We start from the raw sequence: 57,671 nt of genomic DNA, 5'->3' as shown, positions 1-57,671 counted from the left end.
CAATGCCAGCCGTATTCGCGAGTTGATCCAGTCGATCTGCAAGACCAGAAAGACGATAGCCGACAGATCCGAAACACTTGGTACTCTCGAACAGAAACTAGCCGACGCGGTAGCACAGCTCGCGCACCTGGATGCAAAGGAAAGTCGCCCCGCCAACTTGGCGCTCAAGCAGTGCCTGGACGCACTTAAGCAGCACCAAGCCCGCAAGCCGGGTTTCTGGGTGAAGTTGTTCAGTCTGTGGAGGGCTCAACGCGATTGGCGCGCAACACTGGAACTGCTGGAATGCGAACGTGATCTGGCCTCTGCCGAGTTCGCTCGAATAACACGCCTAACCAAGCAACTCGACATATCAAGGGAGAGCTTGGAAAAACAAACCGCCGAGGCGCGCCGCGCATTGCTGCAATTGCAGAATCAAGACAAAGTTCTGACGCGAGACGCTACCGGCCTGGCTATCGCCTGCCAAGCCGATCACCTGATCGCTTGGCTGCAAGGCGACGCCATCGGTCGCGGCGATGCCATTGAACTGGCCGAGCCTTGGCGTATTGAAGGCTGGAGACAAGCACGCGCGCGCGTCTTCATCCAAGCGCTCAAGCTCCATCGGACGTTCTTCGAGTTGGAGGCGTCCCGGATACGCTCCAACCTTTTCCTTATCAACGGTTTATTGACTGGCTCACGCTTCCAAGGTCTTTCGCGCGACGCCATCCGTTCCGCCTGGGCTTCGCTGTTCATGGTCGTTCCGGTATTGAGCAGTACCTTCGCGTCGTTTGCCCGTTCGTTCGGCTCTTTGGGTACCAGTGAGATCGGCTGGCTGCTGGTGGACGAGGCCGGCCAGGCTACCCCGCAAGCTGCGGTGGGAGCGCTGTGGCGATCCCGGCGTGCGTTGCTGGTGGGCGATCCTCTTCAACTCAAGCCCATCGTTACTGTGTCCGATGCGGTGTTGGAACACATGCGCACGCGCTACCGTGTCGATGCGCATTGGCTTCCCAACCGACAATCAGCGCAGACGCTGGCTGACGAGGCCACCTCGTGGGGACGCATGGCGGGGCCGGCCGGTAGCAAAACTTGGGTTGGACTGCCGCTGGCTGTACATCGCCGCTGCGACAGGCCGATGCACGGGCTCGCCAATCGTATTGCCTATGACGGCAGCATGGTGTACGGAACGCTTGCACCAAGCCCCGAGAAAGAGACGCGCGCCAGTTTATCGACGGGCTGGATTCATGCCAGTGGCGCGTCGCAAGGAAATTGGGTACCTGCTGAAGGCAAGGCCTTGCAGGAATTGCTTGTGCTATTGCGTGAGGATGGCGTGGAGGCCAAAGACATCTCAGTCATCACACCCTTCACAGACGTTCGGAACAATCTCAAACGAATAGTGGGCAACAAAATAGTGTTCGGCACGATCCACACCATGCAGGGCAAGGAAGCGCCAGTTGTCATCATGGTACTGGGTGGCAACACGGCAGGTGCAGGAGCCCGCAATTGGGCTGTTTCGGAACCCAATCTGCTGAACGTTGCCGCGACGCGGGCCAAGCGACGTTTCTATGTGATCGGCGACAGAAGCGACTGGAAGAATCGGTCGCTGTTCTGTGACGTCATGGATCTACTGCCACTCCAGAAAATCCCGACACGCGAACAGGAACAGATGCCAATCCCTCAATAGCCGCATATTTGCTGCTATTGAGCTGTTCTGCGTTTAAGCAGGTGCCCGTGGAACACTGGCAGCGGCGCGGAGCTTTTGCATTGGATGTTGAAACTGGGCGCGGCCTGATGGACGCGCCCAGTCTTATTTGATCTACCCGGTGCGGGGCAATGCCGGGGGTGCAATGAGCAAGTGCATCGCACGCGCAGGCCCAGCGTGGGCCGGAGTGCCTGCCGATTCGACGCCCAGCCACGAAGGCGGGGCGCATTTTTTGTTCTTGAGGTGGCTTGTTGGCGGTCAGACCGGGCGCGGCAAACTTGCCGCGCCCGATTTTTCAAAAAAGAGACCCCGGCGCATTTCTGCGCCGGGGCTATTTGTCGTTGCTACCTCACGCGGCCAGCGCTTCGGCCACTTCCCCCACCTCGGCGGCGGCATCCTGCGGGGCTTCCTCTAACGTGTCGCCCGTCGCGTCCTGCGTCGCGCTAGTGCTGCCCTCGCTCTTGAACATTGCAGGCATCCAGCCCGTTCCCTCTGCCAGCCGTTCGGCCTCGCTGGCAATGTCGGCCTTCTTGAGCTTCGCCAATCGGGTGACATGTTGCGGCGCGAACTGCTGCACCGCTTCCAGAATCACCGCATTGGACACGTGGGAAAAATACCCCTCGGCAGTCGGCTTCCACCATGCCGCCATGTCCAGTCCGACAGCCTGTGCCAGCACTTCGCCCGGCGCATCGTGTTCTCTCGAAGAAACCACATCCACGGTCGAGGCCACGCACACCGCCAGCAACCGCACCAGTTCATCCTGCGGCATTGCCAGCAGCACGGCGAACAGTTCTGCATCGTCCTCCGGCAGTTGCTCGCCCCATGCCTGCTGTAGTTCCCGCAAGGCGACAGCGGCAGGCGATTGCGGCCAGTCCGTGGCGTAGCCTTCCAGCCTGTCCTGCGGGCGCACGCTGATCCCGATAGGCAATTCCGCCGCATAGCCATCCTGCAAGACTCGCTGCACCATGCCATGCACCAGCGCGGCCAGCGATGCCTGCGGATTGCGCGCCAGTTCGATTTGTAGTGCCGCCGTGCGGTGGGCGCTCATACGGCGCGCCAGTTTCTCGGAGATTCCGGCCTTCTTCGGCTCTGGGCTGTCCTCGTCCTCGGCGTCTTCCGGGGCGATACCGCTTTGCACCCTCGCCAGTGTCCGCAATGCCTTCGCCTCGGCGTCACGCAGCAGACCGCGATGAATGACAGGTTCGCCTTGGCGGTCGAGCGTGACGACAACACCGGCAGCAGCGCGGACAGTCGGGCCATAGGCCAGCAATTCGGCTTCCAGCGCCTCCAGTTGCTCTCCCACGCGGCGGCCTTCGTCGTCGAGCGCTTCGGCTTTTTCTTCCTCCTCGGCATCAAGGGCGACTTCCAAGGCATCCCCGACTTCCTGTATCTTGGCTTGCAGCTTGGCGATGCGCTTGGCTTCGCGGGCGTTAGGCTTGCGCCGTTCCTTCGGGGCGCGCTGGAAAGTTTGCAGGTCGGCATAGGTAGCGGCTGGCACGGTCTCCACCCACGCCCAACCTTCGCGGCGTACCTCGTCGGCAATGCCTGCCAGCTTGTCTTGTGCCAGTTGGTCAATCAACGCCGCATCGGTCAGATACACGCCGTTGTCCCCCTCGGCGAACAGGTCGCGCCGGATGCCGCCGCCTGCGGCCTCGTAGGCTTCCAGCCCGACAAAGCGCACCAGCGGATGACGATGAGCATCGATTTCCCGCTCGGTCAGCCGTTCGCGCAATGCACTCGGGGTGCGCTGCCAGTTGGGCGCATCGTAGAACGCAGCTTCCTGTGCGGCGTGGTCGTCGGTGATTGCAAGCGCCATCAACTGGTCAAGGTTCACGGTATCGGCGCGGTAGTCGGCCAGCAAACGCGGCGAGATATTCGCCAGCTTTAAGCGGCGCTGCACCACCAGCGGGGTCACGCCAAAATCGGCGGCAATGTCCTCAATGGGGCGGCCTTCCGCGATCAGGGCGGCGAACGCCTCGAACTGGTCGGCGGGGTGCATGGCTTCGCGTTGCACGTTCTCGGTCAGGCTGGCGGTACGCGCCGACGCATCGGCCACCAGCAGGCAAGGCACCGCGTAGTCTTTGGCAATACGCCGCTTCTTCGCCAGCAGCTTCAAGGCCGCGAGGCGACGGCCACCAGCCACCACTTCGTAATGCTCGCCATCGCTGGCAAGAATCACTGTCAGGTTTTGCAGCAGACCGACACGCAGGATGCTTGCGGCCAGTTCGGTGATGGAAGCGCCCAAGGTCTTGCGCACATTGCGCTTGGACGGACGAAGCTGGGACAGCGGCACCAACAGCATGTTTTGCGAGGGTGCAGCGGTTTCAAGGGCTTGGACTTCTTGAGTGGTAACGGTATTCATGGTGATAGCTCCTGTCCCCTACGGGACGTTCAAAATTTGAAAAAATGGACGGGTAATCGAGGGGGGCTAGCCCCTCGGGTGGGTTCGTTCAAGCCTTGAGCTGCTTCATGCCTTCGGCCAGTAGCCACAGGGCACGATTGACCTTGACGTTCTGATCGATGCCCTGAATGGGCCGGGTGCGTTGGCGCTGTCCGTTGGCGTTGCGCCCCGCCAGTCCTCCTTGCGTCAGGTTCTCCTGAACGCGGTTGAAGGCACTCCACAGGTCGGGCCGGTCGTCGTCGCGGCGGCGCGGCATCAGCAATTGCGCTTCAGTGATCGGCGCAGGTGTTGCCGGGTCGTCGTACTTAAGGGACAGCGCAGCATGGGCGAACACTTCGGCTTCGCTTCGGTCCAGCGTGATGGCGCGCATCTCGTCGCGCCGTTCGCGCACAAGGTCGAAACTGTCCAGCACGTCATACGCGCCTTCGATCACTTGGCCGACCACATCGCCTTTGTGCGGGATGCGCAGATCGGCAACGGTATCGCCGCACACCAAGCCGTTTTTGCAGACAAAGCGGAACATGCCCGCCAGCATTTGGTAGCTGCTGGTGCCATCGTGCGAGTTCAGCAAAATGATTTCGTTGGCTTCCGCGCCGTTGATCTGGTCGGCATGGCGCAGCCGCACCATGTGCTTGGTGTGTTCGCGCTTGCCTTCGTCGCGCACACGGGTCTGGCACACCATGAAGGGCTGGAATCCTTCCTTGCGTAGTTCGGACAGCACTGCGCCGGTCGGGATGTAGGCGTAGCGGTCGGAACGGCTGGCGTGCTTGTCCTCGGCAAAGATGGACGGAGCTACGGTGCGAATCTGGTCATCCGATAAGGGGTAATCGGCGCGCAGTAAGGGGGAGCGGGATGCGAAGCGGGTTGCTAGTTGCATGATCTTTCTCCAAAAAATGCTGCTGTGGTTTCAAAGCTGACCGGATTCCAAGATTCGGAGCCCGTTGTGGCTTTGGTTGGTTCGGCGCAGAGACCTGGGCCGGTCCCTGTTTGCCGCCGTATTTCCTGAGTTCATCGCCCGCGAAAAACCGGGCCAGCGAGGGACTGGCTGTCAAGGAGGCAAGCGCAGGGTTGGTGCGGCCCGCAGCGCAGCGAGGACTCGGCCCTGCGCGCCTTGACTGCCAGGCACCGCGGGCTACGGTCGCGGGAAAAAGCGATGAACTTGGGGAAAGACGAACAGCGGCCGATGGGCCAGGGGATGCGTTGAAACCAACGCCGCGCGGCGAGCGCCTCTGCGTGCCGCAGACACGCCTAGATAGATAGTTGTTGGCCGATCAGGTGCAACCTGTTCGGCTGCATTCGAGGGGCGCCAAGCAAGGCGCGGCGGGGATGGGCTGACCAGCCGATCCCCTGGAGGGCAAGCGTAGCGCGCAGCGGTATTACGGACGAAGCAAAAAAGGGGGGGGCGACGCCCCCTCGGGCTACAACAACCCGCGTTCGGCAAAACTCATGACGTCGTTGCCTGCGACTATCAGGTGATCCAACACCCGCACGTCCACCAGCGACAGCGCAGTTTTTAGCGTCTGGGTCAACACCTCGTCCGCCCGCGACGGCTCGGCGACACCGGACGGGTGGTTATGGCAAAAAATCGCCGCTGCCGCGTTGAACGCCAGTGATTCCTTGACCACCTCGCGCGGATATACCGATGCCTGACTCACCGTACCCCGGAACAGCTCAACGTATTCGATCAGGCGGTTCTGCGCATCAAGCATCAGCACTGCGAACACCTCGTGCTCCAAACCACCCAGTTTCACGCGCAGGAAGTCGCGCACCGCCTGCGGCGAAGTCAGCACCTCACGCCCGCGCAGTTGCCCAGCCAGTAACCGCTGTGCGGCTTGCAACACCTCGTTGGCATTGGCCGGACGGTAGTCGCCCGTGATATCGCGAACGAGAAGAGAAGAATCGAGGGAAAGAGAAAGTTGCGACATGGTCTGCTCCGGTCTGTAGCGGGCGGAATTGCCCGAGACCGGCCCCAGCACGCTGCAGCGCAGGTGTCAGGGTTCGCAGACGACCGTCAGGACGCAAGCGCACATCGTGCGCGCAGACCTTGACAGCGAGAACAGCGTGGTACGTTGAAGGGAACAGCAAGCCCCCACCACCACACTCCATTGCCTTTGGGCAAGCGTAGCGCGCAGGCCGGGAACGCAGTGACGGCCGGAGGCATCAGGGATCAAAGCCGCATGGCCGCGACTCGGCACGAGGCGCGGGGCAACGCCCGCGAGCCCGACGGCGGCACGCCGGGATGTACGCTATTTGAGTTGCTAAACAGACGGTTGAAGCGATAGCGCTGTGTGAGCCGGCACAAAAATGGAATCAGTGTCCAAAACGTCCGAAATAAAACTACATTTTTCGGACAAATACTTGCTCAATGTCCGAAAAAGATATATAAATATCGGACAGGAGAAATGATGTCCGAACTCAAATTCCACATCTCTGCCCTGATTGAAGCGGCTGAACCCGGACAAGTTTGGGTACCAACCGACTTTGCACATTTGGGCAGCCGTGATGCCATTGACAAGACCCTGCAGCGCATGGTGCTGGCGGGCGAATTGCGTCGCATCGACAGAGGCCTATATGACAGGCCCAAACTCAACAGCCTGACCAAGCGTCCCACAACCCCGGACTACCGCGCGGTGGCGGAAGCTATTGCACGCCGGGATCAACTGCGCCTGCTGGTAGACGGCATGACCGCAGCCAATGACCTCGGCCTGACTGACGCAGTACCGGCTCGCGTCACCATCCATACCGACACTCGCCGCCGCGCAATTCAACTGGACAAACTCACCATCGAGTTCAAGCAGACAGCACCCAGCCGCCTCTACTGGGCGGGGCGTCCAGCCATGCGCATCGTGCAAGCGCTGCACTGGCTGAAAGACACATTGACTTCGGAACGTTCTCCTATCCTAAGCAAGCTGACCAAGGTACTGGCCGACCCTGTACATGGCGCCGCGATACGCCAGGATTTGCTCGATGGTTTCAACGTGCTGCCGGCGTGGATGCAAAGCTTGGTCCGTGAACTCCCCGGATGTGACCCACAGGCTATATCGATCGCGACACGTCAATCACCGGGTGCCGAAGTGCGCCGCCGCTCGGCCAAACACGTGGAGGTCCGTTGAATTCAGCATTTGATACTGTTATCTCCGCCAGCGATGCCGAACGGCGAGACTTATTTCTCGGTGCTGCGGCCCGGCTCGGTACAGCGGTCCAGAACGTCGAAAAGGATTTCTGGGTTTGCTGGACACTGGATGCACTGTTCAACGGTCTGGAGGTTGGTGGGCCCCGCCTGTTGTTCAAAGGCGGCACCTCGCTCTCCAAGGCCTTCGGCCTGATCTCCCGCTTTTCCGAAGACATTGACATCACGGTGTTCCGTGATGATTTGGGACAGGGAGCCGAGGTTGCCGACCTAGATGCGCTGAGCGGGAAGAAGCGCCGTGCACGTCTCGAAGCCATCCGAGATGCATGTCAGACCTATATCGCAGGACCGTTGGCAGCGCAGTTCACCCACCTCGCGGCATCTGTCATTCCCGAGGACCGCTTTCGACTCGAGTCCGACCCCGACGATAAGGATGGTCAGAGCCTGTTGTTCTGGTACCCCGCAGTAACGGCCACCACCGGCGACTACATCCGCTCAGCCGTCAAGATTGAGGCCGGTGCCAAATCGGCACTCGATCCGCATGTTGCTGCCTCCATCACGCCGTATGTCACACAGGATCTGCCCGACCTGGACTTGACCGTGACGAACGTGATCACTGTGAAGCCTGAACGCACCTTCTGGGACAAAGTCATGATCTTGCACGGTCTACGCCAGTGGCATGACCGTCGCGGCGAGCTACGGCACGGCGGCCAACGCGTCTCGCGTCACTACTACGACGTGCATCAACTGATGCTGGCTCCATTGGCGGCCGTATGGCAAAACGATCACGTGCTGGCGATCGACTGCGCCCGCCATGCGAGGCTGTTCTTCGGTAGCGCCGATTTGGGGCTCGATATTGCAGCACCCGGTACGTTCACGCTGACACCGAGCACTGCGATGCGAGATGCCCTCGAAAGAGACTATGACGCGATGGCTGGCATGGTCTTCGGCGACGTCCCGCCACTCGATGCGGTACTGGATAGTGCGGAACGCTTCGAGCAGATCGTCAATGGTGCTGGAATGGCCGCACTTACCACAAAAGGGGCGCAGCATCTATGAGCGACTACTTCAGTGACCGAGAGAACGGCCCTCGCGCCCGTACCGATCAGGTGATCTCACCTGTCGTGTGGGCGGGGCTGGTGGGGACGGTGCAGGCGCTGATCAATAGCGGGGCTTTTGGCCTGCGCTTTCCCGAGCAATGCCCGGACGGGCACGCAGTCTGTGGCAGCGATTCGGAGGCGCTTGCAGCGTCCGTGGTTGCGGAGATGCCTGGCTTGACTTGGCCGTTGGAAACATCTCGCATGGAAGGTGAAGAATTTTTCTCGCAGCGCCAGCCGTTTGCGCCCGACACCGTGCTGGTGCTGGACTTTGTGGAATTCGTTTATGCCACCGTGGCACAACCGATCCTTGGCAAGCATCACGACTATTTCAACCACCATCATTTGACGTTTGACCAAGCGACCGGCCAAGAAGAATTCCGCAAGACCGTCAACCGCATTTTTGCGCGCAACGGTGTGGCGATCGAGATGCTGTCGGCCGGCCGCATCGTGCGTGTTCTTCCTCCAGTGCTTGGCGACGATCTCAAGCGAATAACGTTTCGTAGCGGGGATCGCACGCTGGACAACATGCTGGAGGAATGCCGGACCAAATTTTCCGATCGCAATCCACTTGTGCGCCGCGAAGCGCTGGAACGCTTGTGGGATGCGTGGGAACGGCTCAAGTCACTGGCGGACCCTGGCGATAAGAAGCGGTCGATCAAGATCATCCTTGATGCCGTGGTAGCAGAACCATCTTTGCGGTCACGGCTGGAAGCGGAAGCGATCGAACTGACAGCAATTGGCAATAGCCATCTCATCCGGCACTCAGAAATCAACCAAGTCGCCGTCATTGATGTGGATCATGTCGATTATCTGTTCCATCGCCTGTTCGCGATGATTCAACTGATGTTGAGAAAAAAGGGGAACGTGTGAATGCTCGAACGCCGCACCGGGACGCAATCCGGATACTTTTCATTCTGAACGCCGGCGGTATGCCATGGACAGATCCGAACGGCCCGGCAGTCGCCAAGATTTTCAAAGGCGAGGCACGATTGCATGCCTTCGATTTTTGGATGCGTAACCCGGATTATCTGGCCAGCGAATTGTTGGACGGGTACGAAGCAACAGGCAATGCGACCTACCGTCAAGCTGCGGAAGCGATCTTCGAAAGCGATGAGCCTGACTTGCGGCGCATTCCAATGATTCGCTATCTTTTTGGTGCCTACGAGCGCCTCGACGATGCACTTTCCTTGCTTCGATCACGCGACCTGGTTCGCATCACCGGCATCAAAGGGAAGGTGAAGGTCCACGAAACCAATTTCATCCTGACAGTTCGCGGGGTAGATGTCTGTTCGAATGCTGTTGTGCAGGAACCAATTCTTGAATGGTATGCACACCGCGCAGCATTAGTCGCGGACATTGCCGGTACACGCGGCGGTGGCGCTCTGAAGGAGAAACAGTACGAGCAGGCAACGTACGCTCAAACTCAGCTAGGAGGGATCATTCCTCCTATTGGCACGGATGTGCAACGAAGACTGAATCAACTCAAACAAACCGCTTGAAGGGGGAGACATGGCAAAAGAAAGCATGGAATGGCTGGACGCCATCGCAAGCCGAGCGAAGGTCGATACGAATCGCGTGGAATCAGTGTTGACCGCGCGTCATATCGTGCCAACCCCGGTGCTACCCGCTCCGCGCAGGATGAAGCTTTTGAGTATTGCTTTCGGGGGGACGAAGCAAGGTGTTGAGGACGATGGACTCTATACCTTCGAATGGCCAGACCTCAATGAAGGGCTTTGGGGAATGATGACGGACCGAAACCTGCGCGGGAAGTCATCGATCATCGAAGTAGTACGCTGGCTGATGCGCGGCAGGCCGTCTCCAAATCTTCAGGATGACGTCCGAACCTGGATACACAACGCCTGCTTGCGATTCGATCTCGACGGGCTCGAACATGAAGTGCGGCTCGATTGTCAGAATAGCGCCTCTGGCACGCTGAGCCGGCGCTCATCGGCAACAGCGAACCCTACGGTGCTAGCGTCCTTCAATAGCGACAAGCAGTTCGAGATGGTTATGTCGGACTTCTTTCTGCGTGCGTTCTCGATGGAGGGGCTTGCAACATGGCGCGAAAGCGACTCAGAAGAAAAGACCGGCCATGCCGTCGTTCATGGTTGGCCGGCGTTATCGGGGGCGATGTTCATCGGCACCAACTATGACGTAGTGCTCGGTGATCTGCCCGCTACGACAGGAACTCAGGCGCGTTTGATGCAGATGTACTTGGGAGTTCCATGGGTCTCGACACTGGCCACGGCAGCGGCGGCACTGAAACTCGTCGAGTCCGGAAATGAGCTGGAAGTCCGCCGTCGCAATCAAGGTGCGCGTGCCAAGCAAACCCGCGTCAAGGAGATCGAAGCGACGCTTGCAGAGAAGCGGGAAGCATTGAGTGCACAACCCTCAGATGAGGCGATCCAGGCTGAGCTCTCGGTACTTAGCGGTAGGTACTCGGAAACCAAGCGTCGGGAGAAAGCGATGCAAGAGCGGTTTGATCGAGAGATGCTCGCAGAACAGCAGGCAAACGCTGCCTACCTGCAAGATCGCCGGGAGCTACAGGCCCACCTAGATTCGACGGCGGCAGGTTCGGTCTTCCGTTTGCTCGACCCGAGCTGCTGCCCGCGTTGTGATCACGAGATCGATCAGGCACGGAAGAAAAAGGAGGCTGAGAGCCATTCATGCTCGGTATGCGGAGAGAGCATTTCAAGCAGCGAGGATGCGGATATTCTGAGGAGAGAGCTTGAGGCGAGCGTCAAAGCGTCAAAAGCGGCGTTCGACAAAGCCCAGAAGAACCGTGGTCTGGCCGATGAGAGTCTCCAGGCCTTGCAAGCAGATCTGGAGAGCATTCAAACCAAGAACGAAGCGTTGACGCTGCAGCTTGGGTCATTCGATGCTCGAAAGCTTCTTGCCAACGAGATCGCAGTACTTGAAGGTCGCCTCGAAGAAGCTGGCTTTGAAACTGGTAGCGATGTTGTCACGGATGACGAAGCTGTTGTACTCAAAGCCATTGTCAGCGAGACGGAGACACGATCAAAAACTGTTCGCGACGAGTTTCTGGCAGAGGTCTCCATCAGCCTTCTTCACTTCGCCCAACGCTTTGGCATGCACAGCCTGTCGAAGGCTCAACTGCGCGGGAATGCGAGCCTGATCCTGACGAAGGGTGGCGCCGAGACATCGTTCAGCAAAGTGACGAAAGGCGAACGCCTGCGACTGAAGGTCGCCACAGTTCTCGCCATGATTCAGGTCGGTGAACGAAGAGGTGTCGGAAGACACCCCGGTCTGATCATGATCGACTCGCCAGCTGCCCAGGAAATCGCACCAGAGGATCTTCGTGAACTGCTCTCGGGATTGAAGGATATTCGTGATGAACTTCCCCATCTGCAGATTTTCGTTGCAGGCGTAACCTCGAAAGCGATGATTGATCACATCCCTGAAAGCCATCGCAGAGAAGCTACCAATGGAGGCTACCTGTGGTAACGACCGCTCTGGGGATTCAACTGCATCCGGTGGAAGTCACGCTGCATGCGTTGTTGAGCCGAGGAAAAGTACCGAGCGTCGATGACCTCGGCGGATTCGAGGTAATTGCTCAGGCTGCGCCATTGCTAGGAGCATCACCCTTGGCCGGTGAGATTTTGTTGGCAGTTCTTCGAGACGCGAATGACGCATCGGTCAAGGATGTGCATCCATGGAAAGATCTGATTGATCTCTTGGTACGGGACGCCACGAACGATGTTGTATTGATCGAGATGGTCGACGCGCTGGATGCATATCAATTACCGGGTGGTACCGCCAACAACGTGTTCGCGGCTTTCTTGCAGAAGGCAGTGGATGTTTCCGGTGCTCTCACGGGCTATGCGCGAGCCGTAGCGCTTGAAGGCGCTTTCCGCTTGGCTGCATTTGATCGCAGAATGCAGCTGCGCCTACTGGATGCCTTGTTGGGCATTCAGGTCTCCGATGAATCCCATTTCCTTCGCCATGCTGCGAAGATCATGGGAATCGCCCATTCTCATTGGCGCGAAGCGGAACTCGTAGATAGGCTGCGCCTCTTCTCCGAATGTGAAGACGCGGCATATGAAGCATGCTTTGAGTTGGGGATGGCAGGTCTGGCTTCTGCACTCGATGAACCGAAGAGAGCGGTGGCGAACACCATCTTTCTGGATTCGCTACATTGGTTCAAGAAGGCTGAGTCATTAAAAGAAGCCGCGCCGGAGGCAGCGCTGTATGGGGAATGTCTCACATTGTTAACCGACTTCGACGCGCACAAGACAGACGTTGAGTTGAGAGCGCGCAGCGTGGCGATTCAGAAATCTGCCTTCGAGCTACTTGCATGGCATGCCGATATAAATTCGCCTGCATGGTTGGGCGCACGGCATGTACAAGCTGCATGCTGGAACGATCTTGCGGGAACACTCGCATCTCTTGCTGACAGTCTGCAACAGATTAGCTGGTGGGAGCCCAGGGTTGTGATCGAATGTCAAGTTCTGGCTGCTTACAGCGCGGGACGAACGATCCTGAAACGCAGCCGAGATGGATATTTGGAGACTTTGCTGCGTCCCAGGATCGAGTCTTCGATCGCGCAGCGGGAGGGGCAAGCGTATCTTTTGAAATGCTGGCTGAAACAAAACCGCGAGCACGAGCAAGTTCCCGAGGCTGATGCGATCCTAAGCGGAATTGACCGTTTGATGACTGCTGATGCAGAGGCCCTGCGCAACCCCACTGAGGCAGCCACCGTTTGGGCACCGGTCGCTGCCTTACTGTCGCAAGCCCGCTGTAGCAAAGAAACCCAACGGCGCGCCATCGAAGTTGTCTCGAACGCATACGCATTCAGTCTCGAAGGACTGAGCACGGCAGAGATCGACATCTTTGACCATTGCTTGGCCGCGGTGGAGCACCACCCAGACTACAGAGACAGTGTTCGAGGTGCCAAATTGTTCGGTACAGTTTTACTGTGGACGACCAGATTTCTCAAGAATCGCCTGGAAATCACGAAGAAGGATGATCCATCGGTCACGTATCTGTTCGAGACATCTGACGGCACCTTGCCACCGGAGAGCGCACTTCAAGACGATTATTTTCGTTGGATAAGCACTCAATCCGCATCAGGTGAAATGGAGCCCACGAACCTTGGCGGGGGCCGCGCCGACGTGGCGCTGAAGGCCACGGGAGAGCGCATGGTGATCGAAATCAAGCGTGAAATGGATGATGCATCGTTTGATTCACTGGCAAGTCATTACGCGGGACAAACTACCGACTACCAGAACGTCAGTATTCGATTGGGGTTCCTGCTTGTCCTTGATCTAACCGCTCCGAAGCTCGAAGGCACGCCGCACATCCGATCCTTAATGCAATGTCGCTCCATACAGCGAATAGGTGAAACCGAGCCGAGACACGTCGTTATCGTCAAAGTGCCGGGCCGACGATACTTGCCAAGCGGTATCAGTAAAAATGCGAAGCTTTCAGGTACTACTGAGAAAGCAACTAAGAGGCAGCCGAAGCGAAAGAAGGTGTCCGACTTGGCAATAAAGAAGGCATCTGTGGCCAGCGACCTTTCGGGCATCGGAGATTCTTCTGCGGACCTGGATAAAAATTGAATATGGAGACTCAATGCTTGAATGGTATTTGAAAGTAAATGCTGTGTTTCGGGCGATACGCCAGAAAGTAATCGACGCACAGGGCTTGCTCGCAGATGACGACAAGGCTGGTGCGAAATTAGTTAATGGTTATTTGAAAACAGACTACCAATCGCTTCGCAAGCTTTGGACGGATGCAGGTTTCCCGGAGCAAGACATGGGAAACCTCGGAAGGCATATTGGATTTGGAGATGCCAATGACTATGACGACATCCTTGCGCGTGATCTACCGCAGGTGGAGGCCAGGGCGGAAGCGCATGTGCGCAGCGGAGCGGGCACGCAACCAAGCATTGGTTTCAAAGAACTGTTACATCCGGTCATCTTCGCGCACGCCTTCCAGCATTATGTGAACGGACATTATCGAGATGCAGTTCTGAACTCGGTCGTTGCAATCTTTGATCTGATGCGAGAGCGCACCGGCCTGGATCTCGACGGCGCGGGTCTGGCGACACAAGTGTTGAGCTTGGAAAAGCCACACCTGATCCTCAGCGAACTCGACACGGAGTCGGGCAGAAATGACCAGAAGGGGTTCATGCAAATATTGGTCGGTGCTTACCTTGGCATTCGCAATCCCAAGGCTCATTCGCTGAATCACGATCTCGACCCGGAGAAGGCCGCGCAGTATCTGATCTTCGCCAGCCTTCTAGCCCGACGGATCTATGAAGCGAAAGACGCTCCGAAGACCTGAGTCGCGTTAGTTGCATCGGTGGTTCTCGATACGACCTTGGGCCATTGGAACTCAGGCGATGTCCTGCGAAAGAATGCAGGCAGCGCAAAGAATCGAACACTTCACAATGTGCTTCTGTACCAGGGCTTTCTAAAGCGGAACAGACCGCACACCATCAAAGGGGCACCCAATGGCAAGAATAAGAAAGATCGAGATCGCCAACTTCCGTAGCATCAAGCAACTTGTGTGGTGTCCATCGCCTGGTATCAATTGTTTGATCGGCACAGGCGACAGCGGAAAATCCACGGTGCTGGATGCGATCGACCTGTGCTTGGGCGCTAGGCGCAATATCCAGATTTCCGATGCAGACTTTTTCGGCCTGGACGTCACCACTCCGATCAGCATCACGCTGACGCTGGGCGCGCTGGATGACAGCATGAGTGCGCTGGAGGGCTTCGGTGCATTTCTACGCGGCTATCACGCCCCCACGGGCGTCGTCGATGACGAGCCGTCCGCCGGTTCGGAGGTGGTTCTCTGCCTGAATCTGACAGTCGCCAGTGATCTGGAACCATCCTGGACTCTCATCTCCGACCGGGCCTCCCAGCAAGGCCTGGTGAAGTCACTCGCGTGGAAGGACCGTCTGGCCCTAGCGCCGACGCGGATCGGTGCGCTCGCTGACTACAACCTGGGCTGGCAGCGGGGCTCGGTCCTGAACCGCATCTCGGAGGAACGAGCTGATGCCTCGGCTGCACTCGTGAAGGCTGCGCGGGATGCCCGCGGCACCTTTGGCGACCAAGCCGAGCAGCAATTGGGGGAAGCGCTGGGAATCGTCGCCGCGACCGCTCAGGAACTCGGCGTCTACATCGGCGCGAAGGCCAGAGCATTGCTCGATTCACATTCCGTGTCGTTCGGAGGTGGGACCATCTCCCTGCACAACGAGGGTGGCATCCCGCTTCGCAGTCTCGGCGTCGGGTCCACGCGCCTGCTGGTCGCTGGTCTGCAACGCAAGGCGGCCAGCCAAGCGTCGATCGTCCTTTCGGACGAACTGGAGTACGGCCTTGAGCCCCATCGCATTGCTCGGTTTCTCGGCTCTCTCGGAGCGAAAGAAGCGGCCCCGTTGCAGGCGTTTCTCACCACGCATTCGCCAGTGGCGCTTAGGGAACTGTCGGGCGGCCAGCTCTTCGTGCTGCGCCGCAGCCTCCACGGCCACGAGGCCCGGATGGTGGGCACCGATAACGACACCCAGAGCACCATTCGCCTCTATCCCGAGGCCTTTCTGGCTGGCTCCGTGATCGTGTGCGAAGGGGCCAGCGAGATCGGACTCCTGCGGGGCCTGGATTTGCACCGGATCGAACATGGCGGCGTGTCTCTGGCAGCACAGGGCATTGCCATGGTCGACTGCGGCGGTGGTGAGCCCGACCGGCCCTATGCCCGCGCGGCCGCCTTCCAGTCGTTAGGCTACAGGGTGATGGTGGTGCGGGATGACGACAAGAAGCCCACGCCCGCCATCGAGCAGGCATTCCTGCAGGCCGGCGGTGCGGTCGTCGCCTATCGCGCAGGCCGCGCATTGGAGGACGAACTGTTTGGCAGCCTTACGCCGGCGGCTTGTCAAAAGCTAGTCAACTACGCATACGAACTGCATGGCGACCTGATCCACGAACACCTGCGCACGGTCTCGAACAACACGCTGACCGTTCAGGCCGTCTGGGACGAAATCCAGAACACGCTGGCGCTGTCAGTGCCAAGCCGAGCCATGCTCGGGCAGGCGGCGCGCATCCGCAAGGCCGGTTGGTTCAAGTCCATCTCTTGGATGGAGGACGTAGCAAGGACCATCGTGGCGCCGGACTTGCCGCTATGCGATCCAGGCTTCAAGGCACTGGTGGACCAGGTATCTGCGTGGGCTGCCCATGGGCCCCGCTGAAATCGACCTGCGCGCGATTGCCCGCGGCACGGTTACGGCACCGGCCGGGTGCGGCAAGACGCAGTTGATTGCTCACGCCCTGGCCGCGCACGGAGGTCGTAAACCCATTCTAGTGCTCACGCACACGAACGCTGGCGTGGCGGCGCTTCGTGGCCGGCTGGACCGTGCCGGTGTGCCACACAGTGCTTATCGATTGAGCACCATCGACGGCTGGGCCATTCGGTTGATTGCGAGCTTTCCGGGTCGCAGCGGTCATGACCCGGACATCCTGCGGCTCGCCACGCCGGCGCGGGACTACCCGGCGATCCGCGAATTCGCCTGGAAGTTGTTGCAGGCCGGGCACGTCAGCGAGGTACTGAAAGCGTCCTATGCGCACCTCATTGTTGACGAGTACCAGGACTGTTCGGTGCCTCAGCACTATCTCGTCTACTTTCTCTCGCTGATCCTGCCAACCTGCGTGCTTGGCGATCCGATGCAGGGCATCTTCGGGTTCGGTGGCAACGCCTTGGCCAACTGGGAGCAGCAAGTATGCGCGCATTTCCCGGTCGTGGCGGAACTGGCCACGCCGTGGCGGTGGCGCAATGCCGGTGCGGAAGCACTCGGGCAATGGCTGCTAGAGGCTCGCCGCCTGCTGGTAGCCGGTCAGTCGGTGGATCTGCGCACTGGACCACCAGCACATGTGACGTGGGTTCAGACCGTCCCGCCCAACGACCACCCGCAGCGACTGGCTGCCGCGCGGACGCTGCCGCCCACCGCGGACGGGCGTGTGCTGATCATTGCCGACAGCCGTAACCGTTCGAGCCAGCAGAACTTTGCAAGCCAGACGCCAGGGGCCTCGACCGTTGAGGCAGTCGATTTGCATGACCTCATCGCCTTCGGCAACAGTTTCGATGTTGCGTCTGCGGGGGCCATGGGGCAGTTGCTGGCGCTGGCGCAAAGCGTCATGACCAACGTGGGTGTCGCAGAGCTGACACGGCGTCTGGAGTCGTTGGCCCGAGGAACCGCGAGGAATTCGCCCTCCACAGCGGAGAGCAGTGCCTTGGCGTTCAAGCGCGGCCCGTCCATCGCCGCAGCCGCAACACTGTTGTCGGAGTTGCGCGAAATGCCGAACGTGCGCGTGCATCGGCCCGCCATTCTTTACGGCGTGCTCAAGGCGCTGCGTGGGACTTCGGCAGGAAACGTCCCGCTTGCGGAGGCTGCCAGGCGCGTGCGCGAAGAGAACCGATTGTTGGGCCGCCCGTTGCCCAAGCGCGCAGTCGGCAGCACGCTGCTGCTCAAAGGGCTGGAGGCGGAAGTGGCGGTGGTGCTGAATACGGAGGGCATGAGTGCACCGCACCTATATGTGGCCATGACCCGCGGATCAATGAAGCTGGTTGTGTGTAGCGCCAGCCCTATATTGGGCTAGTAGGAGGGGAAAATGGCAAGAGAGAAAAAATTCGCAAGCTCGGGTGGTGCAAAAGAGACACCCGCTGGAAAGCTCATGGAGACGATCGTCGAGGACGTGATCACGGCGAAGGCGATGACCTTTGCACAGTGGCATGCCCTTAGCGCGAACCCCTTGGTTCCGCTTGCCATTCCGGTGTCGCAAGGCGGGCAGTATCGGGTCACGCAAGCTGGCGTGAACGCAGCTCACTTGCTGTCACAGCAAAGCTGGAAATCACGCGAAGCGCTGCGCCAGACAATTGACCGGGAGGCCTTCATGAAGCTTTCGTTCCAGGCCATTGGGGACACGCTTCGCGACTGCCAATCGCGCCTTCCAGAAGTACCGGACGGCAAGAATGAGCGGGACGTGCTGCTCGGTGACGATTTTTACGCCGTGCTCGCCGACGACTATCAAGCTCGCCTGCAGCAACTTGCCACCAGTGCAAGTCCCGACGTCGATCGGCATATCCCATGCCATCTGTTTCACTCGGATCAAGCCGTGCCGGCATTCGCCGTAGGACCAGTGCGATTTCTGCCCAGAGCGGAATGGCTCGATTCCTTTGTCAAGGACTCGGAAGTTCGCGAGTTCATCCGCCAGGTCGAGGTACGTGAACTTGACATGGAGGAGTTGACCGCTCGATCAACTGCCGCCGAGAGTGGCCGCTGTGCGTCGCATGCGTTGGATGTTCTGCGCACGCTGCGCCATTACAACTGGGTAGCGACCATCCGGATGGAAGGGCATGAGCACGCGCGGTCTCATTTCAAAGCGTCGGTGGTGGTGGGACTTGCGGTTGACGCAATCGGACTGAGGTTTCAGGTCGAGGATGCGCGACGCTTTACCAAAGCCGGCCGACAGCACCTTTTTGCAGAAGACCGGTTCGCGACCACTCTGGACGGACGGATATTGCGTGGATCGAGCGTACAGATGCCTGGTCTTGGCGGACGCCCCGGTGCGCTGGCTGCCAAGATGGCGGGCGAGCAATCCTTCCTGGATGCCGCCGGGTGCATCTTGCAGCACTACGTCGATGGACGACGAAGCGGACATGCGCTGCATCTTGTCGAACGCTGGGCCAATGCGCTGTACTGGGTCGGTGAAGCTCGTCGCGAGGCTTCCGACTTCATGGCAGTGGTCAACTATGGCTGTGCTGCTGACGGGCTGTCGGGCGCAGGCGGAAAGGCGAGCGATATGACAAGCTTCGCCGAGACTGCACTCAAACCTGAGGGTGAGACCGTACCCGAGGGCGCGCTCACGGTGGATGCCGCAGTCCACAAGGTCTATCGAGAAGGCCGCAACAAGCTCGCTCACGGCGAAATGTCGGGACTACTGGAGGACCTTGCAGAGCCGCGCGCAGTCGGCGAAGCGCTGCTGTCGGCGCTCTTCGATGTTGTGACGCCGGTGCTGGCCGACCTCCTGCAGAACGAGTCGAACCTGCCGAAGCTTGACGAGAAGCGGGCCTATCGTCTACTTGAGGCAAAACTGGCAGCGAATAAAGCAAGGGTTTGACGGATGACCTGATCAGCGCTGGCAAACGGACAAGGCCCCCGCTCTTGTATCCCTTTAACTGAATGATGATGGTGTCGCTGGAATTACTCTCCCGTAAATGCCCCATCTCTCGTTCCAACAAAATACGTGCTACTTCGACGGTAAATGCGGCGGTGCCAGGGATCACGTGGTTATGCATTTTGGCTCTTTGCGCGCGCTGACGACCGACTTGCGTTGGTTCGCCAGCAACTTGGTCGCCTGCTGTCGCCCAGCAACGTTGAAGGTGCTGTTGGCGGCGGAATGGATATCTTTCACCGGATCATGCCTTCACCTCTTCGGTACGGTGCGCCCCTGTGATCGTCTTGCGCCGGTTCGCCACCAGTTCGGCGGCCTGGCGCACCGGGTCATCTTCGGTATGGACGTAGCGCATGAACATCGCAACTGTCTTGTGCGCCGTTAGCGCCATGCCAACCTTGACCGGAATACCCGAGTTGGCAATGTCCGTCGCCGAGCGGTGCCGAATACCGTGGGTGCCGACATGCGTGGCACCTGCGGCCTTGAGCGCGCGGCTCCAGCCGCCGTAATACTCACCTGTGGTCAGGTGTTTTCCCGGATGGCACGGAGACGGCAGCACATAGGGATTGCCCTCCTGGCGCGGTGCCGTCGAAAGCAACCAGTAGGCTTCCTTGCTCATGGGCTTGGACATGCCACCGGTCTTGCTGTCGGGCCATACGACGCGGCGGTTCCCCAGATCCACCCAATCCCACCGCAGGCCGACGATCTCAGACCGGCGACCAGCAAACTCGAATTGAAGACGGATCGCCAGGGGAATGACGTAGTTCTCCACCCCATTGGCCTCAATATGGGCAAGCTGCCGGAAGAGTTTTCCCATTTCTTCGTCACTGATGAGATGTGTGGCTTTCCCGTTGGGATACATCGGAACGTGGCGGCAAGGGTTGGTGCCATCGAGCCGGTAGCCCCACACCTCGGCCAGATTGAACATTTTGCGCATCACACTGAAAGCGCGGTTCGCCTCTGCGGGCTTGTGGGCCATCTTCTTCATTGCAGAGGCCACGTCCGGCCGCTTTACGTCCTGAACCTTCGTGCGTCCCAGCATTGGGACGATGCAGCGGTCGATGACTGCCTGATAGCCTCGCTGTGTGCTGGGTTTGTTGCGCTGCTTGGAGTAGTCCTCCATGAACTTCAAGCACAGTTCCTTGACCGAAGGGGCTTTGCGCGCGTCGGCTTTGGCGGCTCCGGGATCGCCGCCCCGGCGGACCTCGGCCAGCCAGTTCTGGGCCAGTGACCGGGCCTGTTCGACGGTCAGTTCCCCGTACAAGCCCAAAGCGGGCTTGCGTCGCTCCCCGGCGTTCGTGCGGTACTGGAGCATGAACACTTTGCGACCTGCTGGTGTAATCTTGCAAAGGAACCCGGGAACCAGCGTATCGCGCAGTTCGACGGGCTGCGCCTGTGGTTGTGCCGCATCGACTGCGGACTTGGTGAGCTTGATCTTGGCCATGACGACTCCTAGAGAAACCCCGTTTTCCAGGTGTCGGCTGGGAGCCAAGCGAAGGAAAAGCGGAGAGGGTTGCGGAAAGCACCGGCATATGGTGAACCCGCTTGTTCCCTAGGGAAACTCGCTGTGGCGAGCCTCAGCGAACATCAGCCAAATTCAGTGCTGACGTCATGGTGAAATAAAAAAACCCTCTGGCGATGTCGCTCAGAGGGTTTTTTTAAAGACGCAAAAAACTACCCCCCGAGAATTCTCGTGGTGGTAGTGGTGGTGTTAATTGCGCTTACGTATATTTTGTTCATGCGCCAGTAATAACAAATCATCCATATTGCGGCAAGCATTTTGTTTAGAAATGCCACAGTATCGCGTTAGCTTCTATTCACAGCCTGTTTCACATAAAACATAGAGGCATAGCACATCAAGCCATTTTGCTAAGTCATCAGGTATTGGGACCGTTGGATCACTTTTTGAGATCAATGTATTGAGTTTCGAGTTCGTCATGTCGAGTCGCAGATAAATTGAAAAGGGCATAATTTCGATTTAGAAATGGCAGCGTAAGTATGCGATCGCTGCCATTTTAGTATGAGACTTTAGTGCTCTCCCACAAGTTACAGCTGAACAATTCACCGATAGTGAGTCATTAAAGGCTGCTAAGAGGAAAGGATTTAAGAAGATAGGTCGCTAGTAACGAATGCTGGATACTCAGTTAAGCAACTTTTCAATACCCATTTTGATTCACTGGTGGCTAGATTAGCAATACAACCAATACTGTTTAGAGCAATTGTCAGTTTGCAAAGGCTTAATAGTCATTTGTAGTAAAGTTACATTTTTCACTTGAGTTATTTTGTGACGGTTCCTATTTGTCAGACTATGGGTACATCTTATGTCAATGTATGGTTACATGATTTAGCTAAGTAATTGTTTCTGGGTATACTGCTATGTCATAGTTTGGTTTCAGCGACAGCTTTCAGTGACAACGGCTTAGCTCATGTCGATTTTTCAGTTTTATGGGCTATTTTCTTTTTTATACCCACTTGTGATTTTTTATATGAAACTCATTCCTCTGCTAAAACAGCCGCGTATTCACTGACTATTCTAATGTAAAACTTCTCATAACATTATGTTTCGTATTAACAATTTTGTTTATAAAGAGGATTTGCAATGCAGAAAAAGCATTGGTCAAAAGTTCAGTTATTGCACGAGGTGGTCACCAATCCCAATATCATAGTCAAAGGCCAACATAGCTATTACAGTGATTGCTGGGATGCAGGCTTTGAGGGATCTGTGGTGAGATATCTTCATGGCGATGAAGTGAGCCGTGAGTGGGAGCCTAAGTGGCCTATCGATAAACTTTATATCGGTAACTATGTGTGTATCGCTGCCGAAGTTGTGATCTTAATGGGCGGAAATCATACGCATAGAGCAGATTGGTTTTGTTTATACCCCTTTATGGATTTCATCGAGGATGCCTATGTAGGCAAAGGTGATACTCATATTGGTGATGGGGCTTGGTTAGGCATGAGATGTATGTTGATGCCAGGGGTGACGATAGGTGAAGGTGCGGTTGTTGCCGCAAATAGTGTTGTCACCCAAAATATCGAACCCTACAGTATTGTGGCGGGATCACCCGCGAAATTAATCAAGTATCGGTTCGATAAAGACGTTATTTCTGAGTTACTGGCGTTAAAAATCTACGATTGGCCTGCCGAAAAGTTTGAAAGCTTAAAGCGGTATTTGTGTTCGGCGGATTTTGACGCGCTCAGCAAAGCGATCACTCTCTATGACCAATCCGTACATCAAAGCAAGTAACCGTTAGTCCCAAAGTGAAAGGTCGCGCTCAGTCGAGGCCTTTCACTTATTCTGCCTTAAATCTGCTTTTTGGCGTTTTGGCTAGTTCCACCAGTTCTTCGATGATCACCCGTAGCTTGGGTTGGAGGTAAGGGGTTTTAAGCCAAATCAGGTGGATAGGTGTGTCGTCACTGGCGAGTTCGTCTAGTACCGAGATAAGTTCACCAGTTTTAAGATAGTCCTCAACTAACCATATCGGCACTTGCGCTAAACCCACTCCCGCCAGTGTGGCCGCTAAAATGGCTTCGCAATCAGCGATTTCGTGGCGTACTGGAATGTCATAGGCCTCAGTGACCCCATCCTCATTTTTAAGTAACCAGCGATGTTGCTGCCCAAGCGGCCAGCCGACAATGCATTGGTGCTGGCTGAGATCTTCTTTGCCTTGTGGCGTGCCAAGTCGAGCGAAATAGGCGGGAGATGCGCAGATCACTCGGCGTTGTTCTCCTAATCTACGGGCGACTAAATCCACAGTGTCGCCGAGTTGTCCGACACGCACCGCCAAATCAATGCCGTCACTGAACAAGTCGGTCACTCTATCGTTAAAGGTAATAGATAACTCGAGCTTGGGATATTTTTGCGACAGTGATAATAGGGTTGGCAGTATATATCGCCGCCCAAACGTCACAGGTAAATCCACTCGCACTCGACCTGAGGGAATTTGCTGTTCGCTGCCGAGTCGGCTCTGTGCATTGTCTAGGATTGCCATGGCATTTTGGCAATCTGTGAGATACGAATCGCCATCATTGGTTAAGCTCACACGCCTTGTGGTGCGGTGCAGCAGCTTAGTGCCTAAGCGGGTTTCTAATCGCACTATGCTTTTACTGAGCGCCGAACCAGTCATGCCTAACGCCTGCGCCGCTAAGGTAAAACTGCCTAGCTGGGCAACTGTGACGAAATGGCGTATCTCAACAAATTGATTATTTATCACGGCAATTAATTCCTTATAGGACTTAGTGAAGGTCATTTTAGTGACTTAATCATGGCAAGTGAATCGCGTAAGCTACTACCACAGTATGAAAATGAGCGTTAACGTACAAGCGAACGTCATTTTGTAATTGATTAAAAAGGTTTTTCTATACAATAAACCTTAACCTCCTATTGAGTGAGCTAACTATGAAATCGTCGAATAATCTGCAAGGTAAAGTGGCTTTTGTACAAGGTGGTAGCCGTGGTATCGGCGCTGCCATTGTTAAAAGATTGGCGAGTGACGGCGCAGCGGTTGCCTTTACCTATGTGTCATCTGAGGCCCAATCACAATTGCTGGTTGACGACGTTATCACCCATGGCGGTCAAGCTATTGCCATTAAGGCCGACAGCACAGAGCCGGAGGCGATTCGTCGTGCCATCCGCGAGACCAAAGCGCATTTCGGTGGCTTAGATATAGTGGTCAATAATGCGGGCACGTTGATTTGGGATAGCATCGAGAACCTGACGTTAGAGGACTGGGAGCGAACCATTAACACTAATGTGCGCAGTGTGTTTGTGGCGAGCCAAGAAGCCGCGCTGCACATGAATGACGGCGGCCGGATCATCAATATCGGTAGCACTAACGCTGAGCGTATTCCGTTTGTAGGTGGTGCGATTTACGGCATGAGTAAATCGGCCTTAGTCGGTTTGGCCAAAGGACTCGCGCGGGATTTAGGCCCTCGAGCTATTACGGTGAACAATATTCAGCCTGGACCTGTGGATACCGATATGAACCCTGATAACGGTGATTCATCTGAGCCCGTTAAAGCGATGGGCGCCCTAGGGCGTTTTGGTAAAGCCGAAGAGATCGCCAGCTTTGTCGCCTTTATCGCGGGTCCAGAAGCGGGCTATATCACTGGTGCGAGTTTGATGATTGATGGTGGGTTTTCTGCATAAGCTTTGTCTGTATTTATCTTTTAGGCAAAAAGTTTGATTCCAGTCATTAATAAGCCTGCACAAGAGTCACTCTGGCGGGCTTTGCTTAAGTTGTGGCTAGTTATTCAGAATCAATATGTTAGAGCATAAAAACTCGTTGAGTATGATGGTAAGAACTTAGGTCGTTGTTACTCAAATTATCTGTCAGCAAAGCGAGGTTTTATTGAAATGGTGGACTATGGCTTGAGTCAGGCAAGGCAAAATAATTTGCTTGTTGATGAACTATTGTTACAATCCGCCGGTCTTATCTTCAGCTATCTGTTGAAAGACACTCATTTTTTATCTTTATTATCAAAGAATAAGACGAAGGGAAATCCAAATTTCTAAGTTATCGACTAAGCAAACAGGCAACCTATGGGGCGTGATGGTATTTACCATTCTGACCTTGTTCTGTTTGACTCAAAATAGTGGAATACTTAACTTGTTGCTCAAGGAGTTGAGCGCGCAAGCGATGTCGGCTACGTCTTTTTCTGGTGCTGGTTTTAGCGCCAACTCAGCTTTAAACTCAAGTTCTGCTTTAAACAGCAGTTCAGCTTCAAACAATATGGCTAGCCACGCCGATGCTCAAGCGGCGAGTACTGAGCTGGTCAAAAGTGAACCTAAAAAATGTGAATTGTCTGAAAAATCGATCCGAACCTGTATCGACACTCCGAGTACCATCCCATTTCTTATCCTGCTGTTCCTACTGCCGTTACTTCCCCGCGCCTCCCGCGTGATAACACTGTTACCCATACAAGGTTATCAAGCTAAACCTAGGCGAATACATCTCACACATTGTCGCTTTCAAGAATAAAAACTTATTTATCAATTTGATAGGTGGGTTTGTTTAGGCATGTTTTCTCTCAGTCAATATTTGACTTTTCTCGCCAGTTTGCCGGTAGAAAAGAAAGTTAAGCGGCTGCAGAACATCCGATTTTACACATCACACCTCCCTATCTGACTGCTTGAACTTAAGCCTTCTATCACGCTGATGTTTCTTAAGCCATAACGATATTGGTAACCAGAACATAGCGTTAGCCAATATTTATATGGCCTAGAAGCAAGGTAAGCATGCACGCAGCATCACAGAGTCTTGTTTAACTTAGCTTGGTCTAACAGCGCTTAAGTATTGCAATGGCAAATGCTGACGATATATCGAAGAGATTAATATGCAATTTAATAACAAACAGTTAGTGCATATTTGGGGGACAAAATGAGTACATTAAAATCTATGTTAACCAGATTCTGGATACTCGCCTTGATAGTGACGAGCCCGTCGCTCATGGCGGCATCGACAGGATGGTTAGTTAACGATAATCACCCGCCAGCCAAAGTACGTTTTATGCTGACGGGCGAAGTTGATCCCGCAACGAATACTTTGCCCGCTGTACTTGAAGTACAACTTGAGGGTGATTGGAAAACCTATTGGCGCAGTCCTGGGGAAGGCGGTATTGCGCCTACCATCAAGTGGGATGGCTCTAGCAATCTACAGCAAGTGGATTGGAGATGGCCTGCGCCAGAGGAATTCTCATTATTGGGATTACAAACCTTTGGTTACAAAGGTAATACCACCTTTCCCTTAACCTTGAAAGTCGATGATATCGCTGCTCGTACTCAGCTGCGCGGCAAAGTGACCTTGTCGACCTGTACCACCATCTGTGTATTGACGGATTATCAGATTAGTCTCGACTTCACGCCTAATGCGCTGCAAGCGGATACCGATGCCATGTTGGCTTACAACAAGGCCGTGTCGCTTGTGCCACAAAAAGTGTTGACCCAAGAGGGCCAAAATCCTGCTATGACAATGGGTTGGGATGCCGCCAAAGGTCAACTTGAAGTCAGACTCAATGATGCCAACTGGCAAAGTCCAGCCGTGATTATCGATGGCGAGCCAGATACCACATTTAAGCTAGTGAGCTTAAAACCGAGTGAAAGCGATGTTAACGGCAAGCAATTGGTCGGTATTTTTAGCGGTAAAAGTTGGCTGGGTGAGCCCGAAGTCTTAGGTAAATCGCTGAACATGACTGTCGCCGATAGCGAGCGGGCGTTGGAATACAGCGCCGAGGTTAAGCCTGTGGTAATTACCCAAGAAAGCACCTCGATATTTGGCATGATTTTGTTAGCGCTTATCGGTGGTTTGATCTTAAACGTCATGCCCTGCGTGTTACCAGTGCTTGGCATGAAGCTCAGTTCAGTGGTGGCCGCGCCAGATCTTAAGCGCAATCAAATCCGCCAACAGTTCATCGCATCAGCGCTGGGGATATTGGCCTCATTCTGGTTACTCGCTGGCTTTATCTTAATGCTTAAGCTTACAGGGCAGGCGATTGGTTGGGGCGTGCAGTTCCAAAACCCTTGGTTTATCGGCTTTATGGCGCTGGTGACCACAGTTTTTGCATTCAATATGTTAGGTGTATTTGAGATTAACTTACCCTCTAACGTGCAAACCAAGTTAGCGACGACGGGCGGCAATAATAACAGCGGGCACTTTTTACAGGGCATGTTTGCGACGCTACTGGCGACACCGTGCAGTGCACCATTTTTGGGTACTGCGGTCGCCTTCGCCTTGGGCGCCGATGTACTGAGCTTGTTTGCCATCTTCACTGCGTTGGCCGTGGGTATGGCGTTCCCTTGGTTGATTGTGGCGGCATTTCCGCAAGTGGCGGGTTATTTCCCTAAACCCGGTCGCTGGATGAACACAGTCAAAGTGTTTTTCTCCGGCATGTTGCTACTCACCAGTTTGTGGCTCATTAGCCTGTTGTCCAGCTTCATTGATACAATCTACCTGTGGCCATTAGCTAGCATTATTACACTGATATTTATGGTGTTTATGGCTAAAAAAGATGGCGCGATTGCCATTGTGAGCTGCTTAGGTATCGGTATTTTACTGTCGGCGGTTATTGCATTTATGACGGTGAACCAGTGGGCTAAACCTTTACCTACGGATCTTGCTTGGACGCCATTGGATCAAGCATTGATTAATCAGCAGGTCGCCCAAGGCAAGACAGTATTTGTCGATGTGACTGCCGATTGGTGCATCACCTGTAAGGCCAATAAAGTTGGTGTGATCTTGCAAGACCCTGTTTATAGCCTGTTGCAACAGCCGCATATTTTGCCGATGAAGGGCGATTGGACTACGCCTTCTGAGCCCATTACTCACTACCTGCAAAGCCATCATCGTTTCGGGGTGCCATTCAACGTGGTTTACGGCCCGGGTGCACCGCAGGGGATTGAATTACCTGAAATTCTATCGACTGACTTTGTGCTCGCTGCGATTGAGCAGGCCTCAGCGTCCCCTGAAAAGTCATCCGTAGCGGAAGGGAAATCACGCTAACGAACAGCCATTCACTCGGACATGTCACTCGGCAATATCACTGGCGAGTCTCATTCAATAGCGAGTCGAGTGGCACTCAACAAATACTCAGGTCAGGGATAACTCTGACTTAAGACAATGGAAATCGATTATGAAACAGACAATTGAAGTACAAAACATCACTGAATCAATGCAGAAAACTCAAGCCATTGGAGGCACCCAAATGTCGAAATTTAGCTCTTTATTCAAACATCGTAAGTTACAGATGTTTGCTGTCTCGGGTGTCGCCATGACAATGCTGGTGGTTTCCTTGCCTTCGGTGAGCACTATGGCCTATGCCAAAGACAGCAGTTTATCGGCGGCCCAGCAGCAAGAGGTGCGAGCGATTCTTAAAGATGCCTTGATCAATGATCCTGACCTAATGAGGGAAGCAATTATTGCGTGGCAAGCAAGGGAGCAAGAGGGTGCCAATACAGCCATGCAAACCAGTCTTGTGACTCATCATAAAGCCATGTATGAGACCAAAAGCGATCCGTGGAAGGGCGCTGCGACACCTGAGATTGAGATGGTGTACTTCACCGATTTTAACTGCCCATACTGCAAGAAAATCGAACCTTCGCTGAACCAGCTGATTGAAGAATTTCCGCAGTTAAAAATCATAGTTAAAATGGTGCCGCTGCAGGGCGAAGGCTCCAAAATGGCAGTCGATTTTGCCCAAACGGTTTGGTTAAACGAGCCTGAAAAGTATCTCAAGGTGAAAGATATGTTGATGTCGAGTCCGCGTGGACTCGATGCCGCCGCCATCGCTAAGGTCGCTAAACTGACGGCAACCGAGCGCTGGGTCGGCAACACAGATGAGCGCGTCGCTAAAATGGTAGATAACAATGTTAATTTAATGAATGAGTTAGGTATAGGTGGCACTCCAAGTATGATAGTGGCCGATACGCTTATTCCCGGATTAGTGCCTTACGAAGTGTTAAAAGAGCAGCTTGAAGCCGCGATTGCCGCTAAAGATAAGACGCAGAAGAGCAGTTAAGATGCCGCCAAAGGAAACTGAAAATATGAGCGCCGAACAGGTTTCGACATCTTTACCTAAACGCATATTGGGCTGGATTAAGCAGCTGGCACTTTGGCTGCTCATTGCTCTTATCGTTACCAGCGTGATGGACATCTGGCGCGGCAAAGATATCCCGCGGGATAATTTGCCGCAGCTCCAAGGGACGACGTTGGCAGGGGAAGCGCTTGATATTGCCACGTTAAGTCAAGATCAGGCGGTATTAGTGTACTTCTGGGGCACTTGGTGCCCTGTGTGTAATTTTGTCAGCCCGGCAGTCAATCAAATGTCGGCCTATTACCCCGTGGTGACGGTTGCCATGAATTCGGGGGAGGATGAGAAACTGAGAAAATATCTTCAGCATCAAGGCTATGGCTTTGACACTATTAACGATAGTGACAGCAAGATTGCCCGTGATTGGTCATTGCAGGCGACGCCAACCATTATGATCTTTAAAGAGGGTGAGCTAAAACACTATACGACAGGTTTTACTAGCCTACCCGGTATGTGGTGGCGAATGATGTTCACTTAGAAGTGATACATCAGGGGCTGTTTTAAGGTAGAAAAAAAGCGCTAATCTAGGTTAGCGCTTTTGTATTATCAACTTATTTCAGGTCTAGACAAGTAGCTGAAAGCTTAGGATTTACTTCACTAAAGTGAGTAGTGGTGCCTGACTCACAACTTGGAAGTCGAGCGCCATAGTCACACTGAGCGCCGTAATAGTGATGATTGAAAAACCAAACACTTGGCGAGCCCAGCGTTGCATGTCGACGCCGTGGCGATAACCTTTTAATGCCATGGCAAGCCACCACAGGCTGGTTGCGCAGGTGACCGCCATAAAGGCGATACCTGTGTAACCCGCGAGTGGCAACAGCGCACTGACTAAGGCGAACACGGCAATATAAAGCACGATATGCAGTTTTGCTTTGGTCATGCCTTCTGCAACCGGTAGCACAGGAATATTGGCTGCCGCATAGTCATTAAAACGGAAAATCGCGATGGCATAGGAATGTGGCATCTGCCATAGGCTGAACATCAACAGCAAAATAGCCGCGCCCATGTCCATTTGCCCTGTCACACTGCAATAGCCAACCACGGGCGGTACTGCGCCCGAGAAGCTGCCAACTAAAGTGCCATACACTGAGTTACGTTTCATGTAGAGGCTATAAACCCCCACATAAACGATGTAACCAATAACGGCAAATAGCAGGGCTAATGCATTGGTAAACAAGGCTAAGATGCTAAAGCCTAACACACCTAAGGCGAGTCCAAACGCGAGTACGTTACCCACGGCAATTTCGCCCGTGACGGTCACGCGTTTGCAGGTTCGCTGCATCTTGGCGTCGATATCACGGTCAATACAGTTATTGATTGCGCAACCCGAGGCTACGACCAAGGACAATCCCACTAAGCTCGCCAGCATCAAGACCCAATTTACGTCGCCTTTGGCGGCTAATAAAAAACCGCCAGCAACGGAAATCAGATTCCCGAAAATGATGCCAGGCTTAGTGACCTGCACATACCCTTTGAAGCGTGCTTTCCATTGCGGTGACATAAATCTGTCTTGTGTTTGCATAGACTGTTTCTCGTTACATCATCAAAGCGTTGGCTTCGAGTATGATCCACACCGACAAGCCGACGACCATGACAATAATCAGGGCGGTAAACAGGAAGGAGAAGGTATTCACTTTGCCTTCTTTCGAGAAATCTAAGTGCAAGAAGTACTTAAGATGTACCACTATCTGCACTATCGCCATCACTAGCACTAAGCTAAGGGTGGTCGCTTTCTCGAAGTGATGGGTCATTACGGCCCAAAATGGAATGGCGGTTAATATCACTGACAGCACAAAGCCCATTAGATATGACTTAATGCTCGCGGCCAGATCGTCAGTGCCATGGCTATGCTTATCAGTATGACTATGTGCGCTCATTACAGTGCTCCCAATAAATACACGACCGTGAATACACAAATCCACACTATGTCGAGGAAATGCCAGAACAGGCTTAAGCAGCTCAGGCGGGTGATGCTGCGATGACCTAAACCGGTTTTCGCCACTTCAATCATCATGATCGCCATCCAAATCAGACCTGCGGTCACGTGCAAACCGTGCATACCGACAAGGGTGAAGAAGGACGACAGGAAAGCGCTGCGCTGCGGGCCATTGCCATGTTCAATCAGGTGATGGAACTCATAGACTTCCATCCCGATAAACACACAACCGAGGGCGAAGGTCACGAGTAACCAAGCCAAGGTCGCGGCTTTGTTGTGGCGCTTAGCAAAAATTAGCGCCATGCCATAGGTAATACTACTAACGAGCAGGGCGGCAGTTTCGATCAGCACAAAGTCCAATTCGAAAATGTCTTTACCCGAAACGCCACCGTCCGTGTTCATGTAGAGCACAGCATAGGTTGCGAAAACCGAGGCAAACAAAATGCAGTCGGTCATCAGGTAAATCCAAAAACCAAACAGGGTGTTGCCACTCGTATCATGGTGTTCGTGATGATCTTCTGCGTGAGCTACTTCTAAATCTGCTGGGATTGCAATACTCATATCAGCCCCTTACTACATTGTTTAAGTGGGCATTTTCAATGCGAGCCACTTCATCGGGTTGCACGTAATAGTCGACGTCATTGTTATAGGCACGGAATAAGAACACGATAAACGCGCCCACTAAGCCCACAATGGCTAACCACAGAATGTGCCAAATAGCGGCAAAACCTGCGGCAGTGATTCCCAGCGCCATTAAGATACCGCTTGAGGTATTTTTCGGCATATGGATTGGCTGATAGTGTTTGAGGCCTTGATAAGCCAAGCCTTTTTCTTTCGCATCGGTAAAGGCATCGATATCAGCAACCTGTGGCAGCTTAGCGAAGTTATAGAACTGTGGTGGTGAAGCGGTTGACCACTCTAACGTATGGCCATTCCATGGATCGCCCGTAGTATCGCGGTTTTGGTCGCGGTCACGGATACTCACGTACAGTTGGATAAACTGCAGAATGATACCAACCATGATGATGCAAGCACCCACGGCGGCTAAGTAGATCCACAGGTTCCATGCCGGGTTATCCGTATGACTAATTCGGCGCGTCATACCCATAAAGCCCAGTACGTACAGCGGCATAAAGGCCACGTAGAAACCGATTTGCCAGCACCAGAATGACGCTTTACCTAAACGCTCATTCAAGTGGAAACCTGTCGCTTTAGGGAACCAGTAAGCAAAGCCAGCTAAGTAACCAAATACCGCACCGCCAATAATAGTGTTATGGAAATGCGCGATTAAAAACAAACTGTTATGTAGAACGTAATCGGCTCCTGGTAAGGCTAATAGCACACCTGTCATACCGCCTATGGTGAAAGTCACCATAAAGCCTAGTGTCCACAACACAGGTACAGTTAACTTTAGGCGGCCACGGTAGATAGTGAACAACCAGTTAAACAGTTTTACCCCGGTTGGAACCGCAATCACCATAGTCATCACCCCGAAGAAGGCGTTGACGTTGGCACTGGAGCCCATAGTGAAGAAGTGGTGTAACCAAACGATGAAACCTAAAATTGAAATCGCACCGCTCGCCCACACCATAGAGGTGTAACCGAACAAACGCTTAGCCGTAAAGGTTGAGATCACCTCGGAGAAAATACCAAAAGCAGGCAAAATCAGGATGTAAACTTCAGGATGTCCCCACGCCCAAAATAGGTTGATATACATCATGGCGTTACCGCCACCGTCATTGGTGAAAAAGTGGAAATCCATGTAACGGTCGAGCGTTAACATGGCTAACACGGCGGTTAAGATAGGGAATGACGCGACGATCAATATGTTCGCCCACGTACAAGTCCAAGTGAAGATTGGCATTTGCATCAGCTTCATGCCTGGGGCACGCATCTTAAGTACGGTGGCGATAAAGTTCACCCCGGTTAAGGTCGTCCCTATGCCCGAAATCTGCAGTGCCCAGATATAGTAATCGACTCCAACCCCCGGACTGTAAGCCAGCTCTGAGAGGGGGGGATACGCCACCCAACCTGTCTTAGCAAATTCACCTAAACCCAATGAAATATTGATCAGCACAGCGCCAGAGGCGGTCAGCCAGAAACTGAGGTTATTCAAGAAGGGGAAGGCAACGTCGCGTGCGCCAATCTGCAGCGGCACTACTAAGTTCATTAGACCTATCATAAATGGCATCGCCATAAAGATAATCATGATCACGCCGTGGGCGGTGAAGATCTGGTCGTAATGTTCTGGCGGCAGATAACCTGCGGCGCCGTTGGTGGCAAGTGCTTGCTGGGTGCGCATCATAATGGCATCGGAGAAGCCACGAATAAGCATCACCAAAGCCAACACTATGTACATGATACCGAGGCGTTTATGGTCAACTGAGGTTAACCAATTATTCCAGAGTACACTCCATTTTTTGTGTTTAGTGATCAAGGCTGCGATATACAAACCTACCACTGCGACGACCGCTAGGGTCACCATGATGATGGGCTCGTGATACGGAATCGCATCTAAGCTTAATTTACCGAGAAATGACATGATTACTCCGCCTCCACTTTATGAGTGGATGAGTGCTCTAAGGATGAAGGTTCTGTGGATGAGTCTTGTGTTAATGACGGTACAGAAGGTGTTGAGCTATCCATGTCGGCCATGTTCTGTGTATTTTCCATCGCGTGCTCGCCTGCCATATGTGCCATGTCGTGCATACCTTTCATGTCTGCCATGTCAGATGTGTGCTCAGTGCCCATGTGTTCCATGCCTGCGTGCATGTCCATTCCTTCGTGACCTTTCATGCCCTCATGTGAGTCCATGTGCATGTATTGCATCACGATTTGGTCAAACATCCCTTTGCTCACTGAGCCAAAGTATTCAACTGGATTGTATTCACTCGGTTTAGCCAGTGTGGCATAGGCCGCTGAGTCCAATGTCTTGCCCTGTTGTTTTAACTTGGCTACCCATGCCTCAAAGTCGGCAGGTGTTTGAGTGGCAATCGCTTTAAACTTCATGCCCGCAAATCCAGCACCGCTGTAGTTAGCCGAGATACCGTCGAAGGTGCCTGGCTCGTTAGCGATTAAATGCAACTTAGTGGTCATGCCCGCCATAGAATAAATCTGGCTGCCTAACTGCGGGATGAAGAAGGAGTTCATCGCAGTGTCAGAGGTGATCTTAAAGTTCACCGGCACATTGGCTGGGAACGCCAACTCATTGACCGATGCCACGCCTTGTTCTGGATAAATGAATAACCATTTCCAGTCCAGCGACACCACTTCAACCGTGACGGGTTTCGCTTCGTGTTCTAAAGGTTTATATGGATCAAGATCATGGGTCGAACCCCAAGTGATCACACCTAGCACTATCACGATCACAATCGGCACTATCCACACTACGGTTTCAATCGCCGTTGAGTGTGCCCATTTAGGCGCATAGATTTCCTGATCACGGCCATCGCGGTATTTCCACGCGAAGTACAATGTCATGGCAATCACAGGGATAACGACAATGAGCATGAGTAGGGTGGCGACGATAATCAGGTGTTTTTCATCGATACCGATTTGGCCCTTAGGGTCCAACACACCGCCATCACAACCCGCGAGCATGAGTGCTACTGCCGCGATTGCTGCTTTACTTAATTTTCGAATTAACAAAGGAAGATTCCTCTAACCCTAAGGTTTACAACTCTGCCAAGCGTTAACCGGCAGTCGCACTAAGCGGCGTTATCTGAGCGCAAATCCTGAGACCCAAGAGGCATGACACAACAATGTGCCGCCATTCCGAGGCTAATCTAAGATCCGCTTTCAGCGCTTAATGCTTAATTTGAATTTAAAAACAGAGGGTTAAAATGGCGGAGCGCGACAACCGTGGGCGGTATGTTCGAGGGATTTTAGCCTTGGGGGTGCTAAAAAAAGTGAGGCGTTAGTTAAATTGAGATGATTGAAAAATTTGAAGCAGCAGTTGATTAAATGCCATAACTGCAGAATAACGAGGGGGTTGAGCAATAATAGGCTGAACAGACTGGCGCCGATAAACTCGACTAAAAAGCCATTGCTGAGGCTGATTAATTCACTAATATCGACACAACCGCCGATCAACACGGATAAAATGTCAGCAATAGGCAGCACAAACAATAACCCGAAAAACAGGGTTAGATTTGTCATGCTAAAGGCTGAAAGCCGAATAGTTAGGTTCAATCTTTCAACAATGAATTGGCTAAGAGCTAATTTCAATTAACGGGTCCGGCTGAACGGGAAAAGGAGTCAGTTGGCAGAACAAAAAATATTCAGCATGCAACTTTTTTATGCGGCAGGAGGATACCAAGAAGCGGCTATTGATTGAAAGCGGATCCCCACGGTAAAAGGGCTTAAGCGTTAAAAAAACCTTAATTAAAACCAAATTAAAGAAATAAATTTACAAAATTAACCGGAATTTAACTGATTTGGTTCTCATAAAATAAAAATGTGTGAGGCGCTTCATTTATTTGTTTTGGCTAAAGTTGATGTATTGGCTAAGTCATGGGGTGGATGAATACCTCGATAAACTTGCGGGTGTTAGCCAACATTTACTTTTTAGGCGTGCCGAATAGCGCTGCTGTTTTCTCTGACTCATGCGCACATGTTTACATGCTTATTTTTAATGCGAGTAAAGTTTGACTAAGCGGAATTTAGATGGGCATCTCAAATAAAAACATCAAGTTAAAACAATGGTCGTGTCAGTCATTTACGCTATTTACATTAGGTAAAACGATTATTAGACTGTGATTTTATTACTGCCCAGATATCTACTTGAGATTGAGTTAACGAGTAGGGCATTATGATTCTGAATATTGTAACTATGGCAGTTTAAAGGATTACACATAAAGTCAATTACCCCATACCTTAAGGTAAACATTTTCATCGCCTTAGCTTACATAATTGTAGGTAAACTAGGCTTGATGATTGCGTTGCCACCAGGATATTCAGCTGCCATTTGGCCTGCCGCAGGGATTGCCATTGCTGCCTGTATCCTGTGGAAAGAATATGTCCCTTGGGTGGGGGTATTTATTGGTTCGCTACTGATCAACATCAATATTGGCGGGCATATCCATTGGGGCTGGTTACCCTTTGCTATCTCGATTGGGTCTTGCATACAGGCTGTGCTTTCTGCCCATATTCTGGGACGGGTCGATCATTTATTCACCTTAGATAATCCCAATACCGTCATTAAATCCTGCTTGAGCTTAGCCTTTACTTGTATTGTGGCGACCGTTTTTGGCAACAGTGCCTTAGTGATCAACGGTACGATTCCGCCATCCGATTTACTGGGAAGTTTAGTGAATTGGTGGATAGGAGATTTGCTCGGCGCCGTGATCTTTATTCCTTTGACTATGTTGTTATTTGATAAGCGAGCTATCTGGCGTGCTCGCCGCATTCAGACGGGTGTTCCCCTGCTGGTGGGCTTTTTATTCTGCGTGGGGATTTATTACTACTCGGATATGAATCAGCGCCAACAGTTGCAGGATAAGTTTCAGATTCAATCTAATGCGATTATTAGCAATATTGAAAGTTTTCAAGATGCTAACCTCCAACAAATTGTTGCCTTAGCAAGCTTGTTCGATAATAGCGAGCAGGTTTCTGAGGATGAGTTTGTACAGTTTGGCAAACGCAATATGTTGATGAAGGATGGCTTTAGAGCTTGGTCTTGGTCACCACTTGTGGCGGCAGCCGATCAGCAAAGTTTTGAGGCATCCATTCGTTCTGTGGTTGGTGGTTCCTACAAAGTGACTCGTCCCGAAGGCTGGCAGGCGAATACTGATGGTTGGCTAGTCCCTGTGATGTATATTCAGCCACTCATAGGTAATGAAGCGGCATTGGGATTAGATCTCAATAGTGAACCAATACGAGCCGCTGCCATTGCTAAAGTGCGCGCGACCTTAGCGCCTGTGATGACGGCGAAGATCCAATTAGCACAAGATCCCAATGGCCCAGGTGGCACCTTGCTTCTAGCGCCCTCGTTCGATCGGCTGGGTAAAATCTCAGGATTTTGTTCAGCTGTGATTGATTTGCAAAGCATTATTAATGATGTTGAGAGCGTAAAGGGATTGCAGTGGAAACTCTCCGACATGAGTGCGGGCGGTGCATTGCTTTACAGCAATACCCAGAAGTCATTTCCCGCATTTAGCAGCAAGCTATTTAGCGATAAAACCGGCCAGTATTTTCAAGCAAACCTGCTGCTTGCAGATCGGCATTGGCACATAGTGATTTATCAATCCTATGCAGTGCTGATGGGCGATACTTTTAGCTTATCGTTACTTATGTTGCTCCTCGCCTTTATCACTTGTGCCGTTGTGGGCGGTATGACGCTGGTTTCCTCCGGCGAGCGCCAACGTATTGCCGAGAAAGTGACTGAAAAAACCATGGCCTTGTCGAAGGAAATTGCCCGTCGTCAGGCTTTTCAGGCTACCTTGGTACAAAGCGAGCAAAGATATCGTAATTTGTTTGATAAGGCGCCTGTAGGGCATGTGCTTAAACGTTTAGATGATGGTCAGTTTGTGGCGATTAATCCCGCATTCGAAGCCATGACGGGTTACTCACTCGATGAGTTAAATCAGCTTGACCCTTGGGATCTCACGCCAAAGCGTTATCAATTAAGTGAAACTGAGCAATTAGAACGCCTAAAGCAAACCCGTCGTTATGGCCCCTATCAGAAGCATTATGTGCATAAGAATGGCCAGTTAGTGGCAGTGCGCCTTAATGGTGCGTTAGTCACAGGCGCCGATGGTGAGCAGCTTATTCTCTTTATCGTTGAAGATATTACCGAGCAGGAGCGCACCGTTGCGCGGGTAAATCTATTGGCGCAGGTGTTCCAGCAGAGTGGTGAAGGCATCACTATCATGGATGCCAACGACATTATTGTGGATGTGAATAGTGCGTTTTCTCAGATCACCGGTTATTCCCGAGAAGAAATCATTGGTAAAAACTGCCGCTTTTTAGAGGCAGAACGTACCGACAAAGGTATTGACCCTCAAGTGCGTGCTGCCCTAGAACAAACAGGTTTCTGGCAAGGTGAAGTTTGGGACAGGCATAAGCATGGTTACGATTTCCCTAAATGGTTGATGATGTCTGTGGTGCGCGATGACGCAGGTGCTGTGAGCCATTACATCGGCAGCTTTACCGATATCAGCGAGCGTAAAGTCAGTGAGGAACGCATTCATTTCCTCGCCCACCATGATTCTTTGACGCTACTGCCTAATCGACTCAGCTTGCAGTCGCGCCTCGAAGTGGTATTCAGGGAGGCGCTGGCATCCGACAGCCAAATTGCGGTGATGTTTATCGACATGGACCATTTTAAAAATATCAACGACACCTTGGGGCATCATGTGGGCGATCAACTCTTGTTAGAGGTCGCGCGTCGTTTGAAAAACATTGTTGGTGATACTGACACTGTGGCGCGTCTGGGTGGCGATGAGTTTGTGGTCGCATTATCTAATACGAACCATGATAAGGTGGCCAGTTTAGCCGAGGCGCTGCGCAGTGGTTTGAGTCAAACCTATATCATTAATAATCAAGCATTACATTCATCGCCAAGTATAGGCATCAGTTTATTCCCGACCGATGGTGACAGTGTTGAAGCCCTAATGAAAAACGCCGATATGGCCATGTACCGCGCCAAATCGGCGGGACGCAATAACTATCAATTCTTTACTGCGGCGATGAACACTTTGATCACTGAGCGCCAGCATATTGAAACTGGCCTGAGGCAAGTGTTAGCAAACGACGAATTACGACTGCATTATCAACCACAAATTGATATTAGAAGCGGGCAAGTGGTCAGTGTCGAAGCGCTTGTGCGCTGGCAGCATCCCGAATTTGGCATGATAGCGCCTGACCGCTTTATTCCCATTGCCGAAGAGATCGACATGATCATCCCAATTGGCCAATGGGTGTTAGAAACGGCGATGGCGCAGCTTGCTGTCTGGCGCGCTGCGGGTGCCACTGAGTTGCGAATGGCAGTGAATCTGTCAGCGCATCAACTCCGTAAGGATACGATAGTCGCCGATATTACCAATGTGCTGGTGAAGCATAAGTTGGGCAAAGGCGCACTGGAGCTGGAGATTACCGAGAGTGTGGCGATGCAATATCCTGGGCAGAATGCGCGCCTATTAGCGGAATTGCGCCAACATGGTATCGAGCTCGCTATCGATGATTTTGGTACAGGATATTCCTCTTTATCCTATTTGAAACTCTTGCCCTTAGACAGGTTAAAGCTCGACCGATCCTTTGTGAAGGATATTGAGACCGACTCAAACGATGCAGCCATTAGCGCTGCAACTATTTCTATGTCCCATGAATTGGGGTTAACTGTGGTCGCTGAAGGGGTTGAAAACGAGGCGCAATTGGTATTATTGTCGAGCATGGGGTGCGACTTAGTGCAAGGGTTTTACTTTAGTAAACCCTTAGCGGCAGAAGAGTGTTTCCGCTTTATCCAGCGTAATTTATAACGGCAGAGTGTTGTTGTTTTTCTAATGCTGGCGCAGAGTTGGACTATACTTGAGTTCGCATTATGCATGCGTTAATCAAAATACTAAGGATGGTTTTATGCAAGTCATCTTCACTAAAGGTACTCAGCGTTATGGCCAGTTGCGCTGTGTGCGCATGGACGGTAGTGCGACCCAAACCCAAATGCCAGAACAAGGTATAGCACCTCACGATATGATCCACTATGTGGTTGAAAAACGCCTGCATATTCAAGGCGCTTTCTTCTCGCAGATCAGAGCTGGCGCCGATATCAGCTTTACCTTAGAGCATAATGAAACCTCCCGCGCCATCGCTGATAAAACGGAGGTGTGGCAAACCGAATCCATAGTTGAGACCCTGCAGTCGCTACTGTGGTCGGGTGAAACGCCAACCTATGACGGCTTTATTTATCTGTTAGAGCAAGCCTGCAGCAGTCGAGACTTAGCCGTTCCTACTGTTAACCAAACAGATTTTGATCATATTCTCAATGAGATTATGGATTTGAGTGTTGAGTGGCAGGGAATGGGAGAAGGTCAGTCCTTGACCTTGAAGTTCTAAGCGATTTAAAAATAAGTGACTTAAAAAACAAAGAGCGCAGATAACTGCGCTCTTTGTTTTACTGCGGCCATAGCGGGATCATTCCCTATGACGGCGTTCTTGGCTTTGAGTTGATCGACCTTGGTTATGTTCTACCGAGCGAGCGGTTTGCGCATTTTGGCGTGGCTCACTTTGTCTCACTCTCACTTCTTCGTGTTGTCTAGGCGCCGCTTGTCTTGGTTGTTCAATCCGTTGTGGCTCTGTACGTCTTGTTTCAGGTCGTGGCGTTTCAACTCTTGGGGTCATAGTTCTTGGTTTTTCTTGCCTTTGTGACTGTGCCCTTTGTTGATCGATATTACGCGGCTGTGACTCCCGAGTTTGGTATTGCCTTTGCTGAGGCTCCTTTGATGACATTGGTTTTGACTGCACGGGTCTTGATTGCATGTCATTACGCTCCTTGTGGGTTGGTGTTTGTACCATAGTCGCTGCGCGACGCTCCTTTAACTCGGCTTGTGTTTTCTGATAACTCGGCGTGCGGTTATCACGTTCACGGCTGACGTTGTGATAGTCTTTATTATCACGACTTTTATTGCCCTGATTACTCATATTACCCAGATTACTATGGGTATCTTGGCGTTCTTTAGACTTCGAATATTGGCTATTGAAGTGCTGTTTACTGCCGCTTGAGTGTGAATCTCTGCCGCGATATTTATCATCATGGTAATAGCGTTGTTTCACCACTGGATTGTGATAACTCACACCGCGTCTATGTTCGGGTTTATGTTTCCAAGGTTGTGCGCCATGGCTAACACTGTATCTTTCCCGTGGGCGATATCGGTGTGAATGGCGATAGTCGATCACCACCACTTTATGGTTGTGCCAGTGGAACGAACTGAAGAAGTAGTTAAAGGAAATATGGATGCCCGGTGACCAGTAGAAATGGTTATGACTCGGACGATAGGGATAGCCAGCATAGCCGCCAAATTCCCAATATACAGGAGGATAAGCCACACCCCAACGCCATGTGCCGTAAACCACGCGTGGATCGTAATAGGGGACGTAGACGATTTCTCGCTTAGCGGGTTCTATGATGATCTGATTGTTGGCGCGTGTAATTGCCATGTTATCCATGTCTGCTAAGCTATTCGCTTTATCAGCCTGTTGTCTTAGGGACTGAATGCTGTTCATCACTTGGCCTTCATCTTCTAAGAAGGCTTCACCGAGTCTTTGAGTCCATTCGAGATCTTCACTCATTTTTTGCAGCAGCGTCGGGAAGGCCAGCAAGGCTTTGACGCTCGGGTCCCAGTCCTGATCTTCGGCTTGCGACATAATTTGGTCGATCGATGATTTGGGGCGCTGGGTTAACCAACGCTGTGCCTGCACTATTTCGAGTGGATAAGTTGAGGCAATAAGTATGTGGGTCAATAAGCTATCGGGATACAGGGCAATAGGCGCCAGCATTTGTTCGAGTTCGGCTTGGCTTGCCGCTGTGCTCGATCCTTGGCTCGCAGATATGCCTGCAGCCTGTGCTGTGGTAGTGAAAGGCAAGGCCACTAATGCCGCCGTTAACACTAGCCAATTCCATCGATGTAGTCTGTTCATGGTTTGCTCCAATAATCCTGTTCGAGGATGTTATGGGCATATTAGGCGTGTGAATATGAACATAAGCTGAAAGTGTTTTGCGGTTAAATATTTATAGCCAAGTTTTAAGAGAAGTAATAAATCTATCACATTGAAAATAAAGACTTAAACTGAGTGTGCAAAGCTGATGCTAAATTTGGCACCACCTAAGGTTTCTGAGCGAGAGATAGAAATTCTGCCGTTATAGCTGTCGACTAAATCGCGCACGATAGCAAGCCCAATACCATTACCTTGAAGGTAGGAGTCTGCGCGAATACCACGTTCAAAGATTTGATTTTGCAGGGCTTCACTGATCCCTGGGCCATCATCTTCGATACAGATTAGCAGTTGATAGGCATCGCCTGTGACCGTTAATGTCACCGTAGACTTCGCGGCTTTACAGGCGTTGTCGAGTAAATTGCCTAGAATTTCAGTCAGATCTGCTTCATCCCCCTTGAATACTGCGTGTTCTACCATCTCGCCGCTGAGATTGATTTGTGGCTCTCGATAAATTTTAGCTAATGTGCGTAATAACTTAGCGGCGACTTCATCGACACGAATACCTAAATGCCACGAGGCCGCCGCTGCGGTTTGGGCGCGTTTTAGCTGGTGGCCAATGATCCTGCTGATCACTGATACTTGCTCACTGGAGGATTCGCTTAAGTCGGCCTGACTCTTGATCACCGCCAGTGGTGTTTTGAGGCTATGGGCTAGGTCGGCCAAGGCATTACGATAGCGTTTTCGTTGGGTTTGTTCGGTATTGAGCAAAATATTAAGCTGCCGAGCAACCGCTTGTAATTCAGTGGGGTACTGGCTACTTAGCTGCATCGACTTACCTTGCTCGACGGAATGTAGCTCTTGGGTAAAGCGTGCTAAAGGCCGCAACGTCCACAGTAACCAACTCAATTGAAACACTAACATGACTAACATTAAGATCAGCAGCCAAGTCCAAAGCTGTTGATTAAACTGATCAATTTGCTGCTGAAATTCTCGCTCATCTTTAATGATGTGGATTGTCACTGGCACGTTTTGATTTTGGCTGGCAAAACTGACACTAAAGCTATAAATCAAATGGAGTTGATCGGCGAGCTCAATTTGCTCAAATGCGCTTTGACCCGTGGCTGGGATGGTAAAATGTGGCGGTGGCGTAATCCCCATAAAAGATTGCGAATGCCACACGATCGTTTTTTTGCCGCTGGCATCTTCAGTGGTCGCAATGGCATACAGCCCTGATTGAATGAGGTTAAAACGATTTTCGAGTACTAATTCTGGGATAGAGATTTGTTTATTCTCGACTTCAGTCACCGCGAGTATCGAATAGACATAGGCACTGAGTTCATTCTTGGTTGCGCTTTTAACTTGTTCAGTAAAGGCATCGTTTAAGGCAACGCCGATCAAGGGTAATAACACTAAGATAAATAATAGCGCGCTGGCAACTAAGCGTGCTTTTAGGGAGTTCAACACTTGCCACGCCATGGCGCGTTTACTCATCGGCTGCTTGCCCGGACGTTAACGCTTTTAGGCGATAACCTTGGCCGCGCAGAGTTTCAATTAAGTTGTATTGATTATCTGGGTCGAGTTTTTTGCGTAACCGGCGGATAAAGACTTCGATAACGTTAGAATCTAAATCAAAATCCTGATCGTAAATATGCTCTGTGAGTACAGTTTTTGATTTGACTTCGCCTTGATGCAACATAAAAAATTCGAATAACTTGTATTCAGAACCACTGAGATTAACCAGTTCTTCGCCTTTATGTACTTCTAGACTGCTGGTGTTAAGGCTAAAGGGGCCGTTGTAGATCAGGGGGCTGGCCTTACCGGCGGAGCGACGGATCAGGGCTTTTAGTCGTGCGATGAGTTCTTGGGGATGGAAAGGTTTCGTCAGATAGTCGTCGGCACCGGCATCGAGTCCTTCAACCTTATCTTGCCAACTGTCCCTTGCGGTTAAAATCAGGATAGGAAAGTCGCGTTTTTGTTCACGCACGCTACGGATCAAGGCGATACCATCGAGTTTAGGTAAACCTACATCGATAATTGCTGCATCATAGTTGTATTCGAGCGCTTGAAATAAGCCTTCTTCACCATCACTCGCCACATCGATACTGTAATGGGCATCGAGGAGATGTTGCTTTAAGTTAGTCTGTAGTTCTATATCATCTTCAACTAGTAACAATCGCATCGTTAGTTCCTCGAGACTCGGCCCGTTGCGGCATCTACTGAAACAGAAAATACTTGGCCATCATTATTGAGGATTTTAATACGATATCCCGATCCGCTGGATTGTACGCTCAATACTTTGCCTTGAAATTGTCGTTGCGCCATTGCCACCGCTTGATCAGGGCTATTGACCGCTAGACGGCGCTGCTCATTCTTCGCACCTTGGTTACGAGGCTGATTGCGATCATCATGTCTATCATTACTTGCTATGCAACCAAAGGAGGCTGATAAGCAAGTGATTAGGGCCAAGGTCAAACCAAGTTTCATATCGGGTACCCGCAATGTTCAGCGATCTTAAGTTAATGAGTGAGATGGATAACTTATCGAGTCGACTAAGAATACCTCATCACCTTAACAAACACATAGAGATCAGCCAATTGGTTGGCACAATTCCTTCAAAATTAACTCTGGCAGTTATTTTGTTATTCGTGACAGAACTGAAGTTCTGTTGGCGAGTCTATCTCTATGCTCGCGCTTGTATCGTTTAAGTTTTGTGAGTGTTACCCATTCCAGATGAACTCGGGCTGAACGTATCTTCTGGCTGAGAACAGTGGGCGTTGATGTTCAGCTTATGTTCACCTTCATTGCACTTTAATAGCTCCAATTTGAACGGGTTATCCATAGGATATTCAAGATGAACATACTCAATAAGCAAGATATGGCAGCCAAAGTTAATATTAAGCTGTTTATGGCAACGGCTATTGCTGCGCTGTTTTTAGCGTCATCTGTCGCTAGCGCTCAGCCCCGCGAACTGGAGTCATCGCAAAGCTTAACGCCATTTACTGCAGCCAGCGTTGGTATTGCCAAAAAAGCAGAAAATAGCGAGCAAGCTGCTGAGCAGGAACAACAAGCTTTAGCTTTGTTACAACATGCCGCGCCCGCAAAAAATGTCACTGAAGTCGCCGCTGCGGCCGTGAAATCCTTGGCGCCAGCAGCCTTATCATCCAAAGCGCCGACGACAAACCGAGTGCAACTTATGGGCGCCTCGCCTATGACGCGTGAGCAAGTAACTGCGAAACATGCGAGCCAAGGGATTCCGAGTTCGAGCGCGACCAGTGAAGATCCCTACCGCGCACCTGTGTATCACAGCTTTTCGATTTTTGATGCCAGCAGTCGTTTGTTTGAAGACTTTGACTACGATGGTTTTTATCAAACGTTTAGCGTGACCTTCGACGTTGATGTCAATGGTGCATATCTTAATGAAAGAGCTGATTTATTTGCCGAGCTTTATCTCAGTCGTGATGGTGGCCCTTGGGTGCATTACTACACCACAGACGTATTTACCATTTACGGCGATTCGACACAGGACGATTACGAAGTGTTGACCACGCTCTACACGGGTTATGCGACGGATCACTATGATGTGTTGATTGATGTGTATGAAGTGGGTTACAGCGATATTGTTGCGACCATTAGCGCCGATGAGACCGATAGTTTGTATGCGCTGCCATTGGAGAGTAGCGATCGAGACAGAGAGCCCGACATTATCGTTGTTGAGGAAAGTGGCGGCGCCTTCTCAGTATTAGGTTTGTTATGTCTTAGTTTGTGTGCGGGGCTGCGGTTGAATCGAACTCGAGCCTAATCGCCCTTATTTCTCTCGGTGTTTATCTGCGGTAAATAGGGCTAGTATGGATGAGTTATTTTAACTAAATGGAGAAAGACATGATTGCTCAAGGTCAAACATTACCTGCTGCCACATTAGGTCAACTGACTAAAGATGGCATGGTGAATCACCAAGTTACCGAATTGTTCGCGGGTAAAAAAGTCGTATTGTTTGCAGTGCCAGGTGCTTTTACTCCAACGTGTTCTGAAGCGCATTTACCTGGCTATGTGGTATTAGCCGATCAATTTAAAGCGAAAGGCGTGGATTTGATTGCCTGTGTTGCTGTGAACGATGCCTTTGTGATGAAAGCGTGGGGCGAAGCACAAAATGCCTCTGAATTAATGATGTTAGCCGATGGCGATGCCAGCTTTACTAAAGCCTTAGGTTTAGAGATGGATACTGCCGGTTTTGGTGGCGTGCGTTCACAACGTTATGCCATGATCATCGATAATGGTGTAGTGACTCTACTGAATGTAGAAGAGCCAAAGGCTTTTGAAGCCAGTAAAGCTGAAGTTGTTTTGGCTGCTATCTAAGCGTATTTAAGACATGAAGTTTGGATGTGACCAAAGCCAGCCATTCATTGGCTGGCTTTAACAAAATCAATTTATTGTATGATTTGAATGTTGTCTGCATCTATGGTCACTTCAGACCAATCTTTATCCACTTCACCACGAATAATGACCTGAGTCTCAGGTGTTACTGTGTTGCCGCGCCATAAATCATCATCAATTTCGACCTTAATATCACCCGTAGCGTCACGGAAAATATAATCATCATGTCCAATGGAAGAAATGATATGGCCCGTTAACTCAATTTGGGCGTCATCACTGGCATTGAGCGCGCTCACCACATCATGAATCACTTGTCTTGCGCTCGGCCCTTGGAAGCCACCCTGTATTTGAGGTTCACCCGTTGTAGGTTGAAAGCCTGCTTGGCTGGCCATAGTCGTGAATGAAAGTGCCATTGCGAAAACGGTAAGAGTCATTTTATTCATCTGTTTGTCCTTTCTATGGTTTTATGTAACTCAGCCTCAATGGCTATTACAGTGTTGCGAGCATAGTGCCAAGACAAGCGTGAAGCGGTTGTGAAGATTGGGTTTGCAACTCAGAATTTGCTAAAACGAGGTTATTTATTCAAGCTAACTTCAGTTAATGGGTATTATCTATAAACTGAACATAAGCCTGATAGCTAGCACCATCGTTTTGGGTTGAAAATGCCCAGCCCATTCGCTCGCAAATACGTTCAATAATAATTAATCCGCAGCCATAGCCTGAAGTATCAGTACTTTGAGTGCTTAGTGGATTCAGTATCCATAATTGGTTGCTTTGCATCGTAATTTCAATGTTTCCGGCACTGTAATTGAAAGCATTTTTAATTAAATTACCTATCACTATGTCAATAAAGCTCAGTGGCGCCTTGATGCTCAAGCAATCTTTAAGCGTTAAGCTGTAGGTGATTTCTTGCTTGGCAAAGTGCTGCGCCATTTCAGCTAAAATGTGTTCAAGGCGTGGTGCTAAATCAATTTGGCTGTAGTGCTGGGATTCAATGTCTTCTTTTCCGAGAAGTAAAAAGGCCTCGGTGAGCGTTTTCATTTGATGCCCTGCGTAATCAATACGTGTAATGGCTTTTTTGACCATTAACTGTTGAGCCTCGGTTGTCGCATTGGGGATTTTTTTGAGCAATTCGACCGAACCTTGGATCACCATAATGGGCGTGCGTAGTTCATGGGAGGCAAAACGGCTAAATTCTTGTTCCCGAGTGAAGTAGGCGGCAATTTTAGCTTTGTTGCTTAATAGGGTTTGCTCAATCTGGCGGGTTTCACGGTATGAAGTACTCGGTGTTGATGTCGGTCTTTTTGGTGATAGTTGATTGATTTTATTTTCAATCTCAGCAAGTGGACTGGATAGCAGACGTACAAAATACAATCCATATGCCATGATAAACAGGAGCAAACCGATCCCCATAATAGAGATCAAAATGTGCATTCTATCTTCATAGCTATCAAGGAAATCGTCCGCGTCATCCTTATAAACCACATACAACAGCCCTTGCCCAGAAGGATGAGCGGATATCAAAAAGTGTTTATCTTCGTCACCCAGTTGATGTTCGTAAAATCCGGTATTTTGATAAGGTTGCAGCCAAGCTGGTACAAACTCTTTGCTCCAATATGTTTTCAATTCATTGATATCGGGGAGCTGTGCTTTATCACCAAACCTTTGATAATTCTTTAGATATTCGCGAGTCTCTGTGGCCAGCGTTTGCTCGAGGCTAATCTTCTCAATTTGTTCTTCGGCGATATAAATGAGGCTCCAAAAAATGGCAAACATCAAGCTAGTTAATACTAAAAAAGTGAGGCGGATTTTTTTATATAAACTCGGAAAATGCTCAGGGGATAAGTCGGTAACCTTGGCCATGGATAGTCTCTAATTTTGAGTCTGAAAAACCTTTATCGAGTGCACTGCGTAAGCTGTATATGTGGCTGCGAAGTGAATCACTCGAAGGTGCATCATCTCCCCATACTGTATCTACCAATTGCTCTTTACTCACGATAGCGGGCGCATGTTTTAGTAACAGTGAAAGAATGGTGCGCTGAATTTTACTGAGCTTAATTTCTTTACCAGCACGGGTAACTTGATGGGTTTGCAAATTTAAACTGATATCACTGAAGCGCAAAATACCCACATCTAAACGTGGGCCACGATTATGCAGTGAATGTAGTCGTAAGCATAATTCTTCCATCGCGAAAGGTTTATTTAAAAAATCATCCCCACCTGATGTAAAAGAATCAATTTTATCCTGCAGACTATCTTTGGCGGTTAAAAATATAATCGGTGTATTACAATAAATTTCTTCACGCAGTTTTTTGACCGTATTAATACCGTCTAATTTAGGCATCATAATATCCATTATGATGACATCGTAATGGTTTTGTTGAATTAAATTGATTGCACTTTCCCCGTGATATGCACAGTCGGCAATAATACCCTCTAGGGTTAAATAATCCATGATTGTCTCAATAACATCATGATTATCATCAACAATTAATACTTTCATCGGTTAATTCATTTCTTCACATTTGCTTGACGATCTTCATACTAAGATGCCCAGCACTGATTTAACAAGACATAATAGGGAAGAAAATGAATAAACTCTTAGTCTGTATTACGGCCATTTTGCTGGCAGGTTGCGGTGGTAATGATTCATCAACAGATACCTCTAAACCCGATCCTATCGTTCCACAACCTACGTTACCCGCAAAAATTAACGGCACAGTAACAAATATTGCTTCTGACAATAATTCGATTACGGTCAACGGATATAATGTCAATATTGCTAATGCTAAGATTCACTATGGTCAACAGCCGTTAGAGGTAAATGCCATTCAAATGGGGATGAGGGTCAAAATTGATAATGAAGGCCAACAGGCTAAAAATGTCATATTAGATCCAAGCCTAGTGGGTGAAATCAGTTCCGTTAATCAAAATACTATTGCCGTTAATGGGATTAATTTAGTCGTTAAACCAGCGGACGCGACTCAGTATAAAGTAGGCGATTGGGTGGCGGTAAATGGTTATCCAACGGTAATGGGAGAATGGCAGGTTAATTCTATAAACCTTATCCCCAATTTTGCGTTTGCTGAAATCGAGGGACGTGTCTCTGGATTAAACAAGGCTGCGCAACAATTCAATATCGGTTCGGCAGTGATTAATTATGCCACCGCACGTTTAGAAGGCAGCTTACAGGAAGGCGCATGGGTTGAAGTGGAAGGCCAGCAAAGTGGTGCTTCATTTTTGGCCTCTGAAGTCGAGGTGGAAGATACGGCGTCTTTTAATGATATGGAGCTAGAAGGGACTATTACTTGGGTCAACCAAGATAAAACGCAGTTTGAGCTTAATGCCCGTACTCGACTCTATGTCACTACAAATACTCAATTTGAAGATGGCAAGCAAGCTAACTTGGTTGAAGGCAAGCTAGTCGATGTAGATATTCAATCTATGCCGCAGGGTTTATGGGCCAGAGAAGTTGAATTTGAAACATCACATGATAATGGTGGAATACCTCCAACCTTAGGTAAAAAGTTCGAGCTAGAAGGTCTGGCGACACTGACTACCAATAATCAGCTACAAATTAATGGATTTACATTTGATATTGATGCCAGAACTCAATTCGATGACGGTTTAACTTTAGCGACACTTGACCAAAAATGGATTCAAATAGAAGGAGTTGAACTCGCAGACAACCAGTGGTTAGTGAAAGAAGTTGACCTTGAAGTGCGAAGCAATGAGCTTGATTTGTCGGGTTTAGTGATGCAAAAGACCTTGTGGGGCTATCAAGCGACTGATGCTTCATTAACGCCATTTGAAGGCAAATGGGTTGATGTCGAATGTCAGTTCGATGGCTCTAATATCCACAATTGTCGAATCGACGATTAAACACAAATAGAGAAATTAAGTGAATAAACGTGCGGTTTTAGGCCGCACGGTTTATTTGGCTTTGCCCAATCCCCAAGCTGGTTTCAATATCTTCTACACTCTGCTGTACTTCTTGGGCGATGACCTCACTCTGCAGTGAACTGGTTTGCGCTTGTTCTTTTAAACTATCCATAGTGCGAACAAATTCATCGAGATAATCGACTTGCTCTTTGGCATTGAGCGAGCCTTGTTTGGCGGTATTAGCCATTTCACTTGCTTGGTTTTGCACCGTTTGCGCCACTTGCCACAGACTCTGAGCACGCAGTTTCTGGCTGCTGGTGGCCTGTGCTATGCCATCGACACTCTCACTGAGGGCATGATTTGATTGGGTCAGTTGTTGCAGAATTTTCACGATCTCATTCAAAGACACTTGGGTGCGTTGGCTTAAATTACGTACTTCATCGGCCACCACGGCAAAGCCGCGACCTTGCTCGCCAGCCCGCGCAGCTTCGATGGCAGCATTAAGGGCGAGTAAGTTAGTTTGTTCGGCAATATTGCCAATCACATCAATGATTTTCGATACATCCGTCACTGAGTTATTTAGGCTTTCAAGGGACGAATGGCACAGACCGACCGCGGTTTGTGTTTGCTCGGTTGCGCTCAATACTGCCTCTGCTTGTGCTTGACTCGACTGCATTTGGCGCATGGTTTCGGCTGCGCTGTCTTCCACAAGTGCCGAAGTGTGGCTCACCTCATTGGCGAGGCTGCGGATATGCTCGGTCTGTGTTTGCGTATCGGCCACAATCGTTTGGGTGTGCTCTGTGTGTTGTGATAGCTGAGTAATGCGCGCCACCAGTTGGCTTAATGATTGAGAAACCTTAGTGATTTGCTGGCGCTGTGCCTCGTCTTCCTGTTCAAACCTGTGCAGTAACTGGTTGAAATGACCTGCGATTTGGCCCGTCTCGCAGCGACGATTAATATCTAAACGCTCGCGGCTGTTCGATTCGCTTAATTTCATAAAAGCTTGGTTGAGACGTTTTAGCGGTTTGACGACGCGATTTTGCTGCAGGATTAAATAACCAATCGCAAACAAGGCCATGATGGAAACCATAGTGTAGAGGATTAGCTGTAACTCATATTTCAGCTGCTGGTTCTTTGCTGCCTGAGCCTCACCTAAGCCAATAAGCTGTTGTTCCACATTGCTAATTGCTTGAATGAGTTGATCTTGCATCTCTTGGTTGGTTTGCTGTAATTGGTGGGTATTGGCGACTTCTTTGTTATATCGATTGGCGAGACTCAGCAGTTCACTGCGGTCACTCTCGCCTATTTCAATTTGTTCCGGTTCGCTGGCACCGAGTGCAAATTCATCGGCTTCTTGCTGTTCATATACGCCGATTAACGGCAGTGCGCTGAGGGAGTCGTGCCACGTATTTAGCTCTTTGCTGGTGCTGTCTAAAATACCCTTGAGCTGCTGATTTTTACCGATCAGATAGCCATCGGTCAGCTGGGAAAGTTGGTAGACGATAGAAGGTAAATCGCGGCTCAATTGCAGATATTGTTCGGCGACCACTGCATTTGTGGCTAAGCCTTTATCGGCATAACTGCCCAGACGACGGTTATAGTCGAGCATTTCAGATTCGGCGTGGGCGAGCAGTTGCCTAGGGTTGCCAGCGAGTTTACCCGCGGCGCGGTACTTGGTATCTAAATCTTGAATGAAGCTACTTAGGCTGGCTTGCAAGTCATTGTCGGTAGCGCCCATGGCTGCGAGGTTAAGCTGCGTGAGCTGGTTTTTAATGGCGCTGAGTTTGGTTTTCGCTTGTTCAAGTTGGCTAGCGTTGCCACTGGCTAAATAGCCATCGAGATCGCGGCGTACACCGACGAGAAAATCCTGCTGAATAGCTTGTAATGTAAGTGTTTGCTGCTCAATTTGTTGCCGCTGATCACTGCTCCACAGCACTACGGCTGCTAGCAATCCCGCGAGCAATAACAACAGGGCAGAAGCAGAAAGCGACAGCGTTGAAATTTTCATTTTGCAATCTTCATAATGGTCAGAGCCAGTAACTGTGCTGAGTTTATGAATTTAAGGTGACATTAATATGACAAGTGCTCACTTGGATGTCAGCGTTGTCATTTGATTTGTAAATATGTGATCTCGCGTTATTCCAGCGGCAGCCACACTTGGGCTTTTAAACCGCCTTCGGCGCGGTTGGAGAGGGTAATTTGCCCTTGGTGTCTGTCGATAATCCGTTTGATAATGGCGAGGCCTAGGCCCGAACCAACACTACCACGGGCGATATCACCTTGGGTAAAAGGTTGAAATAGTTTGGTAATTTGCGACTCATCGATCCCTGGTCCATTATCTTCAACACTAAAACCGATACGCTTGCCATCGAACTGTGAGCTAATGCGGATCCAGCCAGAACCATAGCGAAAGGCATTTTCGACTAAATTACTCAGTACCCGTTTAATGGCAATCGCTTGAAATTGTGCTTCTGGGCAGTCAGTTAACACCACTTCAATTTCGCCGGCGCGATTGGCCTCTGCTTGAGCGACATCTTGAATAAGTTTATTGATTTGGCCTAGCTCACGGCTAGTTTCCTGATCTTGGCGAATATACGCAATAAATTGGCTGATGATGGCGTCCATATCTTCGATATCATTGACTATGCCATCTTTAAGATATTGATCTTCCTCAACCATCATCTCAGAGGCGAGGCGAATACGGGTGAGCGGTGTGCGCAAGTCGTGGGAGATCCCCGCCATCAATAGCGCTCTATCCTGCTCCAGTTGCTTCATGCTGTGTGCCATCTGGTTGAAAGCATTGGTAACTTCGACAATTTCACTCGAACCTTTTAGCGGCAAGGGATCGGGAAATTCACCGCGGGAGACTGAAATCGCAGCTTTTTGTAGTCGCCTAAGTGGGCGGTTTTGCTGGCGAGCAAACCACCATCCCCCAGCGACACTGAGTGCGCCAATCACCATTAAATAAAGGGTGAGTGGCGAAAGATCTGAAACATTTTGGCCGATAAGTGGCACTTTTATCCAAATTGAGGGCGCCTGTGGCGGACGGATCCAAATCTGTAATACGCTGCCATGGGTGACGCGGACTTCGGCATCGCCACCAAGATATTCCGACATCTGCGATGACCAGAAACCATAGTAAGTGGCTTGCTCAATCCCCGCTTCATGGGCTTGCTGTTGATTGTAGATTTTCATGCCATCGTCGTGGACTTTGGCATTAAGGGCATCGACTATGGTTAAGTGTTCGCGGCCAATATCTATGCCATCGACAAACAGCAATTTGACTTGGCGAGCGATTAACTGATTGATTTGTTGGTAACTTGGCTTAAGTACATAGACGGCGACCGTGACGTAAGATACCAGCTGATTGATCAGTAATAGGCAACCAATCAGCATCACGGTTTGACTAAATGCGCTGCGAGGAACAAACCGCCACCAAAACTTAGGTTTCATCGTGGGCTCAATAACCGCAGTAGATTAAGATGGCAACGCGGCTCATCGACGCGCGGCGCCATCGGGCACAAACACATAACCTAATCCCCACACCGTTTGAATGTAGCGAGGATTCGCGGGATCTTTCTCGATTAAGCGGCGCAGACGTGACACTTGCACGTCGATGGAGCGTTCTAGCGCCGAATAATCGCGGCCACGGGCGAGGTTCATCAACTTATCCCGAGACAAGGGTTCGCGTGGATGGGTGACGAGCACTTTAAGTACGGCAAACTCACCGCTAGTGAGCGCAATCGATTCGTCGCCGTGGTACATCTCACGGGTCGCTAAATCCAGCGAGAACTCACCGAAGCTAATCTGTGCTTCCTGCTGAGCGGGCGCACCGGGCACATCTTGGGTTTGGCGACGCATCACGGCTTTGATCCGCGCAAGTAATTCCCGTGGATTGAAAGGTTTTGGCAGATAATCGTCAGCGCCCAACTCTAAACCAATAATGCGGTCGACTTCATCGCCCTTGGCCGTCAGCATCACGATCGGAATGGGGTTACCTTGCTGGCGCAGCCTACGACAGATAGACAGGCCATCTTCACCGGGCAACATCAAGTCGAGCACGAGTAAATGGAAGTTTTCACGTTCTAATAGGCGGTCCATCTGCTCGGCATTGGCCGCGCTGCGCACCTGATAACCTTGCTCCATCAGGTAACGCTCGAGTAACGCTCGCAGGCGCATATCATCATCGACGACGAGGATTTTCGAGGTTTCTTGTCCCATGGGATGTCCTTTAATTGCTCAGATTGGTGCTTATTCTACTGACGAGAAACAGTTAAGATTAACCAACTGGCTGAAATTGAAAACGAATCTGCCTAATATAGCCGCATTCAACCAAGGCGACTAGCTCACCTTAGTAACTTGAATGCGATAAATGCTGACATTGATTGCCCAATGTTAATACTAAGCAAATGAAATTGCATGGGAATACTCGCGTTTATTCACGCTATAGCTGAAATTGTAACTAAATTGGCATCAGCAAAAGAGGTGATTTAAAAGCCATTATGCACAGAGATGATTTAGTGAGTTAACTTTAGCGTCCAGTCTGAGTATCATCAGTCCAATATATTATCCCGCATCAATTGTGGTCGTTTAATCCAACGATTGAGTAAAGAGTATGAAAGCGCATTTGATCACCCGTCAGGGTTGGCAAACTTTAGATAAAGAATTGAAGTATTTGTGGAAAGAATATCGGCCGCAAATCACCCTTAAAGTCCAAGAAGCGGCGGCGCAGGGCGACCGTAGTGAAAACGCGGATTTGGGATTAGTAGCTCTTTTACTGTACTAATGTACTTTAGCCTTTGAAATGGTTAAATAAAAAAATAGTACCATACTCTTTATGATGTACTATTTTTGGCAAATGTTGCCTTGAAAATGTTCATGACAACCTTGAGCTGATCGCCTATCTTTGCGCAGGGCATTCTTTCATTAGAAATTCTTCAAATACATTTTCTCCAAACGTGATTTGAGGCGCATTCAGCTATCTAAAAATTGCGCAAATTTTAGTAATGCAACAAAGTAACTAAAGTGTTGATGGTGATTCATTAGCTCTAATTCATGAACGCTATAGACCTAAATGGAGAAGTGCCATTAAAGCGGCTGTTCAAATAGATATTGCCTTTAGTGTATTTTAGATTCTTGAGGGTTACGTAAATTCAGCATCGTATGATTAAAATAAAAACCGCCCTAACAGATTGGCTTGTCAGAAGTCTTAATCGAATTGTGACTTGGCTAGAACGCAATAACGGCTCCACTGATATGCAATCGAAGTTTGTAGACCTTGCGCCAACTGATGAGGCCGACAAAGGTGGCGTATATTCCAAAGCGATTTTATTTGCGACGAACAATGCTAAGGTCTTCAATATTGCCTTAACTGGCCCCTATGGTTCTGGAAAGAGCAGCATAATCCAATCCTTCTTGAAAAAGTATCGGAGAAATGCACTTCATATCTCTTTAGCTTCTTTCGTTCCTGAAGCTGATTCGGTTACAGGAAAGGTAAGCCGTCAAGAGATTGAGAGAAGTATTTTGCAGCAAATATTGTACGGTGCTGACGCAAATAAACTTCCTCTATCGCGGTTCAAAAGAATCCAGTCGCCTGGTGTTTGGTCACTTTTTAAATCTCTTTACATCATGCTTGGAATTCTCGCACTTTTGTATGTATTTCATCAGCGAGAAGATATCATCAGCGGTAAATTTTTCATTCCGTTCGAGCTCAGCAATTGGTTCCATCTGGGGATATTCTTGTTCGCGGTAACATTTCTTTGGGCGATACTGCATCACTTTTATGTGGCAAGTTTCGGTTTGTCACTCAAAAGTATCTCGTTAAAAGACGTTGAGATTAAGCCAGCATCTGATGATCAGGCGTCCATATTGAATCGCCATCTAGACGAAATAGTCTACTTTTTCCAATCAACCAAATACGATCTTGTCATTATTGAGGATTTAGACCGATTTAATAATGCGGATATTTTCGTCACACTGCGTGAAATTAATAGTCTTGTAAACGAAAACGCAGGTGTGAAACGCACGATCAGATTCCTATACGCCTTGCGTGACGACATGTTTGTCAACACTGAACGAACCAAGTTCTTTGAGTTCATCATTCCCGTCATACCTATCATCAACACATCGAATTCGATCGACATGGTATTGGATCAGGGAAGGAGACTTGAGCTCGACGGACGACTTGAACGGCAGTTTCTGAGAGAGGTATCACGATACCTGAACGACCTGAGGTTGATTCGAAATATCTTTAATGAATTCGCTATTTATGTAGCTAATTTGGAAACTACTGGGGAGAATCTGCTTGATGCTAACAAACTTCTTGCGATCCTTATCTATAAAAATGTTTATCCAAGTGACTTTGAGCAACTGCATCGCGGCGCGGGTAATCTCGCTAAAGTATTAAACTTAAAAGACGAACTTATTAGGTCTGCAGAAGTGACATATAGGGCCGAGATCACGGGGCTTGAAGAGCGGCTTGAAATCGCCGAGCGACAGACGCCTTCTGATTTGAGAGAGTTGCGGCAAATTTATGCCATGGCTCTAGTTGAGATTGTTCCAGCAAATGTTACCAACATCAGTCATGATCTGCAAACATGGACCTCGATTCAGCAGTTGGTCAGCCACAATGCGTTCGATCAACTAATTGAGGCGACTTATCTAACCTACCGCAACAACCATAATCAACAATTTCAGATTAATATCTCCAAATTGCAAAGTGAGGTGGATCCTCAGAAATCTTATCAACAGCGCAAAGTGGAGATAGAAAGTAAGTTGGCTGATAATAAGCATAAGAACTTGCGTAAAGTAAGTGAGCTCAGAACAAAGATTGCAACGATACGCACAACTAAGTTAAATGAGCTGTTACGTTTGAACAAAAACAGCGTGCAGGATTATTTCGAAACCCTTGGGGAAAACGGAGAACTTGCCCGTTTTCTGCTCCTAGAAGGCCATATTGACGATACTTACTATCAATACACCTCACTCTTTCACTCTGGTCGTTTGTCACCCAATGACAACAAATTTCTGATCCAGATACGGGCATTCATCACTCCAGAGCCAGGTTTCCCACTCGATAATCCGCAAGAAGTTATTGCAGCTATGCGAGATGAGGATTTCAGGCAAAGCTATGTCTTAAACGTCAAGCTTGTTGATTGTCTTTTGGCGGAACGTAGCCGTTACGCCGACCAAACACAAAAGCTTTTCCTGTATCTCTCGTCGAAGTTTGAGAGCTGCGAAGACTTTTTAGATTCCTATTACACAAGTGGTTGTAATATTGAAGGACTTCTTTTAGGACTAGCCAACGTATGGGATGGTTTTGTCCCAGCAATCATAGCTAGCCCTAACAATCTCTCCCATGCCACACAATTGGTCGCGAGCCTATCTGAGAACTCGCTTAAAATTCTCGCGAGGGATTTTGACGAGCTACAAGAATTTGTTTCGGAGAATCTTCCAGATATTCTGGTTAATTTACCTGAACTAGCACCGGAACGCCTTGCATGCCTTTGTAGTGGCACACTGAATTTGGCCACCTAATAAGAAATGTTATGATCCACTCATAACCCATTTAGGTGACAACATGAATAAAAGTAAACGTGCACGATATAGTGCTGCAATTAAGCTCGAAACCGCTCAATTAGTCATAGATCAAGATTACACACAAGAAGCGGCGGCGAAAGCCATGAACGTGGGTAAATCAACGGTCAGTAAGTGGGTAACACAGCTTCAGGTTGAGCGCCAAGGGCTTGCTCCTAA

The 57,671-nt window shown here is 50.7% G+C and carries 45 protein-coding genes and 1 pseudogene (1 of these 46 running past the window's edge); 25 read left to right on the top strand and 21 right to left on the bottom strand.

The window, feature by feature from the left end; genetic code table 11:
• Positions 1 to 1,657, top strand: partial view of a DEAD/DEAH box helicase gene (locus L5M71_RS19180; RefSeq protein ID WP_263209081.1) — the 3' portion only. It extends 1,631 nt beyond the left edge of the window; only the last 1,657 of its 3,288 coding nucleotides appear in the window; its start codon lies beyond the left edge, outside the window; it ends in the stop codon at positions 1,655 to 1,657.
• 367 nt (positions 1,658 to 2,024) lie between these two features.
• On the opposite strand, the gene L5M71_RS19175 is transcribed toward L5M71_RS19180, so the two are convergent.
• The 3 genes from L5M71_RS19175 to radC form a co-directional block, all read right to left on the bottom strand.
• Positions 2,025 to 4,037, bottom strand: coding sequence for a ParB/RepB/Spo0J family partition protein (locus L5M71_RS19175; RefSeq protein WP_263209079.1), 2,013 nt, complete (start codon positions 4,035 to 4,037; stop codon positions 2,025 to 2,027).
• 88 nt (positions 4,038 to 4,125) lie between these two features.
• A complete protein-coding gene (locus tag L5M71_RS19170) occupies positions 4,126 to 4,953 on the bottom strand; it encodes a DUF932 domain-containing protein (protein ID WP_263209077.1) in 828 nt (275 codons plus the stop codon).
• 541 nt (positions 4,954 to 5,494) lie between these two features.
• A complete protein-coding gene (gene radC, locus L5M71_RS19165; RefSeq protein ID WP_263209075.1) occupies positions 5,495 to 6,001 on the bottom strand; it encodes a RadC family protein in 507 nt (168 codons plus the stop codon).
• A gap of 477 nt (positions 6,002 to 6,478) precedes the next feature.
• On the opposite strand from radC, the gene L5M71_RS19160 reads away from it, so the two are divergent.
• From L5M71_RS19160 to L5M71_RS19115, 10 genes are all read left to right on the top strand, one after another.
• Entirely contained in the window at positions 6,479 to 7,189 is a 711-nt protein-coding gene (locus L5M71_RS19160) for a DUF6088 family protein (RefSeq protein ID WP_263209073.1), read from the top strand.
• On the top strand, positions 7,186 to 8,265 hold the full coding sequence (locus L5M71_RS19155; RefSeq protein WP_263209070.1) for a nucleotidyl transferase AbiEii/AbiGii toxin family protein: 1,080 nt from the start codon (positions 7,186 to 7,188) through the stop codon (positions 8,263 to 8,265). Before L5M71_RS19160 ends, L5M71_RS19155 begins: the two co-directional genes overlap by 4 nt.
• The gene (locus tag L5M71_RS19150) at positions 8,262 to 9,176 is read left to right on the top strand and encodes an AbiJ-NTD4 domain-containing protein (RefSeq protein WP_263209068.1); all 915 of its coding nucleotides are present in this window, start codon (positions 8,262 to 8,264) and stop codon (positions 9,174 to 9,176) included. Before L5M71_RS19155 ends, L5M71_RS19150 begins: the two co-directional genes overlap by 4 nt.
• On the top strand, positions 9,173 to 9,805 hold the full coding sequence (locus L5M71_RS19145; RefSeq protein ID WP_263209065.1) for a hypothetical protein: 633 nt from the start codon (positions 9,173 to 9,175) through the stop codon (positions 9,803 to 9,805). Before L5M71_RS19150 ends, L5M71_RS19145 begins: the two co-directional genes overlap by 4 nt.
• 10 nt (positions 9,806 to 9,815) lie before the next feature.
• A complete protein-coding gene (locus tag L5M71_RS19140) occupies positions 9,816 to 11,771 on the top strand; it encodes a hypothetical protein (protein ID WP_263209063.1) in 1,956 nt (651 codons plus the stop codon).
• A complete protein-coding gene (locus tag L5M71_RS19135; protein WP_263209061.1) occupies positions 11,765 to 13,885 on the top strand; it encodes a hypothetical protein in 2,121 nt (706 codons plus the stop codon). Before L5M71_RS19140 ends, L5M71_RS19135 begins: the two co-directional genes overlap by 7 nt.
• Positions 13,886 to 13,898: 13 nt before the next feature.
• Positions 13,899 to 14,612, top strand: a complete 714-nt coding sequence (locus L5M71_RS19130; protein ID WP_263209059.1) for a TIGR02391 family protein — start codon at positions 13,899 to 13,901, stop codon at positions 14,610 to 14,612.
• A gap of 169 nt (positions 14,613 to 14,781) precedes the next feature.
• On the top strand, positions 14,782 to 16,512 hold the full coding sequence (locus L5M71_RS19125; protein WP_263209057.1) for an ATP-dependent nuclease: 1,731 nt from the start codon (positions 14,782 to 14,784) through the stop codon (positions 16,510 to 16,512).
• Positions 16,499 to 17,917: an ATP-dependent helicase gene (locus tag L5M71_RS19120; RefSeq protein WP_263209055.1), complete on the top strand. Its 1,419-nt coding sequence runs from the start codon at positions 16,499 to 16,501 to the stop codon at positions 17,915 to 17,917. Before L5M71_RS19125 ends, L5M71_RS19120 begins: the two co-directional genes overlap by 14 nt.
• A 12-nt stretch (positions 17,918 to 17,929) precedes the next feature.
• Entirely contained in the window at positions 17,930 to 19,438 is a 1,509-nt protein-coding gene (locus L5M71_RS19115) for a hypothetical protein (RefSeq protein ID WP_263209051.1), read from the top strand.
• 298 nt (positions 19,439 to 19,736) lie between these two features.
• On the opposite strand, the gene L5M71_RS19110 is transcribed toward L5M71_RS19115, so the two are convergent.
• Positions 19,737 to 20,936 carry a tyrosine-type recombinase/integrase gene (locus tag L5M71_RS19110; RefSeq protein ID WP_263209049.1) on the bottom strand — a complete coding sequence of 400 codons (1,200 nt, stop codon included), beginning with the start codon at positions 20,934 to 20,936 and terminating at the stop codon, positions 19,737 to 19,739.
• 1,155 nt (positions 20,937 to 22,091) lie between these two features.
• Here L5M71_RS19110 and L5M71_RS19105 point away from each other — a divergent pair.
• Positions 22,092 to 22,739: a CatB-related O-acetyltransferase gene (locus L5M71_RS19105; RefSeq protein WP_263209047.1), complete on the top strand. Its 648-nt coding sequence runs from the start codon at positions 22,092 to 22,094 to the stop codon at positions 22,737 to 22,739.
• 46 nt (positions 22,740 to 22,785) lie between these two features.
• On the opposite strand, the gene L5M71_RS19100 is transcribed toward L5M71_RS19105, so the two are convergent.
• Positions 22,786 to 23,706, bottom strand: coding sequence for a LysR family transcriptional regulator (locus L5M71_RS19100; RefSeq protein ID WP_105253022.1), 921 nt, complete (start codon positions 23,704 to 23,706; stop codon positions 22,786 to 22,788).
• 185 nt (positions 23,707 to 23,891) lie between these two features.
• On the opposite strand from L5M71_RS19100, the gene L5M71_RS19095 reads away from it, so the two are divergent.
• The 5 genes from L5M71_RS19095 to L5M71_RS19075 all read left to right on the top strand — a co-directional run bounded on the left by L5M71_RS19095 (position 23,892) and on the right by L5M71_RS19075 (position 29,555).
• Positions 23,892 to 24,641: a 3-oxoacyl-ACP reductase family protein gene (locus L5M71_RS19095; RefSeq protein ID WP_263209045.1), complete on the top strand. Its 750-nt coding sequence runs from the start codon at positions 23,892 to 23,894 to the stop codon at positions 24,639 to 24,641.
• A gap of 403 nt (positions 24,642 to 25,044) precedes the next feature.
• Positions 25,045 to 25,473: a hypothetical protein gene (locus L5M71_RS19090; RefSeq protein WP_105250689.1), complete on the top strand. Its 429-nt coding sequence runs from the start codon at positions 25,045 to 25,047 to the stop codon at positions 25,471 to 25,473.
• A 399-nt stretch (positions 25,474 to 25,872) separates the two neighbouring features.
• Positions 25,873 to 27,990, top strand: a complete 2,118-nt coding sequence (locus tag L5M71_RS19085) for a protein-disulfide reductase DsbD family protein (protein ID WP_263209042.1) — start codon at positions 25,873 to 25,875, stop codon at positions 27,988 to 27,990.
• Positions 27,991 to 28,120: 130 nt separating this feature from the next.
• Complete coding sequence (locus L5M71_RS19080) at positions 28,121 to 29,005, top strand: thioredoxin domain-containing protein (protein WP_263209040.1); 885 nt, start codon at positions 28,121 to 28,123, stop codon at positions 29,003 to 29,005.
• Positions 29,006 to 29,030: 25 nt separating this feature from the next.
• Positions 29,031 to 29,555, top strand: a complete 525-nt coding sequence (locus tag L5M71_RS19075) for a protein disulfide oxidoreductase (RefSeq protein WP_263196412.1) — start codon at positions 29,031 to 29,033, stop codon at positions 29,553 to 29,555.
• A 111-nt stretch (positions 29,556 to 29,666) separates the two neighbouring features.
• Here L5M71_RS19075 and cyoE read toward each other — a convergent pair whose 3' ends face one another.
• The 6 genes from cyoE to L5M71_RS19045 all read right to left on the bottom strand — a co-directional run bounded on the left by cyoE (position 29,667) and on the right by L5M71_RS19045 (position 35,240).
• Positions 29,667 to 30,599, bottom strand: a complete 933-nt coding sequence (gene cyoE, locus L5M71_RS19070; RefSeq protein ID WP_263209038.1) for a heme o synthase — start codon at positions 30,597 to 30,599, stop codon at positions 29,667 to 29,669.
• A gap of 13 nt (positions 30,600 to 30,612) precedes the next feature.
• Positions 30,613 to 30,954, bottom strand: coding sequence for a cytochrome o ubiquinol oxidase subunit IV (gene cyoD, locus L5M71_RS19065; protein ID WP_263162517.1), 342 nt, complete (start codon positions 30,952 to 30,954; stop codon positions 30,613 to 30,615).
• Complete coding sequence (gene cyoC / locus L5M71_RS19060; RefSeq protein ID WP_011787513.1) at positions 30,954 to 31,574, bottom strand: cytochrome o ubiquinol oxidase subunit III; 621 nt, start codon at positions 31,572 to 31,574, stop codon at positions 30,954 to 30,956. The genes cyoD and cyoC overlap by 1 nt, the downstream gene beginning before the upstream one ends.
• Position 31,575: 1 nt before the next feature.
• Positions 31,576 to 33,555, bottom strand: a complete 1,980-nt coding sequence (gene cyoB / locus L5M71_RS19055; protein ID WP_263209036.1) for a cytochrome o ubiquinol oxidase subunit I — start codon at positions 33,553 to 33,555, stop codon at positions 31,576 to 31,578.
• Between the two features lie 2 nt (positions 33,556 to 33,557).
• Positions 33,558 to 34,661, bottom strand: coding sequence for a ubiquinol oxidase subunit II (cyoA, locus tag L5M71_RS19050; protein WP_263141412.1), 1,104 nt, complete (start codon positions 34,659 to 34,661; stop codon positions 33,558 to 33,560).
• A 189-nt stretch (positions 34,662 to 34,850) separates the two neighbouring features.
• Positions 34,851 to 35,240 carry a hypothetical protein gene (locus tag L5M71_RS19045; protein ID WP_317630053.1) on the bottom strand — a complete coding sequence of 130 codons (390 nt, stop codon included), beginning with the start codon at positions 35,238 to 35,240 and terminating at the stop codon, positions 34,851 to 34,853.
• A gap of 626 nt (positions 35,241 to 35,866) precedes the next feature.
• On the opposite strand from L5M71_RS19045, the gene L5M71_RS19040 reads away from it, so the two are divergent.
• Entirely contained in the window at positions 35,867 to 39,490 is a 3,624-nt protein-coding gene (locus L5M71_RS19040) for an EAL domain-containing protein (RefSeq protein ID WP_263209141.1), read from the top strand.
• A gap of 97 nt (positions 39,491 to 39,587) precedes the next feature.
• Positions 39,588 to 40,064, top strand: coding sequence for a cytoplasmic protein (locus tag L5M71_RS19035; protein WP_113940220.1), 477 nt, complete (start codon positions 39,588 to 39,590; stop codon positions 40,062 to 40,064).
• 78 nt (positions 40,065 to 40,142) lie between these two features.
• On the opposite strand, the gene L5M71_RS19030 is transcribed toward L5M71_RS19035, so the two are convergent.
• From L5M71_RS19030 to L5M71_RS19015, 4 genes are all read right to left on the bottom strand, one after another.
• Positions 40,143 to 41,645: a DUF3300 domain-containing protein gene (locus L5M71_RS19030; RefSeq protein WP_263209032.1), complete on the bottom strand. Its 1,503-nt coding sequence runs from the start codon at positions 41,643 to 41,645 to the stop codon at positions 40,143 to 40,145.
• Positions 41,646 to 41,789: 144 nt separating this feature from the next.
• Positions 41,790 to 43,154 carry an ATP-binding protein gene (locus L5M71_RS19025; RefSeq protein ID WP_263209030.1) on the bottom strand — a complete coding sequence of 455 codons (1,365 nt, stop codon included), beginning with the start codon at positions 43,152 to 43,154 and terminating at the stop codon, positions 41,790 to 41,792.
• On the bottom strand, positions 43,147 to 43,842 hold the full coding sequence (locus tag L5M71_RS19020) for a response regulator transcription factor (RefSeq protein WP_263209028.1): 696 nt from the start codon (positions 43,840 to 43,842) through the stop codon (positions 43,147 to 43,149). Before L5M71_RS19020 ends, L5M71_RS19025 begins: the two co-directional genes overlap by 8 nt.
• A 2-nt stretch (positions 43,843 to 43,844) precedes the next feature.
• Positions 43,845 to 44,147 (bottom strand): PepSY domain-containing protein, encoded by a 303-nt coding sequence (locus L5M71_RS19015; RefSeq protein ID WP_263209026.1) that lies wholly within the window; start codon positions 44,145 to 44,147, stop codon positions 43,845 to 43,847.
• Between the two features lie 367 nt (positions 44,148 to 44,514).
• On the opposite strand from L5M71_RS19015, the gene L5M71_RS19010 reads away from it, so the two are divergent.
• Positions 44,515 to 45,462, top strand: coding sequence for a choice-of-anchor H family protein (locus L5M71_RS19010; RefSeq protein ID WP_263209023.1), 948 nt, complete (start codon positions 44,515 to 44,517; stop codon positions 45,460 to 45,462).
• 80 nt (positions 45,463 to 45,542) lie between these two features.
• Positions 45,543 to 46,016, top strand: coding sequence for a peroxiredoxin (locus tag L5M71_RS19005; protein ID WP_113940228.1), 474 nt, complete (start codon positions 45,543 to 45,545; stop codon positions 46,014 to 46,016).
• A 71-nt stretch (positions 46,017 to 46,087) separates the two neighbouring features.
• Here L5M71_RS19005 and L5M71_RS19000 read toward each other — a convergent pair whose 3' ends face one another.
• The 3 genes from L5M71_RS19000 to L5M71_RS18990 form a co-directional block, all read right to left on the bottom strand.
• Entirely contained in the window at positions 46,088 to 46,477 is a 390-nt protein-coding gene (locus L5M71_RS19000) for a YgiW/YdeI family stress tolerance OB fold protein (protein WP_263209021.1), read from the bottom strand.
• Between the two features lie 154 nt (positions 46,478 to 46,631).
• Positions 46,632 to 47,897, bottom strand: coding sequence for a sensor histidine kinase (locus L5M71_RS18995; protein WP_263209019.1), 1,266 nt, complete (start codon positions 47,895 to 47,897; stop codon positions 46,632 to 46,634).
• The gene (locus L5M71_RS18990; RefSeq protein WP_131525518.1) at positions 47,869 to 48,537 is read right to left on the bottom strand and encodes a response regulator transcription factor; all 669 of its coding nucleotides are present in this window, start codon (positions 48,535 to 48,537) and stop codon (positions 47,869 to 47,871) included. The genes L5M71_RS18995 and L5M71_RS18990 overlap by 29 nt, the downstream gene beginning before the upstream one ends.
• An 86-nt stretch (positions 48,538 to 48,623) precedes the next feature.
• Between L5M71_RS18990 and L5M71_RS18985 the strand changes: the two genes are divergently transcribed.
• The gene (locus L5M71_RS18985; RefSeq protein WP_263209017.1) at positions 48,624 to 49,916 is read left to right on the top strand and encodes a DUF5666 domain-containing protein; all 1,293 of its coding nucleotides are present in this window, start codon (positions 48,624 to 48,626) and stop codon (positions 49,914 to 49,916) included.
• A 37-nt stretch (positions 49,917 to 49,953) separates the two neighbouring features.
• On the opposite strand, the gene L5M71_RS18980 is transcribed toward L5M71_RS18985, so the two are convergent.
• The 3 genes from L5M71_RS18980 to ompR all read right to left on the bottom strand — a co-directional run bounded on the left by L5M71_RS18980 (position 49,954) and on the right by ompR (position 54,137).
• A complete protein-coding gene (locus tag L5M71_RS18980; protein ID WP_263209015.1) occupies positions 49,954 to 51,924 on the bottom strand; it encodes a methyl-accepting chemotaxis protein in 1,971 nt (656 codons plus the stop codon).
• Between the two features lie 128 nt (positions 51,925 to 52,052).
• Positions 52,053 to 53,369: a two-component system sensor histidine kinase EnvZ gene (gene envZ, locus L5M71_RS18975; protein WP_131525521.1), complete on the bottom strand. Its 1,317-nt coding sequence runs from the start codon at positions 53,367 to 53,369 to the stop codon at positions 52,053 to 52,055.
• A 42-nt stretch (positions 53,370 to 53,411) separates the two neighbouring features.
• Positions 53,412 to 54,137, bottom strand: a complete 726-nt coding sequence (gene ompR / locus L5M71_RS18970; protein ID WP_006079507.1) for a two-component system response regulator OmpR — start codon at positions 54,135 to 54,137, stop codon at positions 53,412 to 53,414.
• 394 nt (positions 54,138 to 54,531) lie between these two features.
• On the opposite strand from ompR, the pseudogene L5M71_RS18965 reads away from it, so the two are divergent.
• From L5M71_RS18965 to L5M71_RS18955, 3 genes and pseudogenes are all read left to right on the top strand, one after another.
• Positions 54,532 to 54,672: pseudogene (locus L5M71_RS18965) on the top strand (transcription elongation factor GreB); the annotation flags it as partial.
• Between the two features lie 407 nt (positions 54,673 to 55,079).
• Positions 55,080 to 57,452 carry a hypothetical protein gene (locus L5M71_RS18960; protein WP_263209011.1) on the top strand — a complete coding sequence of 791 codons (2,373 nt, stop codon included), beginning with the start codon at positions 55,080 to 55,082 and terminating at the stop codon, positions 57,450 to 57,452.
• Between the two features lie 43 nt (positions 57,453 to 57,495).
• Positions 57,496 to 57,671, top strand: a 176-nt coding sequence (locus L5M71_RS18955) for a transposase (RefSeq protein WP_263209139.1), incomplete at its 3' end; no start/stop codon positions are given.

Origin of the sequence: Shewanella sp. SW1 (assembly GCF_025653545.1) — a bacterium.
Classification (GTDB): Bacteria; Pseudomonadota; Gammaproteobacteria; order Enterobacterales; family Shewanellaceae; genus Shewanella; species Shewanella oncorhynchi.
Note: the sequence above shows the minus strand (reverse complement) of the source record. Positions and strands in the feature narration are given on the sequence as shown.

Excerpts from the sequence above, each read along its gene's own strand:
- L5M71_RS19015 (WP_263209026.1), bottom strand. The coding sequence starts at position 44,147 with ATGAAACTTGGTTTGACCTTGGCCCTAATCACTTGCTTATCAGCCTCC.
- ompR (WP_006079507.1), bottom strand. The coding sequence starts at position 54,137 with ATGGGACAAGAAACCTCGAAAATCCTCGTCGTCGATGATGATATGCGC.
- L5M71_RS19160 (WP_263209073.1), top strand. The coding sequence starts at position 6,479 with ATGATGTCCGAACTCAAATTCCACATCTCTGCCCTGATTGAAGCGGCT.
- L5M71_RS19075 (WP_263196412.1), top strand. The coding sequence starts at position 29,031 with ATGAGCGCCGAACAGGTTTCGACATCTTTACCTAAACGCATATTGGGC.
- L5M71_RS18985 (WP_263209017.1), top strand. The coding sequence starts at position 48,624 with ATGAATAAACTCTTAGTCTGTATTACGGCCATTTTGCTGGCAGGTTGC.
- L5M71_RS19170 (WP_263209077.1), bottom strand. The coding sequence starts at position 4,953 with ATGCAACTAGCAACCCGCTTCGCATCCCGCTCCCCCTTACTGCGCGCC.
- L5M71_RS19140 (WP_263209063.1), top strand. The coding sequence starts at position 9,816 with ATGGCAAAAGAAAGCATGGAATGGCTGGACGCCATCGCAAGCCGAGCG.
- envZ (WP_131525521.1), bottom strand. The coding sequence starts at position 53,369 with ATGAAACCTAAGTTTTGGTGGCGGTTTGTTCCTCGCAGCGCATTTAGT.
- L5M71_RS19035 (WP_113940220.1), top strand. The coding sequence starts at position 39,588 with ATGCAAGTCATCTTCACTAAAGGTACTCAGCGTTATGGCCAGTTGCGC.
- cyoC (WP_011787513.1), bottom strand. The coding sequence starts at position 31,574 with ATGAGTATTGCAATCCCAGCAGATTTAGAAGTAGCTCACGCAGAAGAT.
- L5M71_RS19105 (WP_263209047.1), top strand. The coding sequence starts at position 22,092 with ATGCAGAAAAAGCATTGGTCAAAAGTTCAGTTATTGCACGAGGTGGTC.
- L5M71_RS19125 (WP_263209057.1), top strand. The coding sequence starts at position 14,782 with ATGGCAAGAATAAGAAAGATCGAGATCGCCAACTTCCGTAGCATCAAG.
- radC (WP_263209075.1), bottom strand. The coding sequence starts at position 6,001 with ATGTCGCAACTTTCTCTTTCCCTCGATTCTTCTCTTCTCGTTCGCGAT.
- L5M71_RS19005 (WP_113940228.1), top strand. The coding sequence starts at position 45,543 with ATGATTGCTCAAGGTCAAACATTACCTGCTGCCACATTAGGTCAACTG.
- cyoD (WP_263162517.1), bottom strand. The coding sequence starts at position 30,954 with ATGAGCGCACATAGTCATACTGATAAGCATAGCCATGGCACTGACGAT.
- L5M71_RS19115 (WP_263209051.1), top strand. The coding sequence starts at position 17,930 with ATGGCAAGAGAGAAAAAATTCGCAAGCTCGGGTGGTGCAAAAGAGACA.
- L5M71_RS18990 (WP_131525518.1), bottom strand. The coding sequence starts at position 48,537 with ATGAAAGTATTAATTGTTGATGATAATCATGATGTTATTGAGACAATC.
- L5M71_RS19095 (WP_263209045.1), top strand. The coding sequence starts at position 23,892 with ATGAAATCGTCGAATAATCTGCAAGGTAAAGTGGCTTTTGTACAAGGT.
- L5M71_RS19080 (WP_263209040.1), top strand. The coding sequence starts at position 28,121 with ATGAAACAGACAATTGAAGTACAAAACATCACTGAATCAATGCAGAAA.
- L5M71_RS19025 (WP_263209030.1), bottom strand. The coding sequence starts at position 43,154 with ATGAGTAAACGCGCCATGGCGTGGCAAGTGTTGAACTCCCTAAAAGCA.
- L5M71_RS19175 (WP_263209079.1), bottom strand. The coding sequence starts at position 4,037 with ATGAATACCGTTACCACTCAAGAAGTCCAAGCCCTTGAAACCGCTGCA.
- L5M71_RS19090 (WP_105250689.1), top strand. The coding sequence starts at position 25,045 with ATGGTATTTACCATTCTGACCTTGTTCTGTTTGACTCAAAATAGTGGA.
- L5M71_RS18995 (WP_263209019.1), bottom strand. The coding sequence starts at position 47,897 with ATGGCCAAGGTTACCGACTTATCCCCTGAGCATTTTCCGAGTTTATAT.
- L5M71_RS19110 (WP_263209049.1), bottom strand. The coding sequence starts at position 20,936 with ATGGCCAAGATCAAGCTCACCAAGTCCGCAGTCGATGCGGCACAACCA.
- L5M71_RS19020 (WP_263209028.1), bottom strand. The coding sequence starts at position 43,842 with ATGCGATTGTTACTAGTTGAAGATGATATAGAACTACAGACTAACTTA.
- L5M71_RS19085 (WP_263209042.1), top strand. The coding sequence starts at position 25,873 with ATGAGTACATTAAAATCTATGTTAACCAGATTCTGGATACTCGCCTTG.
- L5M71_RS19030 (WP_263209032.1), bottom strand. The coding sequence starts at position 41,645 with ATGAACAGACTACATCGATGGAATTGGCTAGTGTTAACGGCGGCATTA.
- L5M71_RS19120 (WP_263209055.1), top strand. The coding sequence starts at position 16,499 with ATGGGCCCCGCTGAAATCGACCTGCGCGCGATTGCCCGCGGCACGGTT.
- L5M71_RS18980 (WP_263209015.1), bottom strand. The coding sequence starts at position 51,924 with ATGAAAATTTCAACGCTGTCGCTTTCTGCTTCTGCCCTGTTGTTATTG.
- L5M71_RS19000 (WP_263209021.1), bottom strand. The coding sequence starts at position 46,477 with ATGAATAAAATGACTCTTACCGTTTTCGCAATGGCACTTTCATTCACG.
- L5M71_RS19150 (WP_263209068.1), top strand. The coding sequence starts at position 8,262 with ATGAGCGACTACTTCAGTGACCGAGAGAACGGCCCTCGCGCCCGTACC.
- cyoB (WP_263209036.1), bottom strand. The coding sequence starts at position 33,555 with ATGTCATTTCTCGGTAAATTAAGCTTAGATGCGATTCCGTATCACGAG.
- L5M71_RS19010 (WP_263209023.1), top strand. The coding sequence starts at position 44,515 with ATGAACATACTCAATAAGCAAGATATGGCAGCCAAAGTTAATATTAAG.
- L5M71_RS18960 (WP_263209011.1), top strand. The coding sequence starts at position 55,080 with ATGATTAAAATAAAAACCGCCCTAACAGATTGGCTTGTCAGAAGTCTT.
- cyoE (WP_263209038.1), bottom strand. The coding sequence starts at position 30,599 with ATGCAAACACAAGACAGATTTATGTCACCGCAATGGAAAGCACGCTTC.
- L5M71_RS19130 (WP_263209059.1), top strand. The coding sequence starts at position 13,899 with ATGCTTGAATGGTATTTGAAAGTAAATGCTGTGTTTCGGGCGATACGC.